Genomic DNA, 57,671 nt, shown 5'->3' with positions numbered 1-57,671 from the left:
TACACCAAAAGGGGATGTGATCGAATTACCTTCAGGATCGGTTCCATTAGATTTTGCCTATCGTATTCATACGGAAATCGGAAACCAATGTATCGGTGCTAAAGTAAACAGTAAGATGGTTCCGCTTGATTATAATCTTAAAACAGGTGATATCGTTGAGGTAATGACTTCGAAGCACTCGTATGGACCGAGTAAAGATTGGTTGAAGATTACTCAGAGCTCCCATGCGAAAAACAAGATCCGTCAATGGTTTAAGAAAGAAAAGCGTGAAGAAAATGTATTAAAAGGTAAAGAACTCGTTGAAAAGGAAGTTAAAAACCATGGATATGAACTTAAACAAGTTTTAACCCAGGATAACGTACAAACGGTTGCTCAAAAATATAATTTCACAAATATAGAAGATATGTATGCAGCGGTTGGATATAACGGGATTACTGCATCTCAAATTGCTACCCGATTGACGGATAAAATGAGAAAGAAGATAGAGGATGATCCAGAAAAAATAGTGGCTGCAATCAACGATGCTAAGTCTTTTCCAGAAAAGAAAAGGACTGAAGTAGGCGTGCAGGTTAAAGGAATTGACAACCTGTTAATCCGTTTGTCGAGATGTTGTAACCCAGTACCTGGTGATGATATTGTAGGTTACATTACAAAAGGTAGAGGGGTCTCAATTCATCGTAAAGATTGTCCGAATATTATTTCTGAGGATACGGAACATCGTCTTCTTCCTGTTGATTGGGAAGGGGATTCACAACTAACGAAAAGCTACAGTGTTGATATTGAAATTACCGGATTTGATAGAAGAGGTCTTTTAAACGAAGTGCTTCATGCTGTTGCAGAAACTAAAACAAATATGAGTGCTGTAGCAGGCCGATCAGACAAGAATAAAATGGCTACGATTAATATTACGATTTCAATTCATAACGTAAACCATTTGCATAAAGTCGTGGAGCGTATTAAACGTATACCAGATATTTATTCGGTTCGCCGAATGATGCAATAAAGGGGTTGTTCGATTGCGAGTTGTGGTTCAGCGTGCTACGAGTGGTAAAGTCATTGTGGGAGATGAAATTATTGGAGAAATCAAAGAAGGTCTTGTTCTCCTCGTAGGTGTAACACATGATGATTCTGAAAAGGATATAGAGTTTCTTGTCAATAAAATTCCTAATCTTAGAGTTTTTGAAGATGAAGAAGGGAAAATGAATCGATCCTTAATTGATATTGGGGGAGAAATATTATCTATCTCTCAATTTACATTATACGGGGACTGTCGAAAAGGACGGCGACCCAATTTTATGAATGCTGCGAAGCCGGAACATGCTGAAATGATATACAATCTTTTTAACGGAAGACTTATGGAAAGCGGAATCCATGTGGAAACAGGAGAATTCGGGGCATTGATGGATGTACAGCTAAACAATCATGGACCAGTTACCTTAGTTCTTGATACAGCAGAATAAAATTGGGGAGGACTTGTATTACATATCCTCCTCTAATTAAATTTTTGATCCTAGTGCAGAAAATTACTTCTTCAAATGAAAAAAAACAATCATCTTCGGCAATGCTATAGAAAACGACAGTAGTGCAGGAAGGTTGATCGCATGAGAAGAAGCTTACGACATGAAGTAATGGATCATCGGAATTCATCAATGTTCGGTGTTGATTTTCATCAATTCATTGAAAAAGAACATATGAGGTCAAATTATGAACTTGCTGAGGAATTTGGAGTAACACTTGAAACAATTAAGAGGTTGAAACACCAAATTAGACGGTGAATTCCTGTTTGGATTGTTAAAAATAAAAATATGCTTGACAATGGAAAAAAACGTACGTATGATTGTAATCAATTCAATTTCAATCAAAACCAATGAGAAAGAAAAGTAGTTCAGGATCTTTTGTAAAGAGAGGAAATGCCCTTGGCTGAAAGCATTCCCACGGAAGACTGAGTGAAAGACACTTTTAAGGTTTTATCCCGAAGCCGTTGGTAGTAGGGAATAAACGTTTTGCAGGCGTTAACTGTGTATTGAGTGGAAGTAATCTTACTTCAACTAGGGTGGTACCACGGGTAAAATACTCTCGTCCCTTCTTCTATTTAGGAGGGGCGGGAGTTTTTTTAGTTTCTTTTTGATGATTTAGATTTAAGAAAGAGGAGTGAAGAGAATGAGTTTTCAGATTCCAAGAGGGACCCAGGACATAATGCCAGGGGAAGTTGAGAAATGGCAAAAAATCGAGGAAAAAGCAAAAGAGTTATGTAAAAAATACAATTATCACGAGATTCGGACACCGATTTTCGAATATACAGAGCTCTTTCAACGTGGCGTTGGCGATAGTACAGACATTGTCCAGAAAGAGATGTACACGTTTAAAGACCGCGGAGATCGTAGTCTGACATTGCGACCGGAAGGAACGGCTTCGACGGTTCGTGCTTATGTTCAGAATAAATTGTTTGGGGATCCTCAGCAGCCGACAAAGCTTTATTATATTGGCCCGATGTTTCGTTACGAACGTCCGCAAAAGGGTCGAACAAGACAGTTCGTTCAATTCGGAATTGAAGCATTGGGCAGTAATGATCCAGCGATAGATGCTGAGGTTATTGCCTTGGCGATGCAATTATATCAAGAGCTTGGCTTAAAGCACCTTAGACTCGTAATCAATTCCCTCGGTGATCAAGAAAGCAGGCAGGCACACCGGAATGCATTAGTTGAACATTTCCAACCGGTTATCAATGAACTTTGTAGTGATTGCCAGAATCGTATTCATACGAATCCCTTACGAATACTAGATTGCAAAAAGGATCGTGAACACGAATCGATGAACACGGCTCCTTCTATTCTTGAATTTTTAAATGAAGAATCACAGGTCTTTTTCGAAAATGTAAAGTCCTACTTGGAGGAAATGGGCATTGATTATGTCATAGACCCTACTCTTGTTCGTGGTCTCGATTATTACAATCATACCGCGTTTGAAATTATGAGTGAAGCACCTGGGTTTGGCGCGATAACAACATTAAGTGGTGGTGGACGTTACAATGGTTTAGTTGAAGATGTGGGTGGCCCTGAAACACCAGGAATCGGATTTGCAATGAGTCTAGAGCGAATCTTGCTCGCTCTTGAGGCTGAGCAGGTTGACTTGCATGTTCAAGCAGAGCTGGATTGTTATTTAATTAGCCTTGGTGAACATTCGAAAAAACGTAGTATGTCCTTACTGAATGAGCTTCGGAATGCAGGATTAACGGTAGATCGAGATTATTTGGATAAAAAAATGAAAGCGCAATTTAAAGCAGCAGATCGACTCAATGCTCGATATGTCCTCGTTCTCGGAGACGATGAGCTTGATAAAGGAGTCATCAACATAAAAGATATGCAAGATGGTAGTCAGGTTGAGGTTGCGATCGATGAAACGACAAGTTATGTATTGAAACATCTTGAGGGAGGAAGCTAATATGATTGGAAGAACACACCATTGTGGTCGATTAAGTGAAAAGGAAATAAACCAATCCGTACAGTTAAAGGGATGGGTACAAAAGCGACGTGATCTTGGTGGATTGATTTTTATCGATTTACGTGATCGTTCGGGGGTAGTTCAGGTCGTCGTGAATCCTGAAAACTCGAAGGAAGCTGCAGAAATAGCAGATCGTGTCCGAAGTGAATATGTACTTGATATTAAAGGCACGGTAGTAGCTCGAAATGAGGGCACGGTTAATGACAACTTGGCAACTGGAAGGATTGAGGTTGTTGCCGAGTCGGTCGATATTCTCAATGCTGCTAAAACACCACCTTTTGTTATTTCAGATGACTCAGAGATTACGGAAGACGTTCGGTTAAAATATCGGTATCTGGATTTAAGGAGGCCAGTCATGCAAGAAACATTTAAGATGAGAAGTAAAGTTACTAAACAAATTCGTGACTTTCTTGATCATTATGATTTTCTTGAAATGGAGACCCCTATGCTAACAAAGAGTACGCCAGAGGGAGCAAGAGACTATCTAGTGCCTAGTCGAGTACATCCGGGCCGATTTTATGCACTTCCCCAGTCTCCTCAGATTTTTAAGCAGCTGCTAATGGTATCTGGTTATGAACGTTATTACCAAATTGTACGTTGTTTCCGTGATGAGGATTTACGAGCGGATCGTCAGCCAGAGTTTACCCAGATTGATATTGAAACCTCCTTTATGGACGTGGAAGATTTAATGAGGATGGCAGAAGAAATGATGACATCAATTCTTAAGGAAGTAAAAGGGGTAACGCTTCAAACACCTATCCCACGTATCACTTACGCAGATGCGATCGATCGTTATGGTTCCGATAAGCCGGATACCCGCTTTGGAATGGAGCTTATTAATGTGTCATCTGTTGTGAAGCGATCAGAATTTAAAGTATTTGCTTCAACGGTTGAATCAGGTGGCGAAGTTAAAGGGATTAATGTAAAGGGTCATGCGAAAAATTACTCCCGAAAGGATATTGATCAACTGACAGAGTTTGTAAAAGTGTATGGTGCAAAAGGTTTAGCTTGGTTAAAGGTTGAAGAAGAAGGCTTAAAAGGTCCGATCTCGAAATTTTTCTCCGATGATATTCAGAAAGAATTACTTGAGGCCTTCGACGCTGAACTAGGAGACTTGTTATTGTTTGTTGCTGACAAATCAACCATTGTAGCTGAGAGCCTCGGTGCCCTTCGCCAAAAGTTAGGAAAAGAATTGAACATGATTGATAAGAGTAAATTTAATTTCCTTTGGGTGGTGGATTTCCCACTTTTAGAATATGATGAAGAAGCAAATCGCTACGCTGCAGCTCACCATCCATTTACAATGCCGAAAAAAGAAGACCTCCATCTTTTGGAAACAGAACCTGAAAACGTACGTGCGCAGGCATATGATCTTGTGTTAAATGGATATGAACTGGGCGGCGGATCCCAAAGGATTTACCAAAAGGATATTCAGGAACGAATGTTCAAAGCACTGGGCTTTTCAATGGACCAGGCATATGATGAATTTGGATTTCTTCTTGAGGCACTTGAATATGGCGCACCACCTCACGGAGGAATTGCCCTTGGACTTGACCGACTCGTGATGATCTTAGCAGGCCGATCGAACTTACGGGATACCATTGCGTTTCCGAAGACGGCAAGCGCAAGCTGTTTATTAACAAATGCACCAGGAAAAGTTAGTGAACGTCAGTTAGAAGACCTTCATTTAAGTGTAACGAAAGATTCTGTTACTAACGAACTATAATACTGTATAAGGAGTGTCAGGCACCGAATTGAGGCGTACTAGTTAACGACTTCATTAACGGTGCTTGACCACCAATTAGTAAAGAAGTCTGATTTTTAGGAAAAGACAGATAAATCATTGAAAGCGTTTTAATCTTATGCTATTCTATAAATACATTATTAAAGAGTCCTGAGGTGTACGTTTCTGCCGCATGTTTGAGCCAACATTAATAAAATGGGAGTTTGGAGTTTACGGTAGGCGTGCAAGCCTCCTTAAGAGAGGACGTACAATGCCCGTAACAAAACACCCACTTTCCAGGCAGGTTCAACACAGAGGAATTAATTGCAACGGCACGCATGGGACTCTACCATAGGTTTGATGAAAAGCAACGAGGGAAAACCTGGTTGTTTTTTTGTACGTTAAGAAAGTATAAATATACTTTCTATAGTAGGCGCTTTCGCTTTTCATTTGTCTAGCTCCAGCGCCTAGGTGCTCGGGTCGCTTCGATCTTCAACAAACACAAAATACCCGTGTTATGTTTCAGAATCTCCAGCGCCTGACGCACCTGAACAAGGCGCTTTCGCTTTTCATGTTGCAATCAACTAGGGAAATCATTTATGCTAAAATGGATGTTTGAATGCAGCATGGAGGGAGTTACAAAATATGTTACACCAATTTTCACGTAATGAGCTTGCTATTGGAAAAGAAGGAATAGATGTAATGAAAAATGCAACAGTCGCTGTTCTAGGAATAGGGGGCGTCGGTTCATTCGCTGTAGAGGCGCTCGCCCGATCTGGAATTGGACGATTGATTTTAGTAGATAAGGACGATATTGATATTACGAATGTAAACCGTCAGCTACCTGCTCTTTTATCCACGGTAGGTCAGCCGAAAGTGGATCTCATGAAAGAAAGGATCACTGATATTAATCCTGATTGTAAAGTAGAAGCACTAAAGATATTTTATACGGAAGAGACGTATCAACAATTTTTTGAATATCCACTTGATTATGTCGTTGATGCTTCGGATACGATCACATACAAAATTCATTTAATGAAAGAATGCTTAAAACGTAAGGTACCAATCATTTCGAGTATGGGTGTCGCCAATAAGATGGATCCGACTCGACTAACGATCACAGATATATCGAAAACAAGCTACGATCCAATTGCTAAAGTGGTCCGGACTAAACTTCGAAAAGAAGGAATCCACAAAGGGATTGATGTCGTTTATTCTGATGAAAAACCGGTTAAAATTAAGGAGGAAGTACGGCAAGGTATTGTGCCCGATGAGAATACAGGCATCCGTAAAGCGAAAATGCCACCGTCTTCAAACGCATTCATCCCATCAATCTCTGGTTTAATGATGGCAGGTTATGTGATCAATAAGTTATTAGAAAAAGGTGGTATTGAAATAGAGCGAATCCGCTAATCAGGAACAAGATTAGCTGTTCAATCTTATCGGGGTTGGTAAAGGGTCCGACTCAACTTTCAAGATTTATCGATTTCTCGACAAATTTGATGAATTTCACCGTGAGGAGATTCCTTCCCCCATTCCACGTAAAAAACCTGAGTTAGGATTAAATTACACCCACTCAGGTATCATTCAAACTATGAAGCTCATTACTTTGCCATTTTTTCCAAGTTCCCATTTTTGTCCATTTTGAACTTCGGTGATGCAAGTTCATCTTGATCCTGCAGCAAAACCATGCGTCTTGCGCGGTCCATGATCTGCAGTAGTGCTTGATAGTCATCCTTCAATGCTGCGTAATTATCAGTTAAATTGTTTAAGGATGTATTGAGTACTTGATTTTGCTTTTGTAATTCATTGCATTCTCGCTCAAGCTGAGCGTTTTGCTGTTGTAATGAAGATGAATTAGTCTGCTCAATATTTAGGTTTTGTAAATAATCAATAACAGTGTGGAGTGAAACGCTCTGTTGATCAGAGTAGGATTGCTTGCTTACATAGGCGGGTTCTGTCACCTGCTTTTTTTCAGGACTAACGATTTCTTTGCTTGCTTCAACGGTTGGTTCTTGTTCTACGCTGTTATCCGGTAGTGTTACTTCTTCTACAACACTTCTGTTTTTAGGTTCAGAAAGTGGATGGTAGTTTTCAAAGTCTATAGGATCATCGTAACGAGATTGATAAGTGTTTGACTTGGAGCTTACTTGAGTAGTCGTTTCTGCAACTGCCCGTTTCTTTTCTTTCCGTTGGCGACGGGCAATTTTCAGCGCTTGTTCATATTTCTTACGAACAATTGCATTCCATCTAAATCCAACCGCTGCGGAAGTTCGATCAAGCTTGTCTCCTACCTCCTCAAACGCCTGTAACTGGGTACTTCCTTCTCGCACATGTCTTAATACGGTTTCTGCTAATAGTAAATCATTTTCTTCTGACCAAGCATCTTGTCTAACATTTGACATTGTTCATTCTCTCCTTTAACCCCAAAGGTTTTCTTATAGAGGATGTTCAAAAGTCCCAAATGATAAATTGCGAATTACTATCGTTAATTGGTCAACTTTTTGAACTCGTATCTATATTCTGGTCAAGAAGGAAAGAAGTTATACCAGTTTACTAATTTATTTTTACTAAGTAAAAAAGTTGTTTAATAGGTTATTCCCCTTTTTGTATCCTGTCTTCGTAATAATCAAGCCTTCTGGATACGGACTTTTCATAACCTCTTTCGGTCGGATGAAAGAATTTCTTGTGTAATAGATGATCTGGTAAATACTGTTGTGGTACAAATCCATCCTTATAATTATGAGGATACTTATATCCAAGCCCAGATCCAAGTTCCTTTCCACCACTAGAATGAGCATCTCGTAAATGAACGGGGACCTGTCCGATTTTTTCACTCTTTACTGCTTGTAATGCGCTGTCAATTGCTGTAATTACGGCATTGCTTTTTGGAGCTGTTGCCAAGTATAATGCGGCTTCCGCAAGCGGGATCCTCGCCTCAGGCATACCAATAAAATCAACGGCCTGTGCAGCAGCCTGTGCGATTAAGAGTGCGTTCGGATCTGCTAGTCCAACATCCTCCGCCGCATGGACATACAATCTTCTTGCAATAAATCTCGGGTCCTCTCCTGCATAAATCATTTTTGCAAGCCAATATAGTGTGGCGTCTGGGTCTGAGCCGCGTATGCTTTTAATAAATGCAGAGATGGTATCGTAGTGATTATCCCCTTTTTTATCGTATTGCAAGACGCGTTGTTGAATCGACTCTTCAGCTATTTCAAGAGCAATATGAAGCACATTGTTCAGGTCTGGATTCGTTGTGAGTACAGCTAGTTCTAGCGCATTGAGTGCTGTGCGGGCATCACCGTTTGCAACATCAACTAAATGGTCAATGGCTTCATTTTCAATTTGGATGTCGTACCTTCCAAATCCACGTTCAGTATCTTGGATGGCAGTTTTTAATGCTTTTGTAATATGTGCATCGGTCAATAGCTCGAATCGAAAAAGACGAGAGCGAGAAAGCAGTGCTCGGTTTATTTCAAACATAGGGCTTTCTGTTGTTGCACCAATTAAAATAACAGTTCCATCTTCAACATATGGTAAGAGGGCATCCTGCTGGCTTTTGTTGAAGCGATGGATTTCATCAATAAATAATAAGGTTTTCTGGTTGCTCATTTTCAAACGTTCTTTTGCTTCCGTTGTAATGGTTCTGATTTCACCAACACCAGATGTTACAGCATTTAGTTGTGCGAAATAAGCAGAGGTTGAATTGGCAATAATTTTAGAAAGGGTCGTTTTTCCTGTGCCCGGTGGACCGAAGAAAATCATCGCAGATAATTGATCTGCTTCAATCGCTCTTCTTAATAGCTTCCCTTTCCCTACGATTTGTTCCTGCCCGATAAATTCGTCTAATGTACGGGGTCTCATTCGATCGGCAAGTGGTTTGCTATGGAAATTATTACCCGATGAAACGTCGAATAGATCCATATTGTCACGTCCTTCTCATGGACTTAAGCTTATCTTCATTAAGTTCAACTGAACGATACTATACGGTTCCAAACAATGCAAGAGTTATGCGATTCATGCTATAATATCATAGGCTTATCTATCTAGATACTCGGAGAATACTCTTTGTAAACCATGAATAAATAACGATCGAACCTCTTATAAAGCACCTTGTTTAACAGAGTGAGATTGAGGAGGAAATAATGAAGATTTCAACTAAAGGACGATACGGTTTAACAATAATGATGGCATTAGCAAAAAGACATGGTGAAGGTCCGACCTCACTAAAGACGATTGCTCAAGATCATGAATTATCAGAGCATTATCTGGAACAACTCGTAGGACCATTACGAAATGCTGGGCTCGTGAAAAGTATACGAGGGGCATATGGAGGGTATATTTTAGCACAAGAACCGGAAAACATAACTGCGGGTGATATCATACGGGTACTTGAAGGCCCGATTAGTCCTGTAGAAGTGATGGAAAATGAAGAACCAGCGAAACGCGATCTTTGGATCAAGATCAGAGATGCAGTTAAAGACGTATTGGATAATACAACACTTGAGGAACTGGCTTCTTATAGTAAGGATGATGATCAGGAATCTTATATGTTCTACATTTAGAAAAGGTTCAAAAAAGCACCAAATGAACACGCAATTTAAGAAAATTCGGGTGATAAAATGAATGCGATTTATCTGGACCATGCAGCGACTTCTCCGACACGACTTGAGGTAGTTGAAGCAATGGCCCCATACTTTACAACTTTATACGGAAATCCATCGAGTATTCACCAGTTTGGTAGGAATACGAGACAAGCTCTGGATGAAGCTAGGCGTTCGATTGCTTCTACTATAAATGCTAATTTCAATGAAATCGTCTTTACGAGTGGAGGAACTGAATCGGACAACATGGCAATCGTTGGGGCCGCCTTTGCCAATATGGATAAGGGTAAGCATATTATTACGTCTAAGATTGAACATCATGCAGTTCTTCATGCAGTTGAATATCTTGAAAGGAACGGTTTCGAAGTCACTTATCTTCCAGTTGATCTAGAAGGTAGAATAGAGATTAAAGAGTTGGAAAGTGCACTTCGAGACGATACCATCCTTGTGACAATCATGTATGGAAACAATGAGGTTGGATCCATTCAGCCGATTCAAGAAATTGGTTCCCTTTTAAAAGGGAGCGACGTTTTGTTTCATACTGATGCAGTACAAGCATTTGGTAGTCTTGAAATAGATGTGAAAGAGCATGGAATTGATTTGCTTTCAGCTTCTGCTCATAAGATCAACGGCCCTAAAGGGAATGGTTTTTTATATGTGAACGGTGGTGTGCGCTTAGAACCGCGTACTTTTGGTGGTGAGCAAGAACGGAAACGAAGGCCAGGTACGGAGAATGTACCTGGTATTATGGGGATGAAGAAGGCAATCGAACTTCTATCAATAGATAAAGATATACGGCAGCAACAACTATCTTCTTTTAAAAAGAAAATGATTGACCTAATTGATGAATCGGGTATCAACTATATAGTCAATGGATCACAAAATGAGGCTTTACCGCATGTGTTAAACATAAGCTTTCCTGGAACAAAGGTAGAATCGGTGCTTGTTAATCTGGATTTAGCAGGAATTGCCGCATCAAGTGGTTCAGCCTGTACGGCAGGTTCAATTGAGCCTTCACATGTACTTGCTGCTATGTTCGAAGATACAAAACGGATGAATTCAGCGATCCGCTTTAGTTTTGGTTATGGAAATACCATGGAAGATATTGAAAAAGCAACAAATGAGATCATAAAGATCGTGCGTCGATTAACATAGTAGGTGGAGAGGTGAGTTGAAATGAAACGACCGGAAGAAACACGAGTAGTTGTAGGTATGTCAGGTGGTGTGGATTCATCCGTTGCAGCTTTACTATTAAAAGAACAAGGCTATGATGTGATCGGAATCTTTATGAAAAACTGGGATGACACGGATGAAAACGGCGTATGTACCGCTACAGAAGATTATGAAGATGTCATCCGTGTCTGTAACCAACTTAATATTCCCTATTATGCGGTGAACTTTGAGAAGGAATATTGGGACAAGGTGTTCACATACTTCCTTGATGAATACAAAGGCGGTCGAACTCCAAATCCTGATGTAATGTGTAATAAGGAAATAAAATTCAAGGCGTTTCTCGAGCATGCAATGAGTCTTGGTGCTGATTATGTGGCAACCGGACATTACGCACGCGTAGATACAAGCGGCGGTGAAGCAGTCATGCTCCGCGGGGTTGATGAGAATAAGGATCAAACCTACTTTCTAAATCAGCTGGATCAATCACAAATTTCAAAAGTGATGTTCCCAATTGGTGAGTATAACAAACCGGAAATACGAGAGATTGCGGAAAGAGCGAACTTAGCAACAGCTAAAAAGAAAGATAGTACAGGGATTTGTTTTATCGGTGAGCGTGACTTTAAAGAATTCCTAAGTCAATATCTCCCTGCACAAAAGGGTGAGATGCAAACGTTAGACGGTATTGTTAAAGGGAAGCATGACGGGTTGATGTACTACACGATCGGTCAACGTCATGGGCTAGGAATTGGTGGAAACGGAGATCCGTGGTTTGTGATTGGAAAGGACTTAAAGAATAACATTCTATTCGTCGACCAAGGATTTCATAATGACCTGCTTTATTCAGATAAGCTAACTGCAATTAAAGTGAGTTGGCTATCCGAAAAAAATATGCCTGATGAACTTCGATGTACCGCGAAGTTCCGTTATCGTCAACCAGATCGTCCAGTGACGGTGAAAAAGCTGCCTGATGGCACGTATGAGGTAATCTTTGACGAACCACAACGTGCCATTACTCCAGGTCAGGCTGTTGTCTTTTATGATGGTGATGTTTGCCTTGGTGGAGGTACAATTGATGATGTTTTCAAAAATGGAAGCACAATCTCTTACCTCTAATAACTCTTCCGCACAAAGCTTGGGGTTAACCAGGTTTTCTTTACACGTTAAGAAAGTATAAAAGTTTGCGGCATGGATGTAATGTCCAGCTTCAGCGCCCAACCACTTGGATCACTTCAGGCCTCCTGCGGCGGCAAAAGCCTCCTCGTTTAGCAACGAGCGGTACTTGCCTATAAGCTACGAGTTGTACCGAGGAAGCCCGCTTCGTAGTATTCCCTTGTAGACGCAGGTACAGGGCGCTTGCGCTTTTCTTATAAATAGCTTGATCACTACGGGTTGACTCAGAGATCGTTCTTTAGTGAGTCAGCCCGATCCTTTTTAAAAATAGTGTATTGGTGGTTGTTCACCCACTAATAAAAGGAGGGTTTCGATGTCAGATAAGAATAAGTTAGGTATTCAACTGATGCAGGAAGGAAAATATGAAGAAGCAGCGAAAGCATTTCATAAAGCACTCGAGGAAAAGCCGGAAGATCCGATTATCTACACGAACTTCGGGAACCTACTTGAGCGTGTAGGGGAATATGACAAGGCGATCGGGTTTTATGATAAAGCGATTACCTTGGATGACGAACTACCTGCAGCTTTTTATGGTGCTGGTATTGTTTTTTATAAACTAGAACAATATGATGATGCAATTGACTTGTTCGACACAGCGATCAAAAAAGGCCTTTCTGATTCGGATTCTCATTTTATGCTTGGTATGAGTTTTGCGCAATTAGGTGACTCTTTACGTGCAATGCCACATTTTCAATTGACGGTAGAGCAGAATCCAGGGGATACCGAGGCATTGTTTGAATACGGGTTGACTCTTGGCAAACTTGAAATGTTCACCGAGGCGATTACTGCGCTTGAAAAGGTTGTTCAAAAAGAAAAGGATCATGCAGATGCTTACTATAATCTAGGTGTAGCGTATATGTATAAAGAACGTTATGATACCGCATTCGAAATGTTTGAATGTGCTACTAAGGCCCAGCCTGACCATTTACTTGCGCATAATGGAATGAAAAGGGCTGATGATTTACGGGGTAAATAAGTATTCCAAAATGTAGCGGGGCGAGACGATGGAACGACAAAGCCAGTTTGATTTAAATACGGGAGATAAGAGATATATAAAAGGGTCGATTCGTCAAAGGATTTTTCACAATAATGAAACGTATTATTTTGTTCTTAAAGTAGCTGTAAAAGAATCTGACCTTGCTAATAGTGACGATGAGATGGTTGTTGTAGGTACTTTTCCGGTACTATCCGATGAGGAGGTCTATATATTTTGGGGTGCAGTACGTGAACATCCTAAATATGGAAAACAATTTATCGCTGAATTTTATCGAAAAGACTTGCCACGTACGGAAGAGGGAATGATCCTTTATTTATCAAGTGATCTTTTCTCAGGTATTGGAAAGAAAACTGCAGAAAAGGTTATACACACACTTGGGGTTGACGCTTTTTTGAAAATCATGGAGGACCCAGCTAGTCTTGAGAAAGTTCCAGACCTAACCGAAGATCGGGCGAAGACGATTCACAAGACCCTAATGGAGCACCAAGGCCTTGAACAATTACTTAGTACGCTGAATCAATATGGAATTGGACCTTCTACAGCAATTAAAATTTATCAAGAATACCAGGATGAGGCACTGTCCACGATCCAAACGAATCCATATCAATTAATTTATGATATCGATGGGATTGGATTTCAACGTGCTGATGAAATTGGTCGTGCACTCGGGATTGAACGGAGTTCCTCAGAACGGATTCAGGCTGGTCTTCTTTTTACGTTAAAAGAAATCTGTATGCAGCATGGACATACCTACTTACCTGTAGAGGAATTAATTAAAGAAACCAAGTCGTTGTTATTTCATAATACATATGATGAAGAAATCGATTTTTACAGTGAAATTGTTGGCCTGCACCAAGGGGGGAATGTTTATATTGACGAGGAAGATGCCTATTTACCTTCCTTGTTCTTTTCAGAAAACGGACTCATTAAATCGATTGGTCAACGCTTGAAACACAATGAGTATGAAAAAATCGAACTTTCCGATTTTTATACTGCGATTGGTGGGCTTGAGGAACAACAGGAGATGGAATATGCGGACGCTCAGAAAGAGGCGATTTACAAGGCTTTAACCTCATCAATTATGATCTTAACAGGGGGACCGGGTACAGGGAAAACAACTGTTATTAAAGGGATTATCGAAGTATATTCAGAAATACATGGTGTTTCTCTTGAGCCTAAAGATTATGAGGATGGGGAGTTTCCGTTTCTGCTCATTGCTCCAACCGGTCGGGCAGCGAAACGAATGAGTGAGTCCACAGGAATTCCCGCGGTCACCATTCATCGCTTATTAGGTTGGAAAGGCGGGAATGGTTTTGAGCATAACGAGGATCACCCTATTAAAGGAAGACTGCTGATTATTGATGAGATGTCGATGGTAGACTTATGGCTTGCATACCGTTTATTTCAGGCATTACCAAATGAAATTCAAATCATTCTAGTTGGCGATGAAGATCAACTTCCTTCCGTTGGTCCCGGTCAAGTCCTAAAGGATTTTATTTCTTCAGATGCGATACCCATTGTTCGACTTGAAGAAATTTATCGACAGGCGAAAGGTTCAACTGTTATCCAACTGGCACACGAAATGAAGGACGGTAATGTACCAGATGATATTTCGAAACCGCAGCATGATCGTAGATTCTTTCCCTGCACCCAGAGTCAGGTGACAGAGGCAGTCTTACAAGTTTGTCGAAGTGCGTTAACCAAGGGATATACTGCTAAAGATATTCAAGTGCTTGCACCAATGTATAGAGGCAAGGCAGGAATCGATGAACTTAATCTTAAACTTCAAGAAATGTTCAACCCGCCACATGACCAACGTCGAGAAATCCAACATTACGAAACAACCTACCGTGTAGGGGATAAAGTACTCCAACTCGTTAATTCACCCGAAGATCAAATCTTTAATGGTGACATTGGTGAAATCGTATCGATTATCCATGCAAAAGAAACAGTAGATAAAGAGGATCAGGTTGTTATCTCATATGACCCTGTTGAAGTAACTTTTACAAAGTCCGATCTTAATCAAATCACACACGCCTATTGCTGTTCGATTCATAAGTCCCAAGGAAGTGAGTTTCCGATCGTTGTTCTTCCCATTGTCAAAGGGTACTATAGGATGCTTAAACGTAACCTGATCTACACAGCGGTTACGCGCAGCAAAGAATTTTTGATCTTATGCGGTGAGCTAGATGCTTTGAATATAGCAGTTCGGCAGACGGAGGTTGGTTCAAGGAATTCTAAACTATCCGCAAAACTTACAGAAGTTGTTCTACTAAAAGACAACGTTCCATATTCGGAGGGCTGACTCATCGGGTCAGCCTCTTGTTTTTGGGGATAAGAGAGTATACGATGTTGGGCCTAGATGAAATGTCTCTAGGGTATAAAAAGCATCAGATTCGGACATATTAATAGAAGTAATTATGAGCCGAATGAATTATCATTCGTTCAGGAGGTGGATCTATTGATGAGATGTCCGAACTGCCAATCTAAGGATCTTGGAAAGATAGGTGCGGAACAATATTATTGCTGGGGATGTTTTATTGAATTGACAGCAGTTGATGGAAAACTTGCTCTTAGTCAAATTGAGGAAGATGGAAGCCTTACTTCATTAGACGATCTTTTTGAAGATGAAGATTTACAGATGCCAATGTGAGATTGGAAGGTGTTGCAACGATGAATCGGAAACTTACAACAATTATTACCACCTGTGCAGGGGCTTATGTCCTTACAAGATATATGAAAGATAGGAAGCTGGAGGATTTGATGTCCAGTAGAAAAATGAAAAAGGTACGTAAAAAAGTTGCACGGTGGATTTATTAACAATCACATAGAATACAGGACCGGTGGAGTTTATGAAAAAGTTATTTACAGTTGAATCACTCGTCCGATTAGGAATAGTCCTTCTCATTCTACTATGTGGACTTGTTATATTAAAACTCCGTCCTTTTTGGCATCCTGTTCTTGATGTCATCCTTACAATATTTGTTCCCTTTCTGATCGCGATTTTTATAACCTATTTGCTCCATCCGATAGTGGAAGGGTTACATAAAAGGGGTTTCCCCCGCTCGTTGGCAGTCTTAATTATTTATTTTACCTTTTTTGGTGGAATTGGTTTCGTCATTGTAAAAAGTGTTCCATACCTTGTAATCCAGTTAAAAGATTTGGGTGAACAATTGCCCACATTATCAAATACGTACCAGCACTGGATTAAGGAATTCTACGATCATACCGATCACCTTCCTGAAACCGTGCACACAGAGTTTGAGAATATACTCGATTCTGTAGAAGATTACCTTTATGCTTTAATCACAAGTATTGTAGGAGTTTTAAAAAGCTTTTGGAGCAATTTGTTTACATGGATTGTTATACCGTTCCTAGTATTCTATATGCTAAAGGACATTGAACAAATCAACAAACTGGCTCGAGCAGTTACCCCAAGAAAATGGAGAAAACCCGGGAAGAAACTTCTTAAAGATATCGATTTATCATTGGGAAACTATATACGTGGGCAATTAACGGTCGCTTTGATCCTGTCCATACTGGCTATCGGCGCATTCTGGACCGCTGGTGTTCCTTATCCCGTTATTTTGGGTGTAATCATTGGGATCACAGACTTTATCCCGTATTTTGGACCGATTCTTGGAGCGGTTCCAGTTGCACTTCTAGCAGCAACCGTTTCAATAAACAAGCTCTTAATTGTGATTGGAATACTGTTTGTGCTCCAATTTGTGGAGGGAAATATATTAGGACCGTTAATCGTCGGAAAAAATCTACATATTCACCCAATCGGTATTATCTTCGCCTTACTTGTAGGAGGGGAGATAGGGGGAATTGTTGGTCTAATTATTGCCGTTCCATTATTTGCAGTTGGAAAAGTACTATTTATTCATGCAAGAAATCATTTTAGAAGTGTTTGACATCGTTTCACAATTCCGGCTATAATAAGCCAAAGTAGAACTAAAAAGATTAACATGTTGATGGAGCGAGTAAGTCTATGCTTATACGACTAGAGAGGAATCCCCTTGGCTGAAAGGATTCTGTAGGAAGCTTGACTGAAGGCTACTCCGGAATGCAGGAAAACCCTGCCGGAACACACCGTTACTGTGGCTTGAGGTGATGGATACAATCGATGATGTATCTATAACCAGGGTGGTACCGCGTGAATAACTCTCGTCCCTGTTGAGGACTGAGGGTTTTTTTGCACGTTAAGAAAGTTTGAAATTTTTGTTGCATGGATGTAATGTCTAGCTCCAGCGCCCAACCCCTCGGATCACTTCAGTCCACTGCGGCGGCACAGCCTCCTCGTTGGCCTTCCAGTGACCTTCGGGGCTGAACCGGGCGCTTATGCTTTTCTTTTTTACAAAAAGTATGAATGGTTGGAGGGAAAAACAAATGAACAAATTAAACTCAGCAGAAGTAAGACAAATGTACCTAGACTTTTTTAAAGAAAAAGGCCATCGTGTTGAGCCTAGTGCTTCACTTGTTCCACATGAAGATCCTACTCTTCTCTGGATCAATAGTGGTGTGGCAACATTAAAGAAATATTTTGATGGACGAGTTGTGCCTGAAAATCCACGTATCGTAAATGCTCAAAAGTCGATCCGGACAAATGATATTGAGAACGTTGGGAAAACAGCACGTCACCACACCTTTTTTGAGATGCTTGGTAACTTCTCGATTGGAGATTATTTTAAAAAAGAAGCCATTCATTGGGCGTGGGAATTTCTAACAAGCAAAAAATGGCTTGGCATTGAACCAGAAAAGCTTTCAGTTACGATTCATCCTGAAGATGACGAAGCACATGATATCTGGCATAAGGAAATTGGATTGTCAGAAGAACGAATTGTCCGTCTGAAGGAAAACTTCTGGGATATCGGCGAAGGGCCAAGTGGACCGAACACCGAAATCTTTTTCGATCGTGGTGAAAAGTACGGCAATGATCCGAATGACCCCGAACTGTTTCCAGGTGGAGAGAACGAAAGATACCTTGAAATATGGAATCTGGTTTTTTCACAATTTAACCATAATCCTGACGGAAGCTATACACCGCTTCCGAAGAAGAACATTGATACAGGAATGGGACTCGAGCGGGTGATATGTGCACTTCAGGATGCACCGACGAACTATGAAACGGATTTGTTTATGCCGATCATCAATCAAACTGAAAAAATATCCGGCTATTCATACGGGAAGAACACAGAACACGATACAGCGTTCAAAATCATTGCCGACCACATCCGTACAGTTTCATTTGCGATTGCTGACGGTGCTCTTCCATCAAATGAAGGACGGGGTTATGTATTACGCCGTCTTGTGAGACGTGCGATCCGTTTTGCGAAACAGATCGGTGTAAATAAACCATTTATGTTCGAGCTTGTTCCAACTGTTGCTGAGATTATGGCTGCATTTTATCCAAACGTGCAGGACAATGTCCATTTCATCCAGAAAGTGATTAAGAATGAAGAAGAACGATTCCATGAAACAATTAATGAAGGTCTTGCGATTTTATCCGAAATCATTAAAAAGGAAAAAGCCGCTGGTAGTTTGACTATCTCAGGGAAAGATGCTTTTAAACTTTATGATACGTATGGTTTCCCATTCGAGCTTACTCAAGAGTACGTTGAAGAAGAAGAAATGACGGTTGACCTTAAGGAATTTGAAGTAGAGATGGAAGCTCAACGAGAACGTGCTCGTTCTGCGCGCCAGGAATTTGATTCAATGCAAGTCCAAACAGGTGTGTTGAGTGATATTCATGAACATAGTGAATTTTCCGGGTATGAGAATCTACATGAAACAACACTTGTTACTGTGCTTATTCAAGGTAACGCGACGATCAAACAGGCAACCCAAGGGGACGACGTGATAGTCATACTAGAAAAGACACCATTCTATGCAGAAAGTGGTGGACAGATCTCTGATTATGGAACAATTTCGAACAATGAGGTAAAAGCGACGGTTAAGGATGTTCAAAAAGCTCCAAATGGACAGCATCTCCATACCGTCATTATCGAGAATGGAACGTTGAATGTTAATGATCAGGTAGACGCAAAGGTTGATGCAGAAAGCCGTGCTGGTGTGGTTAAGAACCATACGGCAACCCACTTATTACATCAAGCCTTAAAGGATGTACTTGGAAAGCATGTTAATCAGGCAGGTTCATTAGTAGCACCCGACCGTCTACGTTTTGACTTTTCGCACTTCAACCAAATCACTCCTGAAGAGTTGGAGAAGATTGAGATCAGCGTAAATGAAAAAATATGGGACAACATTCCGGTTGACAAAATGGTAAAACCAATTGACGAAGCTAAAGCAATGGGTGCTATGGCTCTCTTTGGAGAAAAGTATGGAAGCATCGTACGTGTCGTTAAGGTTGGAGATTATAGCCTTGAATTATGTGGTGGCTGCCATGTTGAGAAAACAGCTGAAATTGGCCTTTTTAAGATTATTGCTGAATCTGGTATCGGTGCTGGCACCCGTCGAATTGAAGCTGTTACTAGCGAAGGAGCATACCGATATTTGACCGGTCAGGTACAAATTTTAAAGGACTCAGCTGCGATGCTTAAGTCAAATTTAAAAGAGGTTCCATCGAAAATTGAAGGTCTGCAAGGTCAATTACGGGAACTCCAACGTGAGAATGAATCATTCAAGTCAAAACTGGCAAATATTGAAGCAGGGCAGTTAACAAATTCGATACAAGAAATCGACGGAGTCAAAGTATTATCGAAGAAGATTTCAGCGAGCGATATGAATAACCTAAGATCCATCGTAGATGACTTGAAAAATCAAATCGGTAGTGGAGTCGTCGTCCTTGGTGCAGCTCAAAATGAAAAGGTGAATATTGTTGCAGGTGTAACCGCAGACTTAACTAAGGAAGGCTACCATGCCGGGAAACTTGTGAAAGAGGTAGCTGAGCGTTGTGGCGGCGGTGGGGGAGGCCGTCCAGATATGGCACAAGCAGGTGGGAAGCAACCCGAAAAGCTAGATGAAGCATTAAAATATGTTTACGAATGGGTTAAATCCATTTCCTAAATGTGTTTACGTATTGTACAATGGAAATAGAAAAGCGTGTATAGACCATTTCACACGTAGGATAGGAAAACTTTTCAGCAAGAGGTATAAGCGATGTCATAGAAAAGTTTAAGTCCCAAGTATAAGTCTACTTAGGCAATTGTCTGCGGTAAAGCTTGGCATTAGCCAAGTATTCTTTAAACGCTAAAGAGAGGTGTCAAGATGAGCTCAATGGACAAAACAGTAAAATTTAATTTTCATGATGACTCGATGGATGCCAATGTCAAACATGTGTTGCTGACGGTTTATGACGCGTTGCAGGAAAAAGGATACAATCCAATTAACCAGATTGTTGGGTATCTACTTTCAGGGGATCCTGCCTACATCCCTCGTCATAACGATGCAAGAAGCATGATTCGCAAACTCGAGCGGGATGAGTTAATTGAAGAACTCGTTAAATCATATTTGAATCAACATCAAGAAAGAGAACGGTAATCTCGGGTTTATGCGAATATTAGGACTTGATGTTGGGACAAAAACGATTGGAATTGCTGTAAGTGATGCATTAGGCTGGACGGCCCAAGGACTAGAAACCTATAAAAGAAAAAAACAGCTTAATGAGGATCTTTCTTATCTCAGTGATCTGGTTAGCAAGTATGAGGTTACAAAAGTCTGTGTAGGTTTCCCGAAAAATATGAACGGTACGATTGGCCCTAGTGGAGAAATGTGTCAAGAATTTGCCAAGGAAATCGAGGAAACATTAAACGTACCTACGGTTTTGTGGGATGAACGGTTAACGACAGCTGCAGCGCAAAGAATGCTTATTGATGCTGATGTTAGCCGGAAAAAGCGTAAAGGGGTCATTGATAAAATGGCTGCTGTCCTCATTTTACAAGGCTTCCTCGATAGTCCGGCAGCACAAAATGACGGAAAGAAGGTGTAACATATGCCAGAAGAAGAAAAAGAGCGTATCATCATTCCAGATGAGAATGGTGAAGAACATCTGTTTGAAGTTTTATTCACATTTGATGTCGATGAAACAGAACATTCCTATATGGTTCTAATTCCAGTTGGAGACGACGGAGAAACAGAAGATGATGAGGAAGTAGAAGTTTTTGCCTTCCGATATGAAGACAAAAGTGAAAAAGAGGATGACATCGAATTGTTCCCAATTGAAACTGATCAAGAATGGGATATGATCGAAGAAATGATCAACACTTTCCAAGCATCAGAAGAAATGTAAAACAACTAAAAAGTGGTAGAGGGTGGCTCCTTTTGAGCCATCCTCTTTTAATGTTTTAATCATGTAAACAGAAAGGTCGCTGTAGTTTCGTAAAAAAGTTCGATTAAACGGTCCCTTAAATCACTAGCAGACTTTAATCGAAAAATTTCACATACCGTACTGTAGATTCGACTAAAATACAAAAAATGTTGAATTTTAGCTGAAAATTTAAGGCGTTATCGTTATAATAGAACAGATGAGAGGAAGGGGGATCATTAGTGCTTCAACCAAATCTAGATCAAGAAACGATACAACGCCGTCATCAGGAAGCCAATATTGTACGAAAAATTGTTTTTATCGTATTTGGCGTTTTAGTACTGGCAATCCTTGGTGTTGGAATCGGTGGTTATGTATATGTACAAGGTGCATTAGAACCGGTTGACCCCGGTAATGAAAAAAGTATTGAAGTTAAAATACCGATTGGAACATCCACAGGTGAAATTGCAAAACGACTTGAAGACAACGGAGTTATCAATAGCGCACTTGTCTTTAAGTATTATGTAAAATATAAAAATGAAAATGACTTCCAGGCTGGTAATTATTCTTTAAACAAGTCTATGGAGATGACAGATATAGTTACTGCTTTAAAGGATGGAAAGGTTTTTAAAGACGCAGAAATCACTGTGCGGATTCCTGAAGGCCTTCGTATCCCGCAAGTTTCAAAAAAGATTGCTGACCAAACCGATTATACAGAAGATGAAATCCTTAAGAAAATGAAGGATGAAAAGTTTATCAAAGCATTAATCTCGAAGTATCCGGTTCTTTCAGAAAAGATATTGGATAAAAAGATCATGTGGCCTCTAGAAGGTTATTTGTTCCCTGCGACGTATGACTTTTATAAAAAAGACCAATCCCTTGAATCGATTATCGAAACGATGGTTAAAAAAATGAACACTGTTGTTGCTAATTATAAGGGAGAAATTCAAGAAAGCGGGTATTCGACACATGAAATATTAACCCTTGCTTCCATTATTGAAGAAGAAGCTAAAAAGAAGGAAGATCGTTTCCTTGTGTCGGGTGTCTTCTATAACCGTTTAGGAAAGGGAATGCCATTACAGTCAGATGTAACGGTAACCTATGCACAACAGGAATCGAAAATTATTGTAACCTACAATGATACTGAAAATGAATCACCTTACAATACGTATACAACTCCAGGCCTCCCGATTGGTCCTATTGCGACACCTGGAAAATCAGCCATTAACGCTGCTGTAAATCCAGAAGGAAATCCGTACTATTATTTCTTTGCACGTCCAAATGGTGAGGTGCTTTATGCGAAAAACTTACAAGAACATAATAAGTACAAGGAAAAATACATCCATGAATGGCGTGAGCTAGCGAAAAAGAATAACGACTAGCCTTTAGAGGGAATGATAATTCGCATTCCCTCTTTTATTATGTTAAAATATATCGGGTTAAGGAGGGCTTCCGTTGATAACAGAAGAACTTAAACAATACTTAGAAGGCTTAATTTCTAAACGTTCACCTGAAGTTGAACAAATGGAAAATGAAGCTGAACAAAATAATGTTCCGATTATGGATTTGATTGGAATGGAAGCTCTATTACAAATAGTAAGAATTCATCAACCTAAAAGAATACTTGAGATTGGTACTGCAATTGGTTATTCAGCTATCCGTATTTCACAAGCTTTAAATGAGAGTCATCTCGTTTCCGTCGAACGAGATAGCGAACGATATACGCAAGCCATCCAAAATATAAGTAAGGTCGGTTTAAATGGTAAGATTTCCGTCTTAGAAGGCGATGCATTGGAAAGAGTGGAATCAATTGAGAAAGAAGGTCCATACGATTTTATTTTTATTGATGCTGCGAAAGGTCAATATGAACGATTCTTTGAAGCGTTTGAGAAGATGCTAGTGCCAGGTGGCGTTATTATTAGTGATAATGTCTTATTTCGAGGATTTGTTTCTAAACGTGATGAAGAGATCGATTCAAGACGCTTTCGGAAACTTACACATAAAATCCGAAACTATAATGAGTTTCTAATGAATCAAACCGACTTTCAGTCAACCATTCTCCCAGTTGGGGATGGAATGGCAATCAGCATCAAAAAAGTCTGAGGTAGAACGTAGAAGAAAGGATAAAGGGGAAGTCCGCATGGCAAAAAAACCAGTTGTAATCGGTGTTGCGGGAGGTTCTGGTTCAGGGAAAACGACAGTCGCTAAAGAGGTTTTTCGTCAGTTCCGAGATCAGTCCATCCTTATTATAGAGCAGGATGCTTATTATAAAGATCAATCTGAGAAATCGATGGAAGAACGATTAAACACGAATTATGATCACCCGCTTGCTTTTGATAACGATTTATTAATTCGGCATATTGAAGGACTACGAAATAACGAATCAATTGAAAAGCCTGTATATAACTATACAGCGCATACAAGAAGTGATAAAATAATTCCAATTGACCCAAAAGATGTTATCATATTAGAAGGTATTCTAATCCTTGAAGACGAACGACTACGTGATCTCATGGATATTAAGTTATTTGTAGATACTGATGCAGATTTACGTATTATCCGGAGAATGTTACGTGATATAAATGAAAGAGGACGTTCAATCGATTCTGTTATCGATCAATACACCTCTGTCGTTCGTCCGATGCACAATCAATTTATTGAACCGACGAAAAGATATGCGGATATTATTATTCCAGAAGGCGGACAGAATCACGTAGCAATCGACCTTATGGTAACAAAGATTCGGACAATCCTCGAATCTAAAGAGATCTTAAAATTCTAACAATGTTTTATTAATACGTCTTTATCTATGAAGCATATACTAGTCGGAAACGAGAAGGTTTTTGGAGGAGTGAGTAGCGATGGCAGAAGAAAAAAAACACTATATGACTTTAGAAGGTAAGAAAAAATTAGAGAGTGAACTTGAATACTTAAAAACAGAAAAACGAAAAGAAGTTGTTGAGCGTATTAAAGTAGCGCGGGGCTTTGGGGATCTCTCCGAGAATTCCGAATATGATGCAGCAAAGGATGAACAAGCCTTCGTAGAAGCACGTATACAACAACTTGAAAAAATGGTACGGAATGCGGAGATTATCGAAGAACAAAATCAAGATCCAAACATTGTTTCCATCGGTAAATCTGTTAAGTTTGTTGAATTACCTGATGGCGAGGAAGAAACATATCAAATTGTGGGAAGTGCAGAAGCAGACCCATTTGAAGGTAAAATTTCGAACGATTCTCCGATGGCGAGAAGTTTACTTGGGCGTACAATCGGTGATGAGGTTTCGGTCCAAACACCGGGTGGCGAAATGAATGTTCGAATCGTAGAGGTTCAATAATCTATAATTATTGATAAGCTGATCAAAGGGGATCAATCCAAAGTGGTTGAAGACTTTTAAGGTCAGCTTTTTTCTCACGTTAAGAAAGTATAAAAATACTTTCTATAGTATAAGCGCAACTAAGGCTCAGCCGGCGCTAAAGGCTTGGCTTTACCAAGTTTTCTTTAATTGCACCGGTTTTAAAAAGATTCGTTTCGGTCAAAATGATAGAAGAGGTGGAATGCATGCAAAATCCGAAACGAATCTACCACATCTTAATAATGACTGTGATTGGCTTAGGAATCTTAGTGGGACGACTTGCACAGATTCAATTATTCGATACACTTTCCTTTTCAAGCCATGAGGTAAACTTAATTGAAGAAAGTGTTGAGCAAAGGGTACATTCAATCGCAATTGATGATGGGAGAGGTAAGCTTTTCGATCGGTATGGAGAATTATTACATGAACTTCATCAGCCGTCAGTCATTCTATTTCCCTTCTTATATAACGATAATCAGAATTTACATAAACTTAGTCAAGTTCTAGGTATCTCAAGCGAGGAAATAAAATCGAAGCTGAAAAATCGCTCAAAACCTCTCGTTGTCGATTCAGCCAATATTACACCAGAAAAGGTTGATGAAATCAATGATATGGGTATTCCGGGTGCATATGGGCAATTGGTTACTCAGAATCAACCATCTGATTTTGCCGCCCATTTTATCGGAGCGGTCCGGGAAAACCCCGAAATGGTATTGGAACGTTATCCTGAACGGATTGGCAAAGGTTTACTTAGCAACCAAACAAAAATTGGTGTTCTAGGTATTCAAAAAGCATTTGATCCTTTTTTAGTATCAGAAGGGGGATCGGAGCTCATCTATCATGTTCAGCAGTCTGGGCGGCCCTTGTTTGGACTCGATGTGAAGTATACGGCTCCATCCAACCCCTTCTATCCGATCGCTTTAACAACAACGTTGGATCAGAATAAACAACGAATACTCGAACGGGCAATAAATAAGTCCGGAATTAAAGATGGGGGCGCTGTTTTACTAGATGTTGAAACAAGTGATGTACTTGCAATGGTTAGCCGCCCTTTATTTCCGGAATCTGACCCGCTAAAAAAGGGAACTGGAAATCAAATGCTAGCCCCTCAAACTCCAGGGTCTGTTTTTAAAATTTTAACTGCAGCCGCAGCTATTGAACAGAACTTCCAACTAGCTGATCGCCAGTTTAATTGCAATCAAAATGTTTATAAAGATGGTGAAGCTTCTCGGAAGTTAGGGCTATTATCATTTGAAGAAAGCTTTTACCAGAGCTGTAATGTTACATTTGCTACGCTATTAAATGAATTAATAAAAGAAGATCAAGATGCGCTTGAGGATGTTGGTGGAAAGCTCGGCATAACTCAGATCTCAGGTTGGACCGGTTCAGTGTTTCATTACGATCAATTTCAACACTTTCCGGGTGAAAAGAAGAATATCATGTGGAAAGGAAATGGGGATAAACAGGTTACGAAAGCCGTTGCACAAACGGCAATCGGACAATTGAATGTACGATTATCCCCGCTATCCATCGCTAATATGATGGCAACAATAGCAAGGGGTGGTGAGAAGAAACAAGTCCGTGCTGCTCTTTCTGTTCAATACAAAAATGGAGCGACACTAGTAGAATTTGAGGAGCAGAATATCGATGGTTCAACACTATCTCCTTACACGATACAAAGGTTACAATCGCTGTTGGAAGGTGTGGTCAAGGAGCCAAAAGGCACTGGCCATCAAGCATTTTCAAAACTTCCTGTAGAGGTTGCGGGGAAATCTGGGACAGCAGAAAAGGGCGAAACTACCGTTAATAATAAATGGTTCGCGGGTTATTTTCCGGCAGATCACCCTAAATATGCACTTGTTGTCGTTGATTTAAATTCGAAAAGTCAGCAGTCAAAAACGAATCGTGCATTTGCAGAAATCGTAAATGAGCTCTATGAGTATGATAAACAATCTTCAAATGATCAGTAGTTTCATGGGTTTTTTTGCACGACATTCACTTTATGATTTGGAAGCAGTTGTTCTTGCAAATAACGTTCTTTATAAGGCGCAAGGATGAATTCAAACAAATTCTGTTCGGTAACCTCCTGCAGCTCTAGAGAAGTACCATCATGGAGACACACTTGCAATGTTTGAGAATCTTTCTGATACCCAATCGTATGAAACGTTTTCAAATTCCATTCATCTGAATGAAATGTCGTAAAGCGCATAATTTCACCCCTCCTTACTGTTATATTTATCATGTGAATGTAAAATACCTCTTTAACGACAAAACTAGTGCTAATATTACAAAAAAATAATTACAATATTAAAAATCCTCTAAATAGTGAAAATGATAACAGCATGAAAAGCGATGGTAGGAAATTTTTAGTCTTCATCGAATCCTTGTAGAGTGGTAGAATAAATGTAGAAATGGAGGGGGAACGATGAAGAAAGATTTTTCTTTTCAAACAAGACATGAACGGACCCAAAAGAAAAAGCAAAACTTGATATTAAATCTGTTGATTGGGGTTGTGTTTATTGCAATCTTAGCAATTGGGGCTTCCTTGTTATTTAGTGAAGACGAGAAAGCTTCGAACACAGACCCATCAAATGAAAATACAACAACATCAGAGGAAGAACAACAATCAGATGCAAACGACAGTAAAAATAACTCATCTGACAGTGAAACGAAAGAACCTTCAGATGATACGAATAAAGAAAGTGTGAAAGATGAGGAAGATAAGGCTGAGGACGATTCGGATAAGTCTAAGGAAGATGGGCAAGAAGGTACGTATAAATCGGCTGAAGAAGGTGGCCCTGATGCTTCATTGGAACCAGTGGGAACGGTTCAAGAAGGAGAACACGTCTCAAGCTATGATACTGGTTCAGTAGACTGGAAAGAAAAGAAAGAGGCGCTTCAATACGCAACAGGGATTCCAGCGGATCAAATTACCTACTGGAGAATTGAAAACGGTGGATCCCCTCAAAAATCAAAAGGGATTGTCAGCAGACCAGAAGACAAAGCTAATCCATTTGTTGTTATGCTCCAATGGGTTGATGGAGAAGGATGGAAACCAATATCTGTAGAACGTGTACCTGGAGCTGCAGGCAACTAAATAGATGATAGTAAACAGGGATGACTTCCAAAATGCGGGGAGCATCCCTGTTTCTTTATATAGAGCGGAATTTGTTGTCTTTTTAACAGAGATATGATAACGTAGTAGCCGTATTCAATTTAATTCATAGTATAATGATAGGAATAATATAGATTAAAAGGATGTGGCTTAAGTGGGTAGAGAGTTTATTGACCTTTTTAACGAATGGGCAGACTCTTATGATGAAACTGTAAGCGGGAAAGACAACGAATACCACGAAGTTTTTGAGCAATATCAGGACATTCTAAATCGCGTCGCCCAAGAATCATCGGGTACTGTATTAGAGTTTGGTGTAGGAACAGGTAATTTATCGGAACGATTGCTTGAAAATGGTTTAAATGTTATAGGTGTTGAACCTTCTCAAGCTATGAGGGAGAAAGCACAAAGCCGTTTTCCGGATCTATCCCTTTTAAATGGCGACTTTTTAACGTTTCCAACTCTCAAAATACAAGTAGATACAATTGTCAGCACGTATGCCTTTCACCACTTAACTGATAAAGAGAAGGATGAAGCAATCCGTAACTATGGAAAGCTACTCGGTAACAATGGTAAAATTGTATTTGCGGACACCGTTTATGAACATGAACAAGGTAAACGAGAGATTCATGATAGAGTGAAGAAGCAGGGTTACAGTAATCTGTTGGAAGACTTACAAAGAGAATACTACACGACAATCGGTGTCTTATCTGAAAGCTTTAATACCCATGGCTTTGAAGTTTCGTATGAACGACTTAATAGGTATGTGTGGTTAATTAAAGCGACCAAAAAAGAGAAGTAAAGGAACGTGAACAATGAAAATTGCTATTATTGGAGCAATGAATGAAGAAGTTGAACTTGTCCTAAATTCAATAGGTGATTATAAGGAAAAGACAATTGCAGGAAGCACATTTTATACAGGAGAATTCGAAGGGCAGGAAATCATCCTTCTGAAATCGGGTATTGGTAAAGTGAACGCGGCAATTGCAACTACCCTTTTAAATCAGGTCTATCAGCCAGACTATGTCATAAACACTGGATCAGCAGGTGGTTTTCATCCCGATTTAAATGTAGGAGATGTCGTAATTTCAACTGAAATTCGTCATCATGATGTCGATGTGACGGCGTTTGGTTATGAATATGGGCAAGTCCCCCAACTTCCGGCGCATTATCAACCTGACGAAATGCTCGTTCGAACAGCCGAGGAATGTGCGAAGGATGTCACCGAAATGCAGGTAGTAAAAGGCATGATCGCTTCGGGTGATTCTTTTATGAATAACGCGGAGCGAGTTGCATTTATTAGGACGAAATTCCCAACGTTATTTGCTGCTGAAATGGAAGCAGCAGCAGTAGGACAGGTTTGTCATCAATTTAAGGTTCCCTTTGTCGTCATTCGTTCGTTATCCGATATTGCGGGGAAAGATGCCCCAATGTCATTTGAACAATTTTTGAAAATTGCAGCCAAAAACTCTGCAGAATTGATACTAAAAATGATTAAGGAGCTGAAGAAGCATGGCTAAAAAAATGAATGTAGAAAGTTTTAACCTCGATCATACGAAAGTACGGGCACCATATGTACGTCTTGTCGGCGTAACTAAGGGTGACAATGGTGATGAAATCTCTAAATATGATATTCGCTTTAAACAACCAAATAAGGAATATATGTTGATGCCCGGTCTTCATTCTCTAGAGCACTTGATGGCCGAAAACATCCGTAACCATCATGAACGTGTCATTGACATTGGACCAATGGGCTGTCAAACCGGATTTTATTTATCGGTATTAAACCATTCAGATTATGATGAGATTTTAGATGTACTTGAAAATACGTTAAATGATGTCCTCAAAGCAGATGAAGTTCCAGCATGTAATGAAGTACAGTGCGGCTGGGCGGCAAACCATAGTCTTGAAGGAGCAAAGGAAATTGCCGCGACAATGCTTGAGAAACGTGGAGAATGGAAAGACGTTTTCGGAGAGGAATAAACAGCATGAGGTATTATAAGAACGTTCAGGAATTGATCGGTCATACACCGCTTGTGGAGATTACCAACTTTGATCTCCCTAATGGTGTAAGGCTTTTTGCGAAACTTGAATTTTATAATCCGGGTGGAAGCATTAAAGATCGACTTGGTAAAGAACTTCTTGAAGAAGCCTTTACAAGTGGAAAATTGAAACCAGGTGGGACAGTGATTGAACCGACAGCTGGTAATACAGGTATCGGACTCGCGCTTGCTGCAGTTAACAAAGGAATAAACGTCACCTTTGTCGTACCTGAACGATTCAGTGAGGAAAAGCAAGAACTGATGCGTGCGTTAGGAGCGACAATTGTTAACACACCAACAGAAAAAGGTATGGTTGGTGCAATTGAAAAAGCGAAGCAACTCGAAAAGGAAACCGAGGGCGCCTATTATCCAGCGCAATTTGCAAACCCTGCTAATCCGAATACGTATTATAAGACGTTAGGACCTGAAATATACAACGCTCTTGATGGAAAAGTCGACATTTTCTTAGCTGGTGCAGGAACTGGTGGTACATTCATGGGTACAGCTCGTTACCTTAAAGAGCAAAACCCTAACGTGAAAACAGTGATTATTGAACCTGAGGGCTCTATTTTAAACGGTGGTGAACCCGGACCACATAAAGCAGAAGGGATCGGCATGGAGTTTTTACCAGATTATATGGATACCGAATACTTTGATGCGATTCATACTGTCACAGATGTGGACTCATTTGATCGGGTGAAGGAAGTTGCTCATAAGGAAGGGTTACTAGTTGGAAGCTCTTCAGGTGCAGCGCTCCATGCTGCTTTAATCGAAGCGGAAAATGCACCTGAAGGTAGTCATATCGTTACGATCTTTGCAGACAGCAGTGAACGATACTTAAGTAAAAAGATCTATCAGGGAGGTATTTAAGATGAAGCGTAAAACAAAAATGATTCACGGTGGCATCGTTGGTGACGAACTCACTGGTGCAGTTACAACACCGATTTATCAAGTAAGTACGTATAAGCAAGAAAGCGTAGGAAACTTCAAAGGGTATGAATACTCACGGACAGGAAACCCGACACGTCATGCACTGGAAGAATTAATCAAAGACCTAGAGGAAGGCGAAGCAGGTTTTGCCTTCGGTTCAGGGATGGCGGCAATCAATTCGATTATGATGATGTTCAACTCTGGGGACCACGTTATTTTTACTGATGATGTATACGGCGGTACGTATCGTCTTGTATCCAAAGTATTGAACCGGATTGGATTAGATTCTACATTTGTAGATACAAGTAATCTTGATAATATTGAATCAGCAATCCAGGACAATACAAAAGCGATTTATGTAGAAACACCAACAAATCCATTATTAAAAGTAACCGACATTGATGGTGCTTCTAAGATAGCCAAGAAGCATGATCTCCTATTAATTGTTGACAATACGTTTAACACACCATACTGGCAAACACCAATCACGCATGGGGCAGATATTGTGTTGCATAGTGCTACAAAATATATCGGAGGGCATAGTGATGTTGTAGCAGGGTTAGCAGTTGTGAATTCTAAAAAGCTTGCGGAAGAGCTGCATTTCATTCAAAACTCCGCTGGAGCTATTCTTGGGCCCCAGGATTCATGGCTCTTGATTCGTGGTATTAAAACGTTGGGACTTCGAATGGAAGCGACCGAGAGCAATACGAAGCAGATCGCTGAATTCCTTGAAGGGCATCCTGCTGTTACTAAAATTTATTATCCTGGGTTACAATCCCATCCAGGTCACGAGCTTGCCAAACGTCAATCTGATGGATTTGGAGGGATGATTTCGTTCGATGTCGGCAGTGTAGAACGTGCCGACCAAGTCCTGAGCAAGATCCGTTATTTCACTCTAGCAGAAAGCCTCGGTGCAGTGGAAAGCCTAATTTCCGCCCCAGCACGTATGACGCATGCATCTATACCAAAGGATCGTCGTAATGAGTTAGGGATTACAGATGGTCTAATTCGAATTTCTGTCGGTATTGAAGATGCAGAAGATCTTATTGAAGACTTGAAACAAGCCTTGGAGGATTAAGGAACGGACCATTTAGAAGTTATATGGAAGAACGGGATAATACATTGGAAACATCCGGTAGTTTGCTAAACTCCTTATTCTCAACCATTATCCGTGTTAAAATGCGGTAAAGGGGTGGGCAAATATGTCAAAAGCAATGATTAATGATTTAAAAATTAAAATTGCGGATTACAAACGATTCAGCTTTATGCTTCTTTCATTAAGTGCCTTTTTATATATCGGTAGCATCATCCCTTTTGAAGGAAAAGAGGGGATGGATCAGATTGTCCTATTAGCGGTCAGCTATTGCTCAATAGGGATTGCACTGTTCTTTTATCGTAAAATTACCATCTGGAAAAAGATAGTAAAGGAAGAATCATAGATTTCTAAGGAGAGGCTTTAACGAGCGTCTCTTTTCTTTTGCACTTATGTTATGAAAAAATTTCTGAATAGGTAAAAACCCCATTTTCAGAAAAAATCAACTAATTTAACAGTTTGGGGTTTACATTTGAGATGATTGTGGATATAATTAGCATCGAAGGTTAATAATAACATAAGGAGGTCGAACAAAATGATGAAATTCATTCAACTAAAATCCAACCAACAACTAAATCAAATATGTAGTTCGGCCGTCAATGAGACTGCGTTTTAACCGATTTAACTAAACCTGTTAAAAACGCCACAGGCCGACGACTGCCTGTGGCTTTCTTATGCCTAAATCTAGATATAATTCTTAGTTAGGTGTTAACGCCATGGGTAGGTAAGTGTGCCCGTGGCGTTTTTATTATGGATGAAATTGAAAGGAGGAAGACGAATGATAAAACTTTTTCAGGAAACAAAACGTTGGCAAAAGCTGGAAGTACCCCACAAATAATCATCATAGAAAGGAGGGTTTCCACTATGATGCCGATGCACTTATTTATTTTAACAATCGTCAAAAATGTTTTCAAAAGCGAGATGACATACGAAAAGCTCGAACAAAAACAACAAGTTGAGCAATTCTATAATGATTCACGTGATAAAGCATTTTATTACATGCACATGATGTAACCACAACTCTTACGAAGGAAGGTAGAAGAAAATGATAAGAGGTTTTTCAGGAAAAGTATTTCTTGATTGGATGGTAACGGAGAAAGATACGACCTGAAAGGAAGTTAAGATAAAAAGAGGTGATTCAATATGATGCCATTTCACATATTCATTCTGGCTGTTTTTAAAAAGGTCCGTTCCAATCGCGATGCTCTATCGGTCGAAAACGATCAGCGCGTCCGCAAGCTAATGGATGAGGCACACGATAAATCAGCACAGTATTTAAATTTATTTTAAGAATAAAGACGTTTAATTTCGTTAAATAAAAGCAAACGGGGACGCCACCGTTTGCTTTTATTGAAGGATAAGAAAGTAATCGATTTACTTTCTTAATAATTGAGCTAAATAATTTGGACTGTTTCATCATCAAATAGAATGTTGCACAATTGAATAAAAAACAACCAGTTTAGAAAAGATTGAACTTTATCTCGAATGATGGACACCTATCAGAAAGTCCATTATTCGGGATTTTCTATAATTGACTATTTATCAGAACTAATTGTAAAGGATTAAAACATATACGACTTATCAATAACAAATATTAATTCATCCACCTTTTTTATATGTTCCAGGTGTTACCTGATATTTCTTTTTGAACACTCTTATAAAATAGCTGTATTCTATTCCAACTCTTGCGGCTACTTCTTGTATAGGCATTTCTGGATTTTCTTCGAGTAAAAAAACGGCTTTCTCAAAGCGGAAAGATTCTAAATAATCACGGGGTGTTTGACCGTAAATTCTTCGGAAGAGCCTTGTAAAATGCTGCGGTGTATACCCCGCGATACTGGATAAGTTAGAAATTTGCAATTGTTCTGCATAGTGCTCTTGAATTAATTCCACAACCTTTTGGATATTTTCATTTGCAAAAATGTTTCCAGCTTTTTTTGTCTGTTCGGGTTTCGATTTTGTCAACTTTCGCAAATTCAAAAGAAAGGTATACAAGTTGGATGATGCTGCCCATTGTGCATCCGAACCATTAAAATTGACAATATTCCAAATCCTTTCAATATATTCCCATGCTGTTGAAAAAGACCTTACCTGAAAGACCTTTGGCTTATTGAATTGAAGTGAGTCTAAGAGCGATTTTGAAGCAGCCCCCCCAAACCCGACATATCCAAGTGTCCACGGTTTTTTTGAAGCAGGAAAATATTCGTGGGGGATACCAGCCGGGATGACGATGGCTTCCCCGGCACCCAATTCAAATTCTTCCATTCCAAATAATCGAAACACACCTTTTCCACTACTAGATAAAAAGACCTGGTGAACTGAGAACCCTACCGATCTGTTTACATAGGTTTGGTTGTGAGATCCAATAGAATATAAAAAAATCGGAATGGACTGATCTTCATCCGGTGTATTGAGAAAAAGGGTTTGATGCATTTCTTCACCCCGCGAAATGTTCTAAATCTCCTATTGATAAGTTATTTTTATCCTACTATATTCCGAATCTTTTATCTATTATAAAAATAGCAAGACAACTCAGGTCCAATTGTAAGCCATAATAGGAGGAAAAAATCATGACAATGAAAATCGGTTTTATTGGAACAGGCGGGATTGCAAAAGCTCATTTGAATAATTTGGCGACCATCGAGGGTGCTGAGGTCACCGCTTTCTGTGATATTGACTTGACAAGAGCGGAGAAAGAGGCACAACAATGGACAGAGGCGAAAGCATATACGGATGTTGATGAAATGCTTGATGACACCACGTTGGATGCGGTGTACATTTGCGTTCCGCCTATGGCACATGGAGCACCCGAAAATGCGGTTATCGAAAGGGGAATTCCATTCCTTGTTGAAAAACCGTTGGCCATTGACAAAAGAAAACCAAATGAAATTGTTAAGAAAATTGAATCCAAAAAGCTCATTACATCTGTCGGGTATCATTGGAGATACCTTGAAGGTGTCCAAAGAGCATCGTCTTTACTTTCCGATCGAAAAAGCGGAATGGCGCTTGGTTATTGGATGGGAGGAATGCCGATGGTACCGTGGTGGAGAAAAAAAGATGGATCCGGTGGCCAATTTATTGAACAAACGACACACATTGTGGATCTGTTAAGGTACCTATGCGGTGAAGTCGACGAAGTGTATACAGCTTGCAGCCAACGGGTTATGCATGAAAAAGTGGAAGGGACAACTGTGTATGATGTGGGAACGGTGACAATGAAGCTCAATAACGGGATGGTTGCAACGATTTCAAATACATGTTTGTCGCCTGTAGGTCATAAAGTTGGACTTGATATTTATACTGATCTAGGAGTGTTGGAAATTTCAAGCGCTGGACTGAAGGAAATAGGTCCGAATCTGATTTCGGAGTATAAGGAATTGAAAAATCCTTATTTTGTAGAGGATGAAGTATTTATTAACGCAGTTCGTACCGGGGATCCAACGAATATATTATCAGACTACAAGGATTCGGTAAAAACACATGAAATAACAATTGCCGCTAACGAATCAGCCGAAACTGGAAAATCTGTATCTTTAAAGGAGATGTCACGACTATGAAATATTCACTATGCATAGGAGCCTATCCCGATAAGGATATTCTTTATCACCTTGAAAAAGTAAAAGAACATGGGTTTCACGGATTGGAATACTATGGATGGGAACAGCTTGACGTCGATATTGTTGCAAAGGAACAAGAGCGTATCGGGGTGGGCATCATTGCAACTTGTACCCGATATTTCAACCTTGTTGATTCAAGCAAAAGAGAGGAATATTTACAAGGTTTGAAAGAGACTATAGATGCATGTGATAAACTGGGAACAAAATCAATCATAACACAAACAGGAAATGTAATTGAAAATGTCCCTCGTGAAGTACAACAGCAAGCGATGGTGGAAACATTAAAACAGTGTGCCTTCCTTTGTGAAGAAGCTGGGGTGACCTTAGAAGTCGAACCATTGAACGGGCTTGTGGACCACAAAGGCCATTTCATTCAGTACTCCGATGAAGCTGTTTCGATCATCGATCAAGTCGGCAGTCCGAATGTAAGACTAGTATTTGATGTCTATCATCAACAAATTACAGAAGGAAATGTCATACGTAATGCAACGAATTACAAAGATCGGATCAGTCACTATCATATTGCCGATAACCCGGGAAGAAAACAACCAGGGACTGGTGAACTGAATTATGTAAACATCCTCAGATCGATTAAGGAAGCGGGTTTCGACGGTTATGTCGGTCTCGAATGTGGTTATACGATTGATACCGATATCGCATTAAATGAATTTAAGAAAAATATATTACAGAAAGTAGAACTACCTGGAGTAGAAGTAAGTAGGTAAGTAAGTAGCTGGCCATCACTACTGATTTCAATTTTTAAAATAGGTACAGACACAACCAAGCCCATTCCTTCATAGGATTAAGTATGTGTGATAGTTGCCAATGGAGGTGATGGTGTGTCGAGTATTATCGCAGCACTGGCTTACTTTTTTAAAGAATTGATGTTCTTTGTTTCCTACGTAAAGAACAATGCTTTCCCACAACCCCTTTCATCAGAAGAAGAAAAAAGATACTTAAAGGAAATGGCTGAAGGTAGTCAGGAGGCAAGAAATCGATTAATTGAACATAACTTAAGACTCGTCGCCCATATTTGTAAGAAATTCGAAAATACAGGTGAGGACAACGAGGATTTAATTTCCATTGGAACAATTGGGTTAATAAAAGCGATTGAAAGCTACTCGAGAGGAAAGGGAACGAAGCTTGCAACCTATGCTGCTAGATGTATCGAAAATGAAATTCTAATGCACCTACGAGCAATCAAGAAAACGAAGAAGGACGTCTCCTTACAAGACCCGATCGGTACAGATAAAGAAGGGAACGAGATTTCCTTGATTGACGTATTAAAAGCCGACCTAGATGACATTGTCGATACAATCCAATTAAAAATGGAAAAGAAACAGATTTACGAGCATATCCACATCCTTGATGAGAGGGAAAAAGAGGTCGTCGTCGGTCGGTTCGGCCTCGATATGGAAAAAGAACGGACCCAAAGGGAGATCGCTAAAGACCTTGGTATATCAAGAAGCTATGTCTCCCGAATCGAAAAACGGGCACTGATGAAATTGTTCCATGAGTTCTATCGACAAAGACAAGATAAAGAAAAGGGAAGATAGGGTAATGGGCAGCTCACGGCAACTATGGCGTGGGCTGTTCAATTTATTAATGATTAATATCAATGCTAAATACAACACACCTATTGTATTGAATACTGCACCTCTCACTTGGTGATAATGAGATTAACTTCTAATGGGTCGGGTGAGATGATGTCATTGATAAAACTACTTAGAAAAGGCAATAAATCATCAGGTATAGCAGCCGCTGGGAATACAATCTTAGCGATAATAAAAGGTATTGCAGCAGGAATTAGTGGAAGTGGAACGATGCTTGCCACTACACTGCATTCCGCTGCTGATGCAACAAACCAAGGATTCGTCTTTTTTGGGAGCGCACTTGCTGAAAAAGAACCTACCAAACGTTTTCCCACGGGCTTTGGTAGGGTTGTAAACCTTTTTGTTCTAGTTGCTGTGGTTGTCGTTTCGATTATGGCGTATGAAACGATTATCAAGGGTTGGGAGCTAATTATGCACCCTAAACCATCCTCAAATATATGGTTGAACGTGGGTATTCTGCTTATTGCGATTATCATTGATGGATACGTACTTATTAAAGCTTCCAAAGAGATTATTAAGGAAACACGAACGGAAGCAAGCGGATTGGGTATATTTAAGGGTGCTATGAAAGCTGTCTCACTTGCTGCCCCGCCAACCAGATTGGTTTTTTATGAGGATATCATTGCAACATTCGGTGCTTTCCTTGCGCTCGTATCGGTTGTGTTGTCTTACTTAACAGGGTTCTACCTCTTGGATGGAGTTGGGACGTTGTTAATTGGGTTATTATTAATAGGTATAGCATTGAAAATTGGATATGAAAACACGATTGGACTGATTGGTGTGACAGCTCCCAAGGTCGTTGTTGATCGTGTCGCTGACATGATACTCTCCCATACAGATGTGGTCGATATTTACGATATGCGCGTTCTTCAAGAAGGGAGAAAGTATCACGTTGAGAGTTATATAGAGCTCAGGAAAGGCTTTTCTCTTGCTGATGCTGATGATATAAAGTTCAAAGTAAAGGAAATGTTATTAGAGGACTCAGACATTGGGGATGTCACATTAGGGATATTGGAAACCGATGAGCTGGAAAGCTGGGATAAGGAAAAAAGGAACGAGGTTTAACCCGTTCCTTTTGCTTCGTTTAGCTTTTGAATTTCAAGTTCTTTAATTTGGTGACCGTCGTTTTCGGTAACTGTGAATTGAAATCCGCCTTTTTCAATCATTGTACCCTTTTCGGCTTCCATTTTTTCAGAAAGAACCCACCCGCCAATTGTATCAATATCGGAATTATCAATTTCTGTTCCAAGCATTTCGTTTACTTCGGAAATTAATACTTTAGCATCAACAATGGTTTTGTCTTTACTAACCTTTTGGAACATCGGTTTCTCATCAATATCGAACTCGTCTTGAATTTCACCAACAAGCTCTTCAATAATATCCTCCACCGTTAAAAGACCAGCAGTTCCACCGTATTCATCGACCACAATCGCCATATGACTTCTTGATTTCTGCAATTTCCTTAACAGTTCCTTAATCGGTGCTGTCTCACTTACATGAGCAACAGGGCGGACATATTCCTCTAGCGGTTTATGTTTATCACTAATATAGTCATTAAAGATTTCTTTCACGTTAACGACGCCAAGGATTCTGTCCTTGTCATCATCCGCTACAGGGTATCTGGTGTATTTTTCCTCTTTCATGATTGAAAGGTTTTCATCAAATGAATCTTCTAAAAATAAACACAACATTTCAGTTCGTGGTACCATGATTTCCTTCGCCATTTTCTCATCGAACTCGAATACATTGTTGACGAATTCCATCTCAGCTTGGTTTATCTCACCTTTTTTATAGCTTTCAGACAAAATCATTCGAAGCTCTTCTTCGGAGTGAGCGGCTTCGTGTTCATTAGCAGGAGGTAACCCGAACATTTTTACTAAAATCCGTGCTGCACCATTCAACGTCCAAATAAAAGGAAACATAATTCTATTAAAGAATATTAATGGCTTTGCTAACATTAAGCTAACGGTTTCCGCTTTTTGTATTGCAACAGATTTAGGTGCTAATTCCCCAAGTACGACATGCAAGAAGGTGATCGCTGAAAAAGCAATCGCAAAAGATAAGGTCGTAGCAACGGTTTCTGATAACTCGAAATTCTCAAATACAGGATGTAACAGGTCTTCGACTGTAGGTTCACCAAGCCATCCAAGTCCGAGTGCTGTAATTGTAATCCCTAATTGACACGCAGACAAATAGCCATCAAGGTTTCCAAGTATTTTTTGAACCGCTTTCGCATTTTGGTTTCCTTCATCAGCCAATGTATCAATTTTAGTTTTACGTATCTTTACAATTGCAAATTCTGCTGCTACGAAAAACGCAGTAAGCAGGATGAGTACCGCGACCATAAATAAATTAAATATTTCCATATGGGGGATGACAAATGAACAGAGTCAGCCCCTTACACCTCCTAAGTAATCAAAATCGTAATTGCTTGCATGATTGAAATGGTTTGCTGGTTAATCTTTTGATTTAACCAGCACTTTTGGTCCTCATTGAGGTTTGGATATCGACTGTTTAATTCAATAATTTCGGTTTCAATCTCTTTAAGCTTATCGAGTATCATTTCTACCTTATTAAATACTTCATCTTCACAGAATCGCTCTAATAAAACTTTAATTTCACCTAATGACATATTATTGCTTTTGCAATGTTGAATGATCTGGATGCGCGGTATAGATGACTCTTCATAAATTCGATAATTGGAACCTGTCCGCTCTGCGGTTAGGATTCCGATATTCGTATAATAGTCAATTGTACGTCTTGAGAGGCCTGTTTGTTCTGCTAGTTCACCAATCCGATAGTACTTCCCAAGGGAATCCCTCCCGTCTGTTTGATGATTTCATTATACCTTATTTCTGTTCAAAACCATACAGTTATACGTGACAGTTAGATTACAAATATTGTTAATTAAACAGGAAAAAGAGGAGCTGATCCAATCGTCAGCTCCTCAACTCAAACATGGATGGCTTAAGATTTAATTTTGGCAAGTTCCCCTTTTAAAAACTGCCATCAGGTTCTTGATTGTTTGTTCGGAAAAGTCAAAATGAATTCCAGCAGCTTCATAAACCTCTGGCAATGATTTGGGGTAGAGAATCTAACATCAATTCTGAATTGCCCCAAAATAGGACATGATGGTAAGAAAAAAATGAAAAAGTGCACAATGTTTGTTGATTAAAGTTTGGTTCGTTTCCCCAGTGTTCCTTTGCGATTGGTTTTATCCCAACTCACTTTTTTCATGATAAAACAAACGATACCAATAATCACTACGAAAATTACGCTAATGTAAAATCCGAAACGAACCTCTTTTTCCATTATTGTTCCACTTATACTAGCTATAATTAATAAAATCCCAACAAATGACAATAGTTTATCCCATAATTTTATTTGAATGATTTTGAAGGCGGAAATGATAATAAAAAACCAGTTGTACAAAAGCAATATACCAGCAGCAGTGGTAATATACTCATAAATTTTACCTGGTACTAAAAGTGCAGTAATAACCGAAGCCAATAGCCCAGCAGCACCGAGCCCTAATGAGGGAAGAGGCAAATCTTTATATCTTTTCATCTTCTTTGAAAAAAAGGAAGGGGCATCTCCGTCTTTCGCCAATGTTACTAGAAGATTGGTGACTCCGAATAATGCCGCTGTCATCGTTGAAAAACCAGCTATAATAATGGCGCCGTTAAATACATGGGGAAAGAAGGGTAGATGATAGCCGGATAAAGCAGTAACAAATGGACTTTCCTTGTCCGTAAACGAATCAAGAGGAACCATTATAACGGCGAGTCCTAACGATATTACATAGATGACCATCAGCAAGATTAACATGACCTTCCCAGCCTTAGGAGCATCATCTTTATTTTTGAGCTGCATCGCCAATAGACCGATTACCTCAATACCTCCATAAGCGTAAAAAGCATAGATGAGGGATGACCATAAACCGATAGGACCTTCTGGAAATAATTCTTTTGTGGAATTAGGTAAACCTTGCTGTTCAGCATCTCCATGGATCCACCCGAAAAGTGCGACTCCAGCCAGAATAATAAACATAATAATTGCGGCAGTTTTGATAACCGCAAATATATCTTCCACTTTATCGAATCCCTTTGTTCCCAACAGAACGACAAAGATTGAAAGAACCGCATATCCAGCTGCGAAAATCCATAGGGGGACATTGTGAAACCAAAAACGTGAAAGTATAGAGAGAGCTGTTAATTGACTTCCCATGATAAGAATATTTGAACACCAGTAATTCCAACCGCAGCTAAATCCTGCCCATCTACCATAGGCTTTGTTTGCATAGTAACAAAAGGATCCTTCTTGGGGATCTTCGGCAGTCATTTTTGCTAGTAGGCTAAAAACGATATAAGTTCCAATCGCTGCCAATATAAATGAGAATACAATCGATGGCCCTGTGACCTTTATACCGATGCTTGACCCTAGAAAATAGCCTGTCCCTATTGTGCAACCGATACCCATTAATGATAAATGCCACCATTTCAAATTCCCCTTGCTATTACTCATAAAAATGACCTCCTCACATACGACCAATAAATATATATTGTGCAATTGAAAAGAGTTTATTATGGGAGGTCAGCTCTAAAAGGAAAATACAGAGCAGGAGTAAATCAGTAGAGATATTATGGCTGATTTACCAATTCCGGTGAGCAACCAAATCTTTTAATTGCGTAAGGTCGCTCTTTTCGCGTCTTCTTTCAACTGATTCCACGGGCTGTACGTTGAACCTTCAAATACCTGAAAAGTTGATTCAAGTTCTCTTTTTGCTTATCATGAAGGGAGTTAAAGATCTTGTGATAAATCGCACGGTACAAACGCAAAAAGCAAATTTAAGTGGCTTTGCTCACCAATAAGTGACATGGATTTATAGTTTTTAGTAACTTTGAAAGGATCGGATAAAATGATGAAAGATGTTAGATTAATCGCTTTAGATATGGACGGTACACTTGTAAATCATGATGGCGAAGTATCAGTTGAGAATGAAAAAGCGATTCAACGTGCAAGGGAACAAGGCATTCATGTCATCTTAAGCACTGGGCGCTCCCTTTTTACATGTCGAGACATTTCTGATGCACTTGGCCGTTCTTCTTACATTATCACAGTGAATGGGGGAGAAATTTATGATCATGAATATAACTTAGTTGATAGTACCCCGCTTAATCATGAAATAGTGAAAGCTCTTTGGAAACTGAAAATCGAGCACGATATCAATTTCTGGACGTCTACAACACAAGGCTTATTCAATTCGCAGCGACCATTCAATAAGGAAATTGATACATATAATTGGCTTAAGTTTGGATTTGAAATACAGGATGACGAAGTTCGGCAGGTCGTAATGGACGAATTGTTGAGTAATACTGCACTCGAGATCACGAATTCTAGTCCAACCAATATCGAAATCAATCCAGCGGGTGTGAATAAGGCAGCAGCTCTGCTTAAAGTATGTAAGTGGTTGAATCTATCTATGGATCACGTGATGGCAGTAGGCGATAGCTTAAATGATCTCGCGATGATTCGTGAGGCAGGAATTGGTGTTGCAATGGGGAATGCACAAGAAGTTGTGAGGGAAGAAGCTGATTGGGTAACTGAAAATAATACAAATCATGGGGTTGCGAAGGCGATTGATCAGGTTCTCTCTTGTAAATAGAGAACTTAAAACAAACCATACTTAATTGGTAATAATTATAACATGAAAATCATTTTCGAAAAAAGAAGATTAATGATTAGGCAAAAGTGGAAGTATACATAAAAGGAGCGTTAAGAAAGGGTGAATTACGATGGCAGATATCCTTTTTCCTGCAGTATTGCTCATAATGCTTGTGTATTTCATGTACGCGTGTGCATACGACTAAAGAGAACGTGGTGATTCGTCACCCGTTCTTTTTTATTTTTACACAATTTCTTGGTTCTTTTTCGAATTTTCTTTATAATGGAAGTATTACATATTCGATAGGAGGCTATTTATGAAGTTAACGAAGTTATCACAATCATGGGACCTGGAAAACATTTTTGCTGGTGGTAGCGATTCTGAAGAATTAAAGGCATATATGAAATCCATTGAAGAAGATTTAGAGACGGTTAAGGATCGTGTGCAAAACTGTAACCCGGAGAGTCATCAGCAGCTGACAGTGGCAGTTGAGGAAATTAGTCAACTATCTGCAAAGCTTCATGAGACCGGAGCATTTGTAGGGTGTCTAGTGGCCCAAGACGTAAAAGACAAAGATGCTCTAGCACTACGTGCAAAAATTGAACAAATCAGTGCAAAATATCAATCTGTTTGGACGCGTTTTGAAGAGAAGTTAGCTCAGGTAACCGATAATGATTGGAAGACCTTATTACAACACGATGGTCTATATCCGTATTCATTTGTATTAAATGAGCGACGGACAAATGCGGTTGAAAAGCTTTCATATGATCAAGAGTCACTCATTAATGATCTTGCAGTAGATGGCTATCATGCTTGGTCCAACCTATACGATTTGGTAGTCGGGAAGATGAGCATTCCGTTTGAAGAAGACGGTGAGGTTAAAGAGTTGTCTGTAGGGCAATTGGACAATAAGCTATCCAGTATCGACCATGAAGTTCGACATAAAGCTTTTGAAAGCTATCAAAAGGCTTGGGAAGAGCAAGAAGATTTCTGTGCAGAAGCATTGAATCATCTCGCTGGATTCAGACTTAATACGTATGAACATCGTGACTGGTCATCTGTACTTAAGGAACCCCTCTCCATCAACCGAATGTCGCAAGAAACACTAGATACGATGTGGAATGTGATCGTTCAGCATAAGAAAACATTTGTGAAGTACCTTGAGCGGAAGGCAGATATGCTCGGTTTAGAAAAACTCGGGTGGACAGATGTCGAGGCACCTGTAGGAAATACAGATACCAAATTATCTTACGATGAAGCAGCGAACTTTATCATCGATCAATTTAAACAATTTAATCCGAAAATGAGTGAGTTTTCGAAGATGGCGTTTGAAAAATCATGGATTGAGGCAGAGGATCGTTCTGGTAAGCGACCTGGTGGATTCTGCACAAGCTTCCCGAATTCTAAAGAAACCCGAATCTTTATGACCTATTCAGGGTCTCCAAGCAACGTTTCTACACTTGCCCACGAGCTTGGTCATGCTTACCACCAGCATGTTATGGATGAACTTCCATATTTAAATCAGAACTATGCGATGAATGTAGCAGAAACAGCGTCCACTTATGCAGAAATGCTTGTTTCGGATGCAGCTGTTGAAAACGCAAGCTCTGAAGAGGAACGGGTCGTCCTACTTGAAGATAAAATACAACGGTCAATCGCCTTCTTCATGAATATCCATGCGCGTTTCTTATTTGAAACACGATTCTATGAGGAACGAAAAAAGGGTCAAGTCTCAGTCTTACGATTAAAAGAACTGATGGAAGACGCTCAGAAAGAAGCCCACTGTGATGCACTAGGAGAGTACCATCCTTACTTCTGGTCTTCTAAGCTACACTTCTATATTACGGATGTTCCATTTTACAATTTCCCGTACACATTCGGTTATCTGTTTAGTGCAGGGATCTATGCTAAAGCAAAGGAACAAGGTACGGCCTTTGAGGAAAAATATATTGCCTTACTTAAGGATACAGGGTCAATGTCAGTAGAGGAACTCGCTGAAAAACATCTTGGGGAAGATCTGACTAAACCACATTTTTGGAAGCAGGCGATCCAATTGTCTGTTCAGGATGTGGAAGAATTCTTATCGATAACCAAATAACGTGTTTAAAAGAGTCGCTAAATAATAAAATGCGAATCACATAAGAAAAGCGCAAGCGCCCGGCTTAGCCACGAAGGTCACTGGAAGACCGACGAGGAGGCTGTTGCCGCCGCAGGAGGACTGAAGTGATCCAAGTGGCTGGGCGCTGGAGCTAGACATCACTTCTATGCCTACAAAATTTTATACTTTCTTAACGTGTAAATAAAGGGAGTTGTTCATTGAACAACTCCCTTTATTATGATTAAATTATAGATCAGTTATTGCTTTTTCACTCGAACCGTGCTAATCATCAGAAATGAAAGAATTAGGACAAGGAACATAAGGACGAATCCCGGTAGTAGATTGGTTGTAAAGTAGGTGAGTGCCAGTATACAACCTGCAACTGTTATTGGCACCCCTGTGAAATGACCGTTAAATTCAGTAATGTTGAATCGTGCCAATCTGATTGCACCACAAATGATATAAATGAGAACAAAAACGATTCCAGGAATACCAAATTCATATAAACTCGCTTGATATATTAAAAAGGCTGGTGCAATTCCAAATGAAATTAGGTCACACAATGAGTCAAGCTGTTTACCGAATTCAGATTCAATTTGTAGCTTTCTGGCGACCATACCGTCAAACCGGTCAAACAATGCACATAGAAAGATAAACCAGAAACTTAGTTCCAGCTGTCCCTTAACGATAAAAAAGAGTGCAACTGCCCCGAGAGTAAGGTTTATTAAGGTTAGAATATTTGCAGTTTGACTTCTAAAACGTTTTAATGATTGGTCAAACCTCTCTAAAAAATACATGATTAGGTCACTCCCTACTGGTTTCTCCGTAAAGAAAGCCCAATTTATTAAGAAGTATAACTTTTTACGATTAAACCTATTATATGCCACATTTAGGGAATAAGAAAGAGTTTTTTAGATTCATTTGACCTTGAAATTAAAAAGACAGGGACAACTTCCTATCAAGAGCAGTGATGAAAGTACCTCAGATAAGAAGTCATTCCTGTCGTATTTGGCGCTTGCGCTTTTCTTACACGTTAAGAAAGTATAAAAATACTTTCTATAGTATAAGCGCAACTACGGCGATCACCTGCGCTAAGGCTTGGCGCTAGCCGAGTTTTCTTTAATCAGATGAGTCTTTTTTCATGTCTTCACCATTTGTTTGTAAGTCGTCTTTAATAGTACGATCAGATAGGGGTACACCTGTCCGATAGGCAGCCCTTGAAATCATGTGACCACTTACAGGTGCTGTTAGAAGTACAAATAAAATTCCAAGTATTAACTTTCCGCTGACCATATCATCTTCAAAAAGGAAAAAGAGGAAAGCAGCTAACATAACACCTGATACACCAAGTGTTGCGCTCTTTGAAGCAGCGTGCAACCTTGAGTAAACATCAGGAAAACGTAAGATGCCGATTGAACTTGAAAAAACAAAAAATGTGCCAGCTAAAAGGAGTACACTAATCACGACTTCGGTCAATGATGACCCCCCTCTCTAAGAATTTTGCAATGGCTACTGTTGCAATGAACGTTAATATTCCAATAAGCAAAATAATATCATTAAACATGCTTGTATTGAGATAAATCGCAAGAATACCAGTCATTGATATAAGATTAATACCAATTGTATCAATTGCAACGGCACGGTCCGGGTTGGATGGCCCTTTAATTGCTCGATAAAGCAACATTACAATCGATATTGAATTGACAATTAGACAAAGCCAAGTCACAGTCTCCAACAATGTACTCATCGGGTCACATCCTTTATTGCTTTTTCAAATGTATCTTTGATCTGGTTAATGGTTTCATCAATATCAGGAACGTCCATCGCATGGATATAAATAAATCGATTATCTGCTGAAACGTCAACTGATAATGTGCCCGGTGTTAATGTAATTAAATTAGCTAGTAATGTAATTTCCCAATTGGATTTCAGTTCGGTCGGGATCGCGATAATTCCGGGCTGCATATCCATCTTCGGCTTATAAACCATTTTCAGTACGTCGATATTTGCAATGAGAAGTTCTTTTATAAAGAGTAGAATTAGTCTCCATATTGCGATCACATAATGGAAATAGAACTTATCCGGAATAAACCGATTAAGTAGAAGTAATAGGAATATCCCAATCACAAACCCAACTAAAAAGCTAACAAAGGTATACGATTCTGATAGAAACATCCAAATTAGTCCAATAGCAAGGTTGATCAATAGTTGAAATGCCATTTTGATCTACTCCTTTAATACCGCGTCAACATATCCAGATGGATTCATGAGATCAACGCCGATTTGTTGAATGTGTGGAAGGAACCATTCTGCTCCAACTCCTAATAGAATTGAAAAGAACAACAAGAAAGAAATCGGAAAATAAAGTGGCTTGATGGAACGTTTTTCAGTTGGAAGAGACATGCTTTCGCCCCAAAAGCCTTGAACAAAAATTCGAATGACTGAAATCAGGATTAACAGACTTGCCAATAATCCAATACCAGCGACAATAAAGTTCTCATTTGCGAAGGCACTTTTTAGCAGTAACAGCTTACCGATAAATCCACTGAACGGAGGTATCCCGGCAAGCGTGATACATGCAATGAAAAACAGCCATCCAAGCAATGGGTAATGCTTAATTAGACCACTAATTTTCCTTAGGTCAGACGTTCCTGCAGCAATGGCTATAGCACCGACAAGAAAGAATAATGCGGCTTTGATAATCATATCGTGTATAAGGTAATAGACAGCTCCCGCAACGGATAAGTCGGTAAAGATTCCAATACCCATAACCATAAATCCGATTGCCGGAATAATGTTGTACGCAATAATTAATTTAATATTATTCGTCGAAAGGGCGCCTGCTACACCAAATAGTAATGTAAACCCTGCAAGGAAAATAAAGAAAGTATGTGTATAATCAATGTTTCCAATAAAAATCAGAGTGAATACTCTTAGAATCGAATATATACCAACCTTCGTCAACAGTGCACCAAACAGTGCAGAAATAACGGCTGGCGGCTTTGTGTAGGAGTGCGGCATCCAGAAATAGAGAGGGAATAATGCTCCTTTAGTTGCGAATACAACGAAAAAGAGAATCGCAATCGTCGTTAATATCCCATCTTGATTGACTTGGCCGACACGTTCTGAAAGCTGTGCCATATTGATGGTTCCTGTAACAGAGTATAGGAAGCTTACCGTTGTAACAAAGAGTATGGATGAAAATAAGTTTAATAGAACGTACTTAATCGATTCCCTTAATTGCTCTTTTGTTCCCCCAAGCACAATCATCCCATAGGACGCCATAAGCAATACTTCAAAAAATACAAACAGGTTGAAGATATCGCCTGTTAAAAAAGCCCCGCTCACACCCGCTATTAACATTAAGAAAAAGGTGTAAAAATAGTGTTCCTCCCGACCCTTATCTAGGGAGTTCGGTGCGTAAAAGGCGGATGCAACGGCAATGATATTCGTGGTTACAACAAGTACTATTGACAGGCCGTCACCAACAAGGATGATACCGTATGGAGCCATCCAGCCACCTGTTTCTAAGATGAGAGGCCCATCTTGAAGGATTACATAAGCCATATAACTGCTGACAATTAGGTTTATGATGGTAACAAGTTGTGCACCAACACGGACAACCATCAGTTTTTTTCTCCAAAACACCAAAATAGCGCCCGCAAGAAGTGGTATTAGTATTGGTAAAATGACTAAATTACTCATGATCGTTTCCCCTTAAATGTTCCATGTTATCTGTCTGGTTCGTTTTGTACGCTCGATAAGCTAATACGAGTAAAAAAGATGTAACCCCAAAACTAATAACGATGGAGGTTAAGATTAACGCCTGTGGAAGGGGGTCAACATAATCTTCTATACCTTCCACAAGAATGGGTGGAGCACCTCTATTTAGTTTTCCCATGGTAAGGATGAATAAATGTGCCCCATGAGATAATAAGGCTGTCCCGAAGATGATCTTTAATAATTGACGTTGAAGTAATAAGTACACTCCAGTAGCGAACAGTATACCTGCAAGTATTGACATCAAGATTTCCATATTAGTCTATCTCCTCCTCTTTGCGGAGTCGAATCATTGCGTATATTCCAAGTGCGGCAAGTCCAAGCACTGTAATCTCAAACATCGTATCAAGTCCACGCATGTCTACCAGGATAACATTAACTACGTTATCCCCGCCTCCAAGATGATGGGATTCATCAATAAAATAATGAGCTATCGTTTCAAATCGCTTTGAGCTATGGGATGCAATTGCGACAAGTGTAACGAGAATCCCTACTGAAGCAGAGATTAAAATATTTACCGTCTTTGTACCGGTAGATTGCTTTTTGGTATCAAGTTTTGGCAAATGGTAGAAGCAGAGCAAGAACAGTGCAACAGTCACCGTTTCAACGATTAACTGTGTCAAGGCTAAGTCGGGTGCTCTAAAGAATACAAATAATAGAGATAATCCATAACCGACAACACCGAGTACAAGAATCGCAGCAATTCGATTTTGCATGAATACCGTTGCAATCGCTGCGATAGCCATAACAATTCCAACCATTATTTCTGGCCAGGAAATCGGTGCAACATCTGAAGTAGAAAAGGCAAATCCATCTGTTACTACCAGTGTAATTCCGCCTGAAGCGACAAGAAACAACAAAATGTAAAGGACATAATGTCGGAGTGAACCGGTCATGTACATATTCGTTGTTTTACGCGATAACCGAAGGTGGCCTTCATAAACGGCATCATAGGCTTTATTTGCACTGAGCACACCTGGTAACAGCCGATAAACATGGCTCCATTTCTTTCTTGTCAGATAAAGAAGGGTCCCAAGTACTACTACAGCAAGTGACATTAGTAATGGTGTGTTTATCTCCCCATGCCAGAAAGCGATATGTTCTTCAGGTACGGTTCCAAACACGGCAGCAGTCGCCGGTGCCAAAATAGGTTCATTAATGAGATTTGGTAGCAAGCCAATCACAACAATAAACGTTACTAGCACGATCGGAGACACGAGCATTCCAATTGGTGCCTCGTGTGGTTTGATCTCCAGTGTTTCCTTTGATTTACCCATAAATGTTTGAAAGAAAAAGTACATTGAATATACAAACGTAAAAATACTTCCCAAGACTGCAAGAACTGGAATGATGATGAATAATTGATCTACAAGCGGTGCAGTTGGGCTTATCTGTGTAGCCGTCTTAAAAAACATCTCTTTACTAAGAAAACCATTCAAAAAGGGTAACGGCACTCCTGCCATAGAAAAGGTACCAAATAAGGCGAGTGTTGCTGAAATCGGCATCAAGGTCATTAAACCGCCTAGTTTTCGAATATCCCTTGTCCCTGATTCGTGGTCAACAATACCAGCGATCATAAATAAGCTACCTTTAAATGTTGCATGATTAAAAATATGAAAAATCGCAGCAAAAATCGCTACCTCTGTCCCAAAGCCAATCATTGCCATGATCATTCCAAGTTGACTAATCGTTGAATAGGCGAGAATGGCTTTCAGGTCAGTTTGTCTCACTGCCATGTACGATCCCCAACATAGGGTTAACAAGCCAAATCCAGTCACGAGAATAAAAAATAAGTCTGAACCGCCGAACAGTAGAAACAATCTTGCGGAAAGGTAGATCCCTGCTTTAACCATTGTTGCCGAATGGAGGAACGCACTGACGGGGGTCGGAGCTTCCATGGCATCAGGCAACCATATGTGAAATGGAAACTGAGCTGACTTTGTAAACGCACCTAATAAAATCAGAAGTAATGTTCCTGTGAAGTATGGGCTGTTGATGACGGATTCTTTTGACTCGATCATTTCCCGAATACTAGTTGTATCTGTCATTATGGTCAATAGAATAAGTCCGCCGAGCATTGATAAACCGCCAAAGACGGTAATAATCATGGACTTGAACGCTCCGTAACGGGATCTTTCACGATGATACCAATATCCGATCAGTAAAAAGGAAGAAAGACTTGTGAATTCCCAAAATAAATAAAGAACGAAAACATTGTCTGAGAGCACAACACCGAGCATGGCTCCCATAAAAATCATTAAAAAAACGTAGAAGTTATGTAATTTTTCCTTTTTGTTCAAATAATAAATCGAATACAATACAACAAGTGTCCCAATTCCTGTGATTAACAATGTGAATAATAAACTTAGACCATCTAAATAAAAGCTGAGATTCATTCCTATAGAAGGGATCCAATTTATAATTAAGTGGATATTATTTCCGCCTGATATATTTGGAATTTGTAAAAGAAAATATAGGAATAGTAAGATTGGAATCGGGAGAACAAGCCACCCAGTATGAATAGTCCGTTTATATCGAAATAAAAACGGCACCAAACAGGCCGCTATAAAAGGAGCGAGTATTGAAAAGAACAACATAATTGACATCCTCCTATCACTATAATCTGTATCAAATTATGTATAAGACCACTCCCATTGTAATCAAAAAAACTTTCCGGAATCAACTTTTTACCGTCAAAAGACCTTAAAAATTTATTATGGTACCAATAATTGGTTGGTATTCCAGTAAACCTATAACAAAACTTGGCTAGCGCCAAGCCTTAGCGCAGGTGATCGCCGTAGTCCCTAAAGGCCCTTTCTTAACGTGTAAAAAAAGAACCAACCGTTTGGGTTGGTTCTTTACAAATGAGTTGTAATTAATTTCATAGATAAGTGCCGCCGATCAATTTCTTGTTTAATTAATAAAATAAAGTCATGACTAAGTTTCAATTCTCTTGCCTTATGATAAGATTCAATTAACAATTCGTCAGATAAGTTTTCCATAGAGTATACCGAAATCGGTATTTGCACCTCCCGACTAAATTTTCTAGCATATTTATTTTCAGTCCGCATATTCTTATATGTTATGATGTAAGCCTAGCTTACCATGAAATGGAATAGAGAACAATCGTTCTGTTATCCACATAAACCCGTGGATAACTTGTGGGTAAATTGTTTACAAAGTAATTTATAGGTTTGTTTTCATGAGTGTATAATGTGAGTAAAGTTATCCACAGAACAACGTACAATCGAAAATTGTCGAAAACTTTTTCGATTGTTCCGAAAACTTCTATTATTATCGAACTTTGAAAATTATTGGTACAATAAAGGTTGAGTATAAAGAATTGTATATATTGAGGTGTTACAGTTGATTAAACGGTTTTTGCCAAACGAGCATGTTCCTTCTATCTTTGACATTGATGCCAATGTGCTCCTTGAAAAAGGTATAAAGGGTATTATTACAGATTTAGATAACACATTAGTGGAATGGGATCGTCCTGAAGCGACTCCGGAATTAATTAAATGGTTCGCAATGCTGAAAGAGAAAGGGCTTCATGTTACCATCGTTTCAAATAATAATGAACACCGTGTTCGTAGCTTTTCCTATCCGCTCAATATTCCGTTTATATATCGTGCTAGAAAGCCGATGACGAAGGCATTTAAACGCGCTGCGAAAAATATGGAATTGCAACACAATCAAGTTGTGGTTATCGGTGACCAAATTTTCACAGATGTTCTCGGTGGTAATCGTCTAGGATTGTATACAATTCTTGTTGTTCCAGTTGCGAAAAGTGATGGGATGGCAACGAAGTTAAATAGATATATGGAACGACATCTATTAGAATGGATGAAACGAAAAGGGTTAATTAACTGGGAGGAATGACAGTGAGTGATAAACTAATTTGTGAAGGGTGCGGCATCCCAATCCAGACAGAAAAAAGGAACGACCTTGGGTTTGCACCGCCTTCAGCTATAACCCGTGATCACATTATTTGTCAACGGTGTTTTCGACTTAAACATTATAATGAAGTACAAGATGTGTCGTTAACAGATGATGATTACAGAAAAATATTGTCCGGGATCGGTTCACAGGATGCACTCGTGGTAATGATCGTGGACATTTTTGATTTTAGTGGTAGTTGGTTATCGGGAATCCATCGTTATGTAGGAAAAAACCCTATTTTATTAGTTGGTAACAAAATGGATTTACTTCCCAAATCGGTAAATTCCAATAGGATAAAACATTGGATGAAGCATGAGGCAAGTCAACTGGGGGTCAAGCCAGTTGATGTTGAATTGATGAGTGCCGAGAAACATCATGGTATCAGTGTGGTTGCTGAAACCATTGAACACTACCGCAATGGTAGGGATGTTTACATAGTTGGGGCAACAAATGTTGGGAAGTCAACATTTATTAATGAATTGCTTAAAGAGTATAGTGAAGAAGCGACAGCATTTATTACGACTTCACAGTATCCTGGGACAACACTGGATTTAATTGAGATTCCTCTTGATGGAACAAGTATGCTTTATGATACTCCTGGCATTATTAATCCCCATCAGGTTGCACACTATATTAATAAAAAGGACTTAAAGAATGTGTTGCCCAAAAAAGAAGTTAAACCAAAAACATTTCAGTTGAATGATCAACAAACGTTGTTTTTTGCAGGGTTAGGCCGATTAGATTATGTTTCTGGACCACGACAATCATTCACCTGTTATTTTACAAACGACCTAAACATTCATCGAACAAAGCTAGAGAAGGCTGATGAATTATATAACAATCAGGCTGGTAAGCTTTTAAAGCCACCGAATGAAGAGGACCTTGGCCAGATCCCTCCAATGAAGCTTCATGAGTTTTCCGTTAAAAACGGCAAGTCCGATATTGTGTTTTCAGGGTTAGGATGGGTGACCATTACTGAACCAAATACTCGTGTGAGAGCATTCGCGCCAAAGGGGGTTGGGGTCTATATTCGCCCATCGCTTATCTAATTTACCGGGACTATACGCAGTAATTGGAGACCCGATTGCACATTCAATGTCCCCGAATATTCATAATGCCTTATTTGAAAATTTAAACATAGACGCCAAATATGAAGCGATTCAAATTGCTAAAGGGCAGTTAAGAGAAGAAATACCTTCATTACTTGGCAGAGGGTGTAGAGGTTTCAATGTAACAATTCCCCATAAAGTGGATATCATTTCTTTATTAGATGAATTGGATCCATTGGCTGAGAGAATTGGGGCTGTTAATACAGTTCTTGTCAACAATCATAAACTGATTGGGTATAATACGGATGGACCTGGTTTCTTAGAGTCGTTAAAGCAATTTGATAAATTGAACATCAATGATGCAAAGGTTTTAATTATAGGATCAGGAGGAGCTGCGAGAGCTATTGTTATGACTCTTGCAATGAATGGGGGAGCGAAACTAACGATTGCGAATCGAACGCTCTCGAAAGCTCAGGAGCTTCTCATGCATAGTAAAACAAGCGGACGGGCCATCACACTAGATGAAGCAGAGTCCTGCCTGGCGCAATATGACGTGATTATCAATACAACTTCGATTGGAATGAGTCCTCAACGAGATAAAACGCCGTTGAAGCTCCAAAATGTGAAAAAAGATGCATATGTATGCGACATAATATACAATCCACTGCAAACTTTATTGTTAGAAGAGGCAAAAGCGAAGGGTTGTTACGTCCAAAATGGAGTACCGATGTTTATCCGACAGGCTGCATTAGCCTTCAAACTTTGGACAGGTCGTAATCCGGATCTTAATCAAATGAATAATATCGTGTACCAAAATATGCTCAAAAAGTAACTCGATAGGATACCATCTAGAATAAGCTTGGAGGAATAAATGATGTTAACTGGGAAGCAAAAACGGTTTTTACGGTCAAAAGCACACCACCTCAACCCGATTTTTCAAGTTGGGAAAGGCGGTACGAACACGAACATGTATAATCAAATAAAAGATACACTAGAAGCAAGGGAACTAATTAAAGTGAGTGTTTTACAAAACTGTGAAGAAGATAGGGACACGGTTGCTGAACTATTATCAAATCGTACGGGTTCTGAGCTTGTACAGGTTATCGGAAATACAATTGTTTTGTATAAGGAATCTGAAAATCAAAAAGCGATCGAGCTTCCTTAGTAAAACAATGAGTGATAACGTGAATCGAATTGGAATACTCGGAGGTACGTTCGATCCCCCTCATATTGGTCATTTAATGGTAGCCAAACAAGCTCTTAACGAATGTTCACTTGATCGTATTTGGTTTATGCCTAGTGCTGAACCACCACATAAATCAGTAGACATCTCCAATAGAGGAGAATCAGTTATATGAATAAAGAGGAAGCACTGGAAATCGTCAAACCTCATCTTACAGAACACAGATATGAGCATACAATAGGGGTAATGAACACGGCAATTGATTTAGCTGAGCGATTTAATGGAGATAAGGATAAAGCAATGCTGGCTGCCGTCTTTCATGATTATGCAAAGTTCCGACCAAAAGATGAAATGGAATCAATCATAATTAGGGAAGAGCTTGGGAAAGACCTTTTAAAGTATGGGAAGGAACTATGGCATGCACCAGTAGGAGCTTATCTTGTTAAGTCGGAAGTAGGGATCACTGATGAAGAAATTCTACAAGCTATTCGTAGTCATACTTCTGGTCGTGTAGGAATGTCACTTCTTGAGAAGATAATCTTTCTTGCTGATTATATTGAACCAAGTCGGCATTTTCCTGGTGTTGATGAGGTGCGAGAGACTTCGGAGCAGAATTTAGATGAGGCGGTTAGACAAGCACTCATGAACACAGTCATCTTTTTGATGAAACAAAACCAATTGATCTATCCAGAAACACTATACACCTATAATGATATTGCAAATGAACAAAGGAGGAACAACTCATGAATACGACAGAACTAGTTGAACAGTCGGTTAAGGCAATGGACGATAAAAGAGCTGAAAACATTGCTGTTTTAGATGTGCGAGGTATTTCTCTCATTGCTGATTATTTTTTAATTTGCCATGGGAACTCAGAAAAACAAGTGGAAGCAATTGCTCGAACGTTGAAAGATGTTGCACTAGAACAAAATATATCTATAAAGCGGTTAGAAGGTCTTGACCATTCCAGATGGGTACTCGTGGATCTTGGAGATGTAATCATTCATGTATTTCATAAGGATGAACGCTCCTATTATAACCTTGAAAAACTTTGGGGCGACGCTCCGAATATAGATGTTACCAAAATGTTATCCTAATGGAGTGACGAAATGAACTACCAATACTTTGCCCTTCTATATGATCAGCTTATGGAGGATGCTCCCTATGACATGTGGATGATTTTTTTTGCGAACGCCATTGACCAATACAGGGATGAAAGCGTGAAAACCGTACTTGATATCGGCTGTGGTACTGGAGAAATCTCAGTGCGTCTTGCAAAGAGAGGCTACAACGTAACAGGGGTCGACTTATCTGAAGAGATGCTCACAATCGCTAAGCAAAAGGCAGAATCTAAGGGTCTGTCTATCCCCTTCTATCAACAGGATATGAGGGAGCTTGAAGGAATAAAGGAACAAGATGCGATTGTAATATTCTGTGATTCATTGAACTATCTTCGAACTCCAGAGGACGTATCAACAACATTTAATTCAATACATCGATTGCTTAAGGAAAGTGGCCTTCTCCTATTTGATGTTCATACTCTTCATAAAATTCACGATGTTTATGGTGATGAAGTATTTACTTATAATTCAAGTGAGATTAGTTATTTATGGGAGTGTAATCAAGGGAATGAGGAAGGGAGCGTCTTTCATGATCTTACCTTTTTCGTACAGGGCAAGGATGATTTATACACTCGTTACGATGAAAGCCACTATCAAAGAACCTACTCAATGCAAACATATACCACGTTGTTAGAGAAAAACGGATTTGAAGTGTTGACGATTACCTCTGACTTTTCTGATCGGGAACCCGTGGAGGACTCAGAGCGGTTGTTTTTTGTTGCTAAAAAAGTTTAAAGAAAACTTGGCAAAGCCAAGCCTTTGGCGCCGGCTGAGCCTTAGTTGCGCTTATACTATAGAAAGTATTTTTATACTTTCTTAACGTGTAATAAAGAAAACTTGGCACTAGCCAAGTTTTCTTTAAACGAACATTCTTTTTAAAGAAAAAAGGATTATCGAAATGAATAGAGAATTACTAGGCAAATCATCTAATATTGTTTAGTGATTTGTTGGTCTACCGCTTCACAATCCTCCTCATACTTTTTGTGCGTCCGTTCGATTACATGGTTAAATAGGGGTCCTAATTCTGCTTCAAATACCTTTAATGCTTCACCTGTTACTCCACCTTTTACACAAACCTTCTTTAACAACGTTGGCAACGTATAGTAATCCTTCTCCAATAACTTACCCATACCAATTAGCATCTCACTAACCAGTTGGGTAGCTTTTTCCTTCGAAATTCTAGTTTCTTCAACAGCACTATCAATGTACGCCTGTAATAAATAACTAAAAAACGCTGGTCCACAGCTTGATAGGTCTGATGCCACCCTAGTAATCGATTGGTCGATTACTACAGGTGTAGAGATTTTGGACATAAGTTTCTTCAACTGTCTCTGTTTATCGGGTAGGCACGATTTCCCAAACGTCAGTAAAGACGCTCCCGAAAGCGCTCTATTCGTAATGCTTGGTATTACTCTTGCAACTGAGCAAGAAACTTGAGCTTCGAGCTGTTCAACTGAAATTGGACTTGTGATAGATACTACCAGTTTGTCACTTGTTAGTTCATTCGATATCCGCTCTAGTAATTCATAATATTCGAGTGGTTTTACACATATAAAGGTAACATCCGCGAATGCAGCAACTTCTGTGGGTGCTCTTGCTATTCTCAGACCTGGATACTGATCCCTTATCGCCT

Annotated in this window: 62 protein-coding genes, 1 other RNA gene and 2 other annotated features (2 of these 65 running past the window's edge); of the genes, 47 read left to right on the top strand and 16 right to left on the bottom strand. The window is 39.6% G+C overall.

All coding sequences use genetic code 11. The features are described from left to right. The 7 genes from NON16_RS01150 to NON16_RS01120 all read left to right on the top strand — a co-directional run. Window positions 1–1,003 carry the end of a RelA/SpoT family protein gene (locus tag NON16_RS01150; RefSeq protein ID WP_372508714.1) on the top strand. 1,172 nt of this gene lie to the left of the window's left edge, so only the last 1,003 of its 2,175 coding nucleotides appear in the window; its start codon lies off the left edge, out of view; it ends in the stop codon at window positions 1,001–1,003. A 13-nt stretch (window positions 1,004–1,016) separates the two neighbouring features. Continuing rightward, window positions 1,017–1,460 carry a D-aminoacyl-tRNA deacylase gene (gene dtd / locus NON16_RS01145; protein ID WP_257346251.1) on the top strand — a complete coding sequence of 148 codons (444 nt, stop codon included), beginning with the start codon at window positions 1,017–1,019 and terminating at the stop codon, window positions 1,458–1,460. 141 nt (window positions 1,461–1,601) lie between these two features. Beyond that, window positions 1,602–1,775: an RNA polymerase subunit sigma-70 gene (locus tag NON16_RS01140; protein ID WP_257346249.1), complete on the top strand. Its 174-nt coding sequence runs from the start codon at window positions 1,602–1,604 to the stop codon at window positions 1,773–1,775. Between the two features lie 83 nt (window positions 1,776–1,858). Then, window positions 1,859–2,087 (top strand) — a binding site (T-box leader). A 73-nt stretch (window positions 2,088–2,160) separates the two neighbouring features. Further along, on the top strand, window positions 2,161–3,441 hold the full coding sequence (gene hisS, locus NON16_RS01135; protein ID WP_257346246.1) for a histidine--tRNA ligase: 1,281 nt from the start codon (window positions 2,161–2,163) through the stop codon (window positions 3,439–3,441). A gap of 1 nt (window position 3,442) precedes the next feature. After that, on the top strand, window positions 3,443–5,227 hold the full coding sequence (aspS, locus tag NON16_RS01130; protein ID WP_257346243.1) for an aspartate--tRNA ligase: 1,785 nt from the start codon (window positions 3,443–3,445) through the stop codon (window positions 5,225–5,227). 162 nt (window positions 5,228–5,389) lie between these two features. Further along, window positions 5,390–5,573: non-coding RNA, 6S RNA (gene ssrS, locus NON16_RS01125), on the top strand. Window positions 5,574–5,869: 296 nt separating this feature from the next. After that, entirely contained in the window at window positions 5,870–6,637 is a 768-nt protein-coding gene (locus NON16_RS01120) for a tRNA threonylcarbamoyladenosine dehydratase (protein ID WP_257346241.1), read from the top strand. Window positions 6,638–6,828: 191 nt separating this feature from the next. Here NON16_RS01120 and NON16_RS01115 read toward each other — a convergent pair whose 3' ends face one another. Then, window positions 6,829–7,629 (bottom strand): RsfA family transcriptional regulator, encoded by an 801-nt coding sequence (locus tag NON16_RS01115; protein WP_257346238.1) that lies wholly within the window; start codon window positions 7,627–7,629, stop codon window positions 6,829–6,831. A 190-nt stretch (window positions 7,630–7,819) separates the two neighbouring features. Beyond that, window positions 7,820–9,151 carry an AAA family ATPase gene (locus NON16_RS01110; RefSeq protein ID WP_257346236.1) on the bottom strand — a complete coding sequence of 444 codons (1,332 nt, stop codon included), beginning with the start codon at window positions 9,149–9,151 and terminating at the stop codon, window positions 7,820–7,822. Window positions 9,152–9,372: 221 nt separating this feature from the next. Between NON16_RS01110 and cymR the strand changes: the two genes are divergently transcribed. The 17 genes from cymR (at window position 9,373) to NON16_RS01025 (ending at window position 26,763) form a co-directional block, all read left to right on the top strand. Then, window positions 9,373–9,792 carry a cysteine metabolism transcriptional regulator CymR gene (gene cymR, locus NON16_RS01105; protein ID WP_257346233.1) on the top strand — a complete coding sequence of 140 codons (420 nt, stop codon included), beginning with the start codon at window positions 9,373–9,375 and terminating at the stop codon, window positions 9,790–9,792. Window positions 9,793–9,849: 57 nt separating this feature from the next. Continuing rightward, window positions 9,850–10,986: a cysteine desulfurase family protein gene (locus NON16_RS01100; protein ID WP_257346230.1), complete on the top strand. Its 1,137-nt coding sequence runs from the start codon at window positions 9,850–9,852 to the stop codon at window positions 10,984–10,986. Window positions 10,987–11,007: 21 nt separating this feature from the next. After that, window positions 11,008–12,117 carry a tRNA 2-thiouridine(34) synthase MnmA gene (gene mnmA, locus NON16_RS01095; RefSeq protein ID WP_257346228.1) on the top strand — a complete coding sequence of 370 codons (1,110 nt, stop codon included), beginning with the start codon at window positions 11,008–11,010 and terminating at the stop codon, window positions 12,115–12,117. A gap of 370 nt (window positions 12,118–12,487) precedes the next feature. After that, on the top strand, window positions 12,488–13,150 hold the full coding sequence (locus NON16_RS01090; RefSeq protein WP_257346226.1) for a tetratricopeptide repeat protein: 663 nt from the start codon (window positions 12,488–12,490) through the stop codon (window positions 13,148–13,150). A 28-nt stretch (window positions 13,151–13,178) separates the two neighbouring features. After that, window positions 13,179–15,476, top strand: a complete 2,298-nt coding sequence (gene recD2, locus NON16_RS01085) for an SF1B family DNA helicase RecD2 (protein WP_257346223.1) — start codon at window positions 13,179–13,181, stop codon at window positions 15,474–15,476. A gap of 156 nt (window positions 15,477–15,632) precedes the next feature. Then, window positions 15,633–15,824 carry a hypothetical protein gene (locus tag NON16_RS01080; RefSeq protein WP_257346222.1) on the top strand — a complete coding sequence of 64 codons (192 nt, stop codon included), beginning with the start codon at window positions 15,633–15,635 and terminating at the stop codon, window positions 15,822–15,824. A 20-nt stretch (window positions 15,825–15,844) separates the two neighbouring features. Beyond that, complete coding sequence (locus NON16_RS01075) at window positions 15,845–15,991, top strand: DUF3918 family protein (protein ID WP_257346219.1); 147 nt, start codon at window positions 15,845–15,847, stop codon at window positions 15,989–15,991. A gap of 32 nt (window positions 15,992–16,023) precedes the next feature. Further along, on the top strand, window positions 16,024–17,088 hold the full coding sequence (locus NON16_RS01070; protein ID WP_257346216.1) for an AI-2E family transporter: 1,065 nt from the start codon (window positions 16,024–16,026) through the stop codon (window positions 17,086–17,088). Window positions 17,089–17,136: 48 nt separating this feature from the next. After that, window positions 17,137–17,352, top strand: a binding site (T-box leader). A 211-nt stretch (window positions 17,353–17,563) separates the two neighbouring features. Then, window positions 17,564–20,200 (top strand): alanine--tRNA ligase, encoded by a 2,637-nt coding sequence (gene alaS / locus NON16_RS01065; protein WP_257346213.1) that lies wholly within the window; start codon window positions 17,564–17,566, stop codon window positions 20,198–20,200. Window positions 20,201–20,401: 201 nt separating this feature from the next. After that, on the top strand, window positions 20,402–20,674 hold the full coding sequence (locus NON16_RS01060; RefSeq protein ID WP_257346210.1) for an IreB family regulatory phosphoprotein: 273 nt from the start codon (window positions 20,402–20,404) through the stop codon (window positions 20,672–20,674). 10 nt (window positions 20,675–20,684) lie between these two features. Next, window positions 20,685–21,122, top strand: coding sequence for a Holliday junction resolvase RuvX (ruvX, locus tag NON16_RS01055; protein ID WP_257346207.1), 438 nt, complete (start codon window positions 20,685–20,687; stop codon window positions 21,120–21,122). Between the two features lie 3 nt (window positions 21,123–21,125). Further along, a complete protein-coding gene (locus NON16_RS01050) occupies window positions 21,126–21,422 on the top strand; it encodes a DUF1292 domain-containing protein (RefSeq protein ID WP_257346205.1) in 297 nt (98 codons plus the stop codon). Between the two features lie 257 nt (window positions 21,423–21,679). Next, window positions 21,680–22,819, top strand: a complete 1,140-nt coding sequence (gene mltG, locus NON16_RS01045) for an endolytic transglycosylase MltG (protein ID WP_257346202.1) — start codon at window positions 21,680–21,682, stop codon at window positions 22,817–22,819. 73 nt (window positions 22,820–22,892) lie between these two features. Next, window positions 22,893–23,540: an O-methyltransferase gene (locus NON16_RS01040; RefSeq protein WP_257346199.1), complete on the top strand. Its 648-nt coding sequence runs from the start codon at window positions 22,893–22,895 to the stop codon at window positions 23,538–23,540. Further along, window positions 23,509–24,219 carry a uridine kinase gene (udk, locus tag NON16_RS01035; protein ID WP_372508713.1) on the top strand — a complete coding sequence of 237 codons (711 nt, stop codon included), beginning with the start codon at window positions 23,509–23,511 and terminating at the stop codon, window positions 24,217–24,219. Before NON16_RS01040 ends, udk begins: the two co-directional genes overlap by 32 nt. Window positions 24,220–24,298: 79 nt before the next feature. Next, window positions 24,299–24,775, top strand: a complete 477-nt coding sequence (gene greA / locus NON16_RS01030) for a transcription elongation factor GreA (protein WP_257346193.1) — start codon at window positions 24,299–24,301, stop codon at window positions 24,773–24,775. 224 nt (window positions 24,776–24,999) lie between these two features. After that, window positions 25,000–26,763 (top strand): peptidoglycan D,D-transpeptidase FtsI family protein, encoded by a 1,764-nt coding sequence (locus tag NON16_RS01025; RefSeq protein ID WP_257346190.1) that lies wholly within the window; start codon window positions 25,000–25,002, stop codon window positions 26,761–26,763. Between the two features lie 2 nt (window positions 26,764–26,765). On the opposite strand, the gene NON16_RS01020 is transcribed toward NON16_RS01025, so the two are convergent. Next, the gene (locus tag NON16_RS01020; protein WP_257346188.1) at window positions 26,766–27,002 is read right to left on the bottom strand and encodes a KTSC domain-containing protein; all 237 of its coding nucleotides are present in this window, start codon (window positions 27,000–27,002) and stop codon (window positions 26,766–26,768) included. A gap of 216 nt (window positions 27,003–27,218) precedes the next feature. Between NON16_RS01020 and NON16_RS01015 the strand changes: the two genes are divergently transcribed. The 9 genes from NON16_RS01015 (at window position 27,219) to NON16_RS00975 (ending at window position 33,260) form a co-directional block, all read left to right on the top strand. Continuing rightward, window positions 27,219–27,890: a YrrS family protein gene (locus tag NON16_RS01015; RefSeq protein WP_257346185.1), complete on the top strand. Its 672-nt coding sequence runs from the start codon at window positions 27,219–27,221 to the stop codon at window positions 27,888–27,890. Window positions 27,891–28,062: 172 nt separating this feature from the next. Beyond that, entirely contained in the window at window positions 28,063–28,707 is a 645-nt protein-coding gene (locus tag NON16_RS01010; RefSeq protein ID WP_257346182.1) for a class I SAM-dependent DNA methyltransferase, read from the top strand. Between the two features lie 13 nt (window positions 28,708–28,720). Further along, the gene (gene mtnN / locus NON16_RS01005; RefSeq protein WP_257346180.1) at window positions 28,721–29,425 is read left to right on the top strand and encodes a 5'-methylthioadenosine/S-adenosylhomocysteine nucleosidase; all 705 of its coding nucleotides are present in this window, start codon (window positions 28,721–28,723) and stop codon (window positions 29,423–29,425) included. Further along, entirely contained in the window at window positions 29,418–29,888 is a 471-nt protein-coding gene (locus tag NON16_RS01000; RefSeq protein ID WP_257346177.1) for an S-ribosylhomocysteine lyase, read from the top strand. Before mtnN ends, NON16_RS01000 begins: the two co-directional genes overlap by 8 nt. Before the next feature lie 5 nt (window positions 29,889–29,893). Continuing rightward, window positions 29,894–30,817, top strand: a complete 924-nt coding sequence (locus NON16_RS00995; RefSeq protein ID WP_257346174.1) for a PLP-dependent cysteine synthase family protein — start codon at window positions 29,894–29,896, stop codon at window positions 30,815–30,817. Between the two features lies 1 nt (window position 30,818). Next, entirely contained in the window at window positions 30,819–31,955 is a 1,137-nt protein-coding gene (locus NON16_RS00990; RefSeq protein WP_257346171.1) for a bifunctional cystathionine gamma-lyase/homocysteine desulfhydrase, read from the top strand. Between the two features lie 124 nt (window positions 31,956–32,079). Beyond that, window positions 32,080–32,316, top strand: a complete 237-nt coding sequence (locus NON16_RS00985; protein ID WP_257346169.1) for a YrhC family protein — start codon at window positions 32,080–32,082, stop codon at window positions 32,314–32,316. Between the two features lie 518 nt (window positions 32,317–32,834). Continuing rightward, window positions 32,835–32,984, top strand: coding sequence for a YrzI family small protein (locus NON16_RS00980; RefSeq protein ID WP_257346168.1), 150 nt, complete (start codon window positions 32,835–32,837; stop codon window positions 32,982–32,984). 129 nt (window positions 32,985–33,113) lie between these two features. Then, complete coding sequence (locus NON16_RS00975; protein WP_257346164.1) at window positions 33,114–33,260, top strand: hypothetical protein; 147 nt, start codon at window positions 33,114–33,116, stop codon at window positions 33,258–33,260. Between the two features lie 309 nt (window positions 33,261–33,569). Here NON16_RS00975 and NON16_RS00970 read toward each other — a convergent pair whose 3' ends face one another. Next, on the bottom strand, window positions 33,570–34,403 hold the full coding sequence (locus tag NON16_RS00970; RefSeq protein WP_257346161.1) for an AraC family transcriptional regulator: 834 nt from the start codon (window positions 34,401–34,403) through the stop codon (window positions 33,570–33,572). Between the two features lie 137 nt (window positions 34,404–34,540). Here NON16_RS00970 and NON16_RS00965 point away from each other — a divergent pair, with 137 nt between their 5' ends. The 4 genes from NON16_RS00965 (at window position 34,541) to NON16_RS00950 (ending at window position 38,265) form a co-directional block, all read left to right on the top strand. After that, the gene (locus NON16_RS00965) at window positions 34,541–35,527 is read left to right on the top strand and encodes a Gfo/Idh/MocA family protein (protein WP_257346157.1); all 987 of its coding nucleotides are present in this window, start codon (window positions 34,541–34,543) and stop codon (window positions 35,525–35,527) included. After that, window positions 35,524–36,312, top strand: coding sequence for a TIM barrel protein (locus NON16_RS00960; protein ID WP_257346154.1), 789 nt, complete (start codon window positions 35,524–35,526; stop codon window positions 36,310–36,312). Before NON16_RS00965 ends, NON16_RS00960 begins: the two co-directional genes overlap by 4 nt. A 114-nt stretch (window positions 36,313–36,426) precedes the next feature. Continuing rightward, on the top strand, window positions 36,427–37,143 hold the full coding sequence (gene sigK, locus NON16_RS00955) for an RNA polymerase sporulation sigma factor SigK (RefSeq protein ID WP_257346151.1): 717 nt from the start codon (window positions 36,427–36,429) through the stop codon (window positions 37,141–37,143). A 150-nt stretch (window positions 37,144–37,293) separates the two neighbouring features. Further along, window positions 37,294–38,265, top strand: a complete 972-nt coding sequence (locus tag NON16_RS00950) for a cation diffusion facilitator family transporter (RefSeq protein ID WP_257346634.1) — start codon at window positions 37,294–37,296, stop codon at window positions 38,263–38,265. Here NON16_RS00950 and NON16_RS00945 read toward each other — a convergent pair. The 3 genes from NON16_RS00945 to NON16_RS00935 all read right to left on the bottom strand — a co-directional run bounded on the left by NON16_RS00945 (window position 38,262) and on the right by NON16_RS00935 (window position 41,724). Continuing rightward, window positions 38,262–39,566: a hemolysin family protein gene (locus NON16_RS00945; protein WP_257346149.1), complete on the bottom strand. Its 1,305-nt coding sequence runs from the start codon at window positions 39,564–39,566 to the stop codon at window positions 38,262–38,264. The two genes, NON16_RS00950 and NON16_RS00945, sit on opposite strands and share 4 nt — an antisense overlap. A 41-nt stretch (window positions 39,567–39,607) precedes the next feature. Beyond that, window positions 39,608–39,994 carry a MerR family transcriptional regulator gene (locus tag NON16_RS00940; RefSeq protein WP_257346632.1) on the bottom strand — a complete coding sequence of 129 codons (387 nt, stop codon included), beginning with the start codon at window positions 39,992–39,994 and terminating at the stop codon, window positions 39,608–39,610. 377 nt (window positions 39,995–40,371) lie between these two features. Further along, window positions 40,372–41,724 (bottom strand): amino acid permease, encoded by a 1,353-nt coding sequence (locus NON16_RS00935; protein ID WP_257346146.1) that lies wholly within the window; start codon window positions 41,722–41,724, stop codon window positions 40,372–40,374. Between the two features lie 394 nt (window positions 41,725–42,118). Between NON16_RS00935 and NON16_RS00930 the strand changes: the two genes are divergently transcribed. Together NON16_RS00930 and NON16_RS00925 are read left to right on the top strand one after the other, a co-directional pair. Further along, window positions 42,119–42,865, top strand: a complete 747-nt coding sequence (locus NON16_RS00930) for a Cof-type HAD-IIB family hydrolase (RefSeq protein ID WP_257346143.1) — start codon at window positions 42,119–42,121, stop codon at window positions 42,863–42,865. A 316-nt stretch (window positions 42,866–43,181) separates the two neighbouring features. After that, complete coding sequence (locus NON16_RS00925; RefSeq protein ID WP_257346140.1) at window positions 43,182–44,963, top strand: M3 family oligoendopeptidase; 1,782 nt, start codon at window positions 43,182–43,184, stop codon at window positions 44,961–44,963. A 257-nt stretch (window positions 44,964–45,220) separates the two neighbouring features. Here NON16_RS00925 and pssA read toward each other — a convergent pair whose 3' ends face one another. The 8 genes from pssA to sda all read right to left on the bottom strand — a co-directional run bounded on the left by pssA (window position 45,221) and on the right by sda (window position 51,745). Beyond that, a complete protein-coding gene (gene pssA, locus NON16_RS00920) occupies window positions 45,221–45,760 on the bottom strand; it encodes a CDP-diacylglycerol--serine O-phosphatidyltransferase (RefSeq protein WP_257346137.1) in 540 nt (179 codons plus the stop codon). A 322-nt stretch (window positions 45,761–46,082) separates the two neighbouring features. After that, window positions 46,083–46,439 carry a monovalent cation/H(+) antiporter subunit G gene (gene mnhG / locus NON16_RS00915; RefSeq protein ID WP_257346136.1) on the bottom strand — a complete coding sequence of 119 codons (357 nt, stop codon included), beginning with the start codon at window positions 46,437–46,439 and terminating at the stop codon, window positions 46,083–46,085. After that, window positions 46,420–46,710, bottom strand: a complete 291-nt coding sequence (locus NON16_RS00910; protein ID WP_257346133.1) for a Na(+)/H(+) antiporter subunit F1 — start codon at window positions 46,708–46,710, stop codon at window positions 46,420–46,422. Before NON16_RS00910 ends, mnhG begins: the two co-directional genes overlap by 20 nt. Beyond that, on the bottom strand, window positions 46,707–47,183 hold the full coding sequence (locus NON16_RS00905) for a Na+/H+ antiporter subunit E (RefSeq protein ID WP_257346130.1): 477 nt from the start codon (window positions 47,181–47,183) through the stop codon (window positions 46,707–46,709). Before NON16_RS00905 ends, NON16_RS00910 begins: the two co-directional genes overlap by 4 nt. Before the next feature lie 6 nt (window positions 47,184–47,189). Then, complete coding sequence (locus NON16_RS00900; RefSeq protein ID WP_257346127.1) at window positions 47,190–48,668, bottom strand: Na+/H+ antiporter subunit D; 1,479 nt, start codon at window positions 48,666–48,668, stop codon at window positions 47,190–47,192. Next, entirely contained in the window at window positions 48,661–48,999 is a 339-nt protein-coding gene (locus tag NON16_RS00895) for a Na(+)/H(+) antiporter subunit C (RefSeq protein ID WP_257346124.1), read from the bottom strand. The genes NON16_RS00900 and NON16_RS00895 overlap by 8 nt, the downstream gene beginning before the upstream one ends. Window position 49,000: 1 nt before the next feature. Continuing rightward, window positions 49,001–51,337 carry a Na+/H+ antiporter subunit A gene (locus tag NON16_RS00890; RefSeq protein ID WP_308216567.1) on the bottom strand — a complete coding sequence of 779 codons (2,337 nt, stop codon included), beginning with the start codon at window positions 51,335–51,337 and terminating at the stop codon, window positions 49,001–49,003. Window positions 51,338–51,601: 264 nt separating this feature from the next. Continuing rightward, the gene (sda, locus tag NON16_RS00885; RefSeq protein WP_257346119.1) at window positions 51,602–51,745 is read right to left on the bottom strand and encodes a sporulation histidine kinase inhibitor Sda; all 144 of its coding nucleotides are present in this window, start codon (window positions 51,743–51,745) and stop codon (window positions 51,602–51,604) included. A 364-nt stretch (window positions 51,746–52,109) separates the two neighbouring features. Here sda and NON16_RS00880 point away from each other — a divergent pair, with 364 nt between their 5' ends. The 8 genes from NON16_RS00880 to NON16_RS00845 are packed head-to-tail and all read left to right on the top strand — an operon-like array spanning window position 52,110 to window position 56,773. Then, entirely contained in the window at window positions 52,110–52,625 is a 516-nt protein-coding gene (locus NON16_RS00880) for a YqeG family HAD IIIA-type phosphatase (RefSeq protein WP_257346117.1), read from the top strand. A 2-nt stretch (window positions 52,626–52,627) separates the two neighbouring features. Beyond that, window positions 52,628–53,734: a ribosome biogenesis GTPase YqeH gene (gene yqeH, locus NON16_RS00875; protein ID WP_257346115.1), complete on the top strand. Its 1,107-nt coding sequence runs from the start codon at window positions 52,628–52,630 to the stop codon at window positions 53,732–53,734. Further along, window positions 53,703–54,566: a shikimate dehydrogenase gene (gene aroE, locus NON16_RS00870; protein WP_257346113.1), complete on the top strand. Its 864-nt coding sequence runs from the start codon at window positions 53,703–53,705 to the stop codon at window positions 54,564–54,566. Before yqeH ends, aroE begins: the two co-directional genes overlap by 32 nt. Before the next feature lie 42 nt (window positions 54,567–54,608). Continuing rightward, window positions 54,609–54,899: a ribosome assembly RNA-binding protein YhbY gene (gene yhbY, locus NON16_RS00865; protein WP_257346630.1), complete on the top strand. Its 291-nt coding sequence runs from the start codon at window positions 54,609–54,611 to the stop codon at window positions 54,897–54,899. A gap of 19 nt (window positions 54,900–54,918) precedes the next feature. Next, the gene (locus NON16_RS00860; protein ID WP_308216563.1) at window positions 54,919–55,092 is read left to right on the top strand and encodes a nicotinate-nicotinamide nucleotide adenylyltransferase; all 174 of its coding nucleotides are present in this window, start codon (window positions 54,919–54,921) and stop codon (window positions 55,090–55,092) included. After that, window positions 55,089–55,664: a bis(5'-nucleosyl)-tetraphosphatase (symmetrical) YqeK gene (gene yqeK / locus NON16_RS00855; protein WP_257346111.1), complete on the top strand. Its 576-nt coding sequence runs from the start codon at window positions 55,089–55,091 to the stop codon at window positions 55,662–55,664. The genes NON16_RS00860 and yqeK overlap by 4 nt, the downstream gene beginning before the upstream one ends. Next, on the top strand, window positions 55,661–56,014 hold the full coding sequence (rsfS, locus tag NON16_RS00850) for a ribosome silencing factor (RefSeq protein WP_257346109.1): 354 nt from the start codon (window positions 55,661–55,663) through the stop codon (window positions 56,012–56,014). Before yqeK ends, rsfS begins: the two co-directional genes overlap by 4 nt. Window positions 56,015–56,026: 12 nt before the next feature. Next, on the top strand, window positions 56,027–56,773 hold the full coding sequence (locus NON16_RS00845; protein ID WP_257346108.1) for a class I SAM-dependent DNA methyltransferase: 747 nt from the start codon (window positions 56,027–56,029) through the stop codon (window positions 56,771–56,773). Between the two features lie 191 nt (window positions 56,774–56,964). Here NON16_RS00845 and comER read toward each other — a convergent pair whose 3' ends face one another. Further along, on the bottom strand, window positions 56,965–57,671 hold the 3' portion of the coding sequence (comER, locus tag NON16_RS00840) for a late competence protein ComER (protein WP_257346107.1). Its footprint extends 121 nt past the window's final position; the window shows 707 of its 828 coding nt (coding positions 122–828); its start codon lies off the right edge, out of view; the stop codon is at window positions 56,965–56,967.

This window comes from Pseudalkalibacillus decolorationis (assembly GCF_024609785.1).
Classification (GTDB): domain Bacteria; phylum Bacillota; class Bacilli; order Bacillales; family Fictibacillaceae; genus Pseudalkalibacillus; species Pseudalkalibacillus decolorationis.
This window is presented reverse-complemented; position numbering and strand designations above follow the sequence as displayed.

Excerpts from the sequence above, each read along its gene's own strand:
- NON16_RS01140 (WP_257346249.1), top strand. The coding sequence starts at position 1,602 with ATGAGAAGAAGCTTACGACATGAAGTAATGGATCATCGGAATTCATCA.
- hisS (WP_257346246.1), top strand. The coding sequence starts at position 2,161 with ATGAGTTTTCAGATTCCAAGAGGGACCCAGGACATAATGCCAGGGGAA.
- aspS (WP_257346243.1), top strand. The coding sequence starts at position 3,443 with ATGATTGGAAGAACACACCATTGTGGTCGATTAAGTGAAAAGGAAATA.
- NON16_RS01120 (WP_257346241.1), top strand. The coding sequence starts at position 5,870 with ATGTTACACCAATTTTCACGTAATGAGCTTGCTATTGGAAAAGAAGGA.
- NON16_RS01115 (WP_257346238.1), bottom strand. The coding sequence starts at position 7,629 with ATGTCAAATGTTAGACAAGATGCTTGGTCAGAAGAAAATGATTTACTA.
- NON16_RS01110 (WP_257346236.1), bottom strand. The coding sequence starts at position 9,151 with ATGGATCTATTCGACGTTTCATCGGGTAATAATTTCCATAGCAAACCA.
- cymR (WP_257346233.1), top strand. The coding sequence starts at position 9,373 with ATGAAGATTTCAACTAAAGGACGATACGGTTTAACAATAATGATGGCA.
- NON16_RS01100 (WP_257346230.1), top strand. The coding sequence starts at position 9,850 with ATGAATGCGATTTATCTGGACCATGCAGCGACTTCTCCGACACGACTT.
- mnmA (WP_257346228.1), top strand. The coding sequence starts at position 11,008 with ATGAAACGACCGGAAGAAACACGAGTAGTTGTAGGTATGTCAGGTGGT.
- NON16_RS01090 (WP_257346226.1), top strand. The coding sequence starts at position 12,488 with ATGTCAGATAAGAATAAGTTAGGTATTCAACTGATGCAGGAAGGAAAA.
- recD2 (WP_257346223.1), top strand. The coding sequence starts at position 13,179 with ATGGAACGACAAAGCCAGTTTGATTTAAATACGGGAGATAAGAGATAT.
- NON16_RS01075 (WP_257346219.1), top strand. The coding sequence starts at position 15,845 with ATGAATCGGAAACTTACAACAATTATTACCACCTGTGCAGGGGCTTAT.
- NON16_RS01070 (WP_257346216.1), top strand. The coding sequence starts at position 16,024 with ATGAAAAAGTTATTTACAGTTGAATCACTCGTCCGATTAGGAATAGTC.
- alaS (WP_257346213.1), top strand. The coding sequence starts at position 17,564 with ATGAACAAATTAAACTCAGCAGAAGTAAGACAAATGTACCTAGACTTT.
- NON16_RS01060 (WP_257346210.1), top strand. The coding sequence starts at position 20,402 with ATGAGCTCAATGGACAAAACAGTAAAATTTAATTTTCATGATGACTCG.
- ruvX (WP_257346207.1), top strand. The coding sequence starts at position 20,685 with ATGCGAATATTAGGACTTGATGTTGGGACAAAAACGATTGGAATTGCT.
- NON16_RS01050 (WP_257346205.1), top strand. The coding sequence starts at position 21,126 with ATGCCAGAAGAAGAAAAAGAGCGTATCATCATTCCAGATGAGAATGGT.
- udk (WP_372508713.1), top strand. The coding sequence starts at position 23,509 with ATGGAATGGCAATCAGCATCAAAAAAGTCTGAGGTAGAACGTAGAAGA.
- greA (WP_257346193.1), top strand. The coding sequence starts at position 24,299 with ATGGCAGAAGAAAAAAAACACTATATGACTTTAGAAGGTAAGAAAAAA.
- NON16_RS01025 (WP_257346190.1), top strand. The coding sequence starts at position 25,000 with ATGCAAAATCCGAAACGAATCTACCACATCTTAATAATGACTGTGATT.
- NON16_RS01020 (WP_257346188.1), bottom strand. The coding sequence starts at position 27,002 with ATGCGCTTTACGACATTTCATTCAGATGAATGGAATTTGAAAACGTTT.
- NON16_RS01015 (WP_257346185.1), top strand. The coding sequence starts at position 27,219 with ATGAAGAAAGATTTTTCTTTTCAAACAAGACATGAACGGACCCAAAAG.
- mtnN (WP_257346180.1), top strand. The coding sequence starts at position 28,721 with ATGAAAATTGCTATTATTGGAGCAATGAATGAAGAAGTTGAACTTGTC.
- NON16_RS01000 (WP_257346177.1), top strand. The coding sequence starts at position 29,418 with ATGGCTAAAAAAATGAATGTAGAAAGTTTTAACCTCGATCATACGAAA.
- NON16_RS00995 (WP_257346174.1), top strand. The coding sequence starts at position 29,894 with ATGAGGTATTATAAGAACGTTCAGGAATTGATCGGTCATACACCGCTT.
- NON16_RS00990 (WP_257346171.1), top strand. The coding sequence starts at position 30,819 with ATGAAGCGTAAAACAAAAATGATTCACGGTGGCATCGTTGGTGACGAA.
- NON16_RS00985 (WP_257346169.1), top strand. The coding sequence starts at position 32,080 with ATGTCAAAAGCAATGATTAATGATTTAAAAATTAAAATTGCGGATTAC.
- NON16_RS00980 (WP_257346168.1), top strand. The coding sequence starts at position 32,835 with ATGATGCCGATGCACTTATTTATTTTAACAATCGTCAAAAATGTTTTC.
- NON16_RS00975 (WP_257346164.1), top strand. The coding sequence starts at position 33,114 with ATGATGCCATTTCACATATTCATTCTGGCTGTTTTTAAAAAGGTCCGT.
- NON16_RS00970 (WP_257346161.1), bottom strand. The coding sequence starts at position 34,403 with ATGCATCAAACCCTTTTTCTCAATACACCGGATGAAGATCAGTCCATT.
- NON16_RS00965 (WP_257346157.1), top strand. The coding sequence starts at position 34,541 with ATGACAATGAAAATCGGTTTTATTGGAACAGGCGGGATTGCAAAAGCT.
- NON16_RS00960 (WP_257346154.1), top strand. The coding sequence starts at position 35,524 with ATGAAATATTCACTATGCATAGGAGCCTATCCCGATAAGGATATTCTT.
- NON16_RS00950 (WP_257346634.1), top strand. The coding sequence starts at position 37,294 with ATGTCATTGATAAAACTACTTAGAAAAGGCAATAAATCATCAGGTATA.
- NON16_RS00945 (WP_257346149.1), bottom strand. The coding sequence starts at position 39,566 with ATGGAAATATTTAATTTATTTATGGTCGCGGTACTCATCCTGCTTACT.
- NON16_RS00935 (WP_257346146.1), bottom strand. The coding sequence starts at position 41,724 with ATGAGTAATAGCAAGGGGAATTTGAAATGGTGGCATTTATCATTAATG.
- NON16_RS00930 (WP_257346143.1), top strand. The coding sequence starts at position 42,119 with ATGATGAAAGATGTTAGATTAATCGCTTTAGATATGGACGGTACACTT.
- NON16_RS00925 (WP_257346140.1), top strand. The coding sequence starts at position 43,182 with ATGAAGTTAACGAAGTTATCACAATCATGGGACCTGGAAAACATTTTT.
- pssA (WP_257346137.1), bottom strand. The coding sequence starts at position 45,760 with ATGTATTTTTTAGAGAGGTTTGACCAATCATTAAAACGTTTTAGAAGT.
- NON16_RS00910 (WP_257346133.1), bottom strand. The coding sequence starts at position 46,710 with ATGAGTACATTGTTGGAGACTGTGACTTGGCTTTGTCTAATTGTCAAT.
- NON16_RS00905 (WP_257346130.1), bottom strand. The coding sequence starts at position 47,183 with ATGGCATTTCAACTATTGATCAACCTTGCTATTGGACTAATTTGGATG.
- NON16_RS00900 (WP_257346127.1), bottom strand. The coding sequence starts at position 48,668 with ATGAGTAATTTAGTCATTTTACCAATACTAATACCACTTCTTGCGGGC.
- NON16_RS00895 (WP_257346124.1), bottom strand. The coding sequence starts at position 48,999 with ATGGAAATCTTGATGTCAATACTTGCAGGTATACTGTTCGCTACTGGA.
- sda (WP_257346119.1), bottom strand. The coding sequence starts at position 51,745 with ATGGAAAACTTATCTGACGAATTGTTAATTGAATCTTATCATAAGGCA.
- yhbY (WP_257346630.1), top strand. The coding sequence starts at position 54,609 with ATGTTAACTGGGAAGCAAAAACGGTTTTTACGGTCAAAAGCACACCAC.
- yqeK (WP_257346111.1), top strand. The coding sequence starts at position 55,089 with ATGAATAAAGAGGAAGCACTGGAAATCGTCAAACCTCATCTTACAGAA.
- rsfS (WP_257346109.1), top strand. The coding sequence starts at position 55,661 with ATGAATACGACAGAACTAGTTGAACAGTCGGTTAAGGCAATGGACGAT.
- NON16_RS00845 (WP_257346108.1), top strand. The coding sequence starts at position 56,027 with ATGAACTACCAATACTTTGCCCTTCTATATGATCAGCTTATGGAGGAT.